At 71.3% G+C, this 55873-nt stretch carries 55 protein-coding genes and 2 riboswitches; of the genes, 21 read left to right on the forward strand and 34 right to left on the reverse strand.

The window, feature by feature from the left end:
• Positions 1-112: 112 nt before the first annotated feature.
• From ABZ953_RS29695 to ABZ953_RS29705, 3 genes are all read right to left on the reverse strand, one after another.
• Positions 113-526: a DUF3040 domain-containing protein gene (locus ABZ953_RS29695; protein WP_361730011.1), complete on the reverse strand. Its 414-nt coding sequence runs from the start codon at positions 524-526 to the stop codon at positions 113-115.
• 274 nt (positions 527-800) lie between these two features.
• Complete coding sequence (locus ABZ953_RS29700; RefSeq protein WP_361730014.1) at positions 801-1580, reverse strand: methyltransferase; 780 nt, start codon at positions 1578-1580, stop codon at positions 801-803.
• A 98-nt stretch (positions 1581-1678) separates the two neighbouring features.
• On the reverse strand, positions 1679-2227 hold the full coding sequence (locus tag ABZ953_RS29705) for an SAV_6107 family HEPN domain-containing protein (protein WP_361730017.1): 549 nt from the start codon (positions 2225-2227) through the stop codon (positions 1679-1681).
• A 159-nt stretch (positions 2228-2386) separates the two neighbouring features.
• Here ABZ953_RS29705 and ABZ953_RS29710 point away from each other — a divergent pair, with 159 nt between their 5' ends.
• From ABZ953_RS29710 to ABZ953_RS29730, 5 genes are all read left to right on the forward strand, one after another.
• A complete protein-coding gene (locus ABZ953_RS29710) occupies positions 2387-3181 on the forward strand; it encodes an ATP-binding cassette domain-containing protein (protein ID WP_361730020.1) in 795 nt (264 codons plus the stop codon).
• Positions 3153-5237, forward strand: a complete 2085-nt coding sequence (locus ABZ953_RS29715) for a YhgE/Pip domain-containing protein (protein WP_361730023.1) — start codon at positions 3153-3155, stop codon at positions 5235-5237. Before ABZ953_RS29710 ends, ABZ953_RS29715 begins: the two co-directional genes overlap by 29 nt.
• Positions 5238-5284: 47 nt before the next feature.
• The gene (locus ABZ953_RS29720) at positions 5285-5905 is read left to right on the forward strand and encodes a TetR/AcrR family transcriptional regulator (protein ID WP_361730026.1); all 621 of its coding nucleotides are present in this window, start codon (positions 5285-5287) and stop codon (positions 5903-5905) included.
• Between the two features lie 297 nt (positions 5906-6202).
• Complete coding sequence (locus tag ABZ953_RS29725) at positions 6203-6817, forward strand: DUF4126 domain-containing protein (RefSeq protein WP_361730029.1); 615 nt, start codon at positions 6203-6205, stop codon at positions 6815-6817.
• Positions 6818-6847: 30 nt separating this feature from the next.
• Positions 6848-8371, forward strand: coding sequence for an NAD(P)/FAD-dependent oxidoreductase (locus ABZ953_RS29730; RefSeq protein WP_361730032.1), 1524 nt, complete (start codon positions 6848-6850; stop codon positions 8369-8371).
• A 13-nt stretch (positions 8372-8384) separates the two neighbouring features.
• Here ABZ953_RS29730 and ABZ953_RS29735 read toward each other — a convergent pair whose 3' ends face one another.
• The 5 genes from ABZ953_RS29735 to ABZ953_RS29755 form a co-directional block, all read right to left on the reverse strand.
• Positions 8385-9251: a hypothetical protein gene (locus ABZ953_RS29735; protein WP_361730035.1), complete on the reverse strand. Its 867-nt coding sequence runs from the start codon at positions 9249-9251 to the stop codon at positions 8385-8387.
• 45 nt (positions 9252-9296) lie between these two features.
• On the reverse strand, positions 9297-10214 hold the full coding sequence (metF, locus tag ABZ953_RS29740; protein ID WP_361730038.1) for a methylenetetrahydrofolate reductase [NAD(P)H]: 918 nt from the start codon (positions 10212-10214) through the stop codon (positions 9297-9299).
• 103 nt (positions 10215-10317) lie between these two features.
• A complete protein-coding gene (gene thiE, locus ABZ953_RS29745; protein ID WP_361730041.1) occupies positions 10318-10977 on the reverse strand; it encodes a thiamine phosphate synthase in 660 nt (219 codons plus the stop codon).
• A 96-nt stretch (positions 10978-11073) separates the two neighbouring features.
• Positions 11074-11439, reverse strand: a complete 366-nt coding sequence (locus tag ABZ953_RS29750; RefSeq protein WP_361730043.1) for an Rv2175c family DNA-binding protein — start codon at positions 11437-11439, stop codon at positions 11074-11076.
• Positions 11440-11674: 235 nt separating this feature from the next.
• Complete coding sequence (locus ABZ953_RS29755) at positions 11675-12838, reverse strand: FAD-dependent oxidoreductase (RefSeq protein ID WP_361730163.1); 1164 nt, start codon at positions 12836-12838, stop codon at positions 11675-11677.
• 202 nt (positions 12839-13040) lie between these two features.
• A riboswitch (TPP riboswitch) is annotated at positions 13041-13154 on the forward strand.
• 27 nt (positions 13155-13181) lie between these two features.
• Here ABZ953_RS29755 and thiO point away from each other — a divergent pair.
• The 5 genes from thiO (at position 13182) to ABZ953_RS29780 (ending at position 18429) form a co-directional block, all read left to right on the forward strand.
• Complete coding sequence (gene thiO / locus ABZ953_RS29760; RefSeq protein WP_361730046.1) at positions 13182-14375, forward strand: glycine oxidase ThiO; 1194 nt, start codon at positions 13182-13184, stop codon at positions 14373-14375.
• Positions 14372-14584 (forward strand): sulfur carrier protein ThiS, encoded by a 213-nt coding sequence (thiS, locus tag ABZ953_RS29765; protein ID WP_361730049.1) that lies wholly within the window; start codon positions 14372-14374, stop codon positions 14582-14584. Before thiO ends, thiS begins: the two co-directional genes overlap by 4 nt.
• A gap of 3 nt (positions 14585-14587) precedes the next feature.
• The gene (locus ABZ953_RS29770; protein ID WP_361730052.1) at positions 14588-15382 is read left to right on the forward strand and encodes a thiazole synthase; all 795 of its coding nucleotides are present in this window, start codon (positions 14588-14590) and stop codon (positions 15380-15382) included.
• 108 nt (positions 15383-15490) lie between these two features.
• Complete coding sequence (gene pknB, locus ABZ953_RS29775; RefSeq protein WP_361730055.1) at positions 15491-17452, forward strand: Stk1 family PASTA domain-containing Ser/Thr kinase; 1962 nt, start codon at positions 15491-15493, stop codon at positions 17450-17452.
• Positions 17453-17544: 92 nt separating this feature from the next.
• Positions 17545-18429, forward strand: a complete 885-nt coding sequence (locus tag ABZ953_RS29780; protein ID WP_361730166.1) for a deoxyribonuclease IV — start codon at positions 17545-17547, stop codon at positions 18427-18429.
• Here the strand turns inward: ABZ953_RS29780 and ABZ953_RS29785 are convergent.
• Entirely contained in the window at positions 18426-19058 is a 633-nt protein-coding gene (locus ABZ953_RS29785; RefSeq protein WP_361730058.1) for a sulfite oxidase-like oxidoreductase, read from the reverse strand. The genes ABZ953_RS29780 and ABZ953_RS29785 overlap by 4 nt on opposite strands.
• Before the next feature lie 165 nt (positions 19059-19223).
• Between ABZ953_RS29785 and bfr the strand changes: the two genes are divergently transcribed.
• Entirely contained in the window at positions 19224-19703 is a 480-nt protein-coding gene (bfr, locus tag ABZ953_RS29790; RefSeq protein WP_361730061.1) for a bacterioferritin, read from the forward strand.
• A gap of 15 nt (positions 19704-19718) precedes the next feature.
• On the opposite strand, the gene ABZ953_RS29795 is transcribed toward bfr, so the two are convergent.
• Positions 19719-19967 carry a (2Fe-2S)-binding protein gene (locus ABZ953_RS29795; RefSeq protein WP_361730169.1) on the reverse strand — a complete coding sequence of 83 codons (249 nt, stop codon included), beginning with the start codon at positions 19965-19967 and terminating at the stop codon, positions 19719-19721.
• Positions 19968-20121: 154 nt separating this feature from the next.
• Entirely contained in the window at positions 20122-21474 is a 1353-nt protein-coding gene (locus ABZ953_RS29800) for a class II 3-deoxy-7-phosphoheptulonate synthase (RefSeq protein WP_361730064.1), read from the reverse strand.
• A 112-nt stretch (positions 21475-21586) separates the two neighbouring features.
• Between ABZ953_RS29800 and ABZ953_RS29805 the strand changes: the two genes are divergently transcribed.
• Complete coding sequence (locus ABZ953_RS29805) at positions 21587-21646, forward strand: trp operon leader peptide (RefSeq protein ID WP_361730172.1); 60 nt, start codon at positions 21587-21589, stop codon at positions 21644-21646.
• Positions 21647-21755: 109 nt separating this feature from the next.
• Positions 21756-23672, forward strand: a complete 1917-nt coding sequence (locus ABZ953_RS29810) for an anthranilate synthase family protein (RefSeq protein ID WP_361730067.1) — start codon at positions 21756-21758, stop codon at positions 23670-23672.
• On the opposite strand, the gene ABZ953_RS29815 is transcribed toward ABZ953_RS29810, so the two are convergent.
• From ABZ953_RS29815 to ABZ953_RS29835, 5 genes are all read right to left on the reverse strand, one after another.
• Complete coding sequence (locus ABZ953_RS29815) at positions 23615-24619, reverse strand: 2-hydroxyacid dehydrogenase (protein WP_361730070.1); 1005 nt, start codon at positions 24617-24619, stop codon at positions 23615-23617. The two genes, ABZ953_RS29810 and ABZ953_RS29815, sit on opposite strands and share 58 nt — an antisense overlap.
• Before the next feature lie 84 nt (positions 24620-24703).
• Positions 24704-25741, reverse strand: coding sequence for a 6-phosphofructokinase (locus ABZ953_RS29820; protein ID WP_361730073.1), 1038 nt, complete (start codon positions 25739-25741; stop codon positions 24704-24706).
• A gap of 155 nt (positions 25742-25896) precedes the next feature.
• The gene (locus tag ABZ953_RS29825; protein ID WP_361730175.1) at positions 25897-26559 is read right to left on the reverse strand and encodes a response regulator transcription factor; all 663 of its coding nucleotides are present in this window, start codon (positions 26557-26559) and stop codon (positions 25897-25899) included.
• A gap of 98 nt (positions 26560-26657) precedes the next feature.
• On the reverse strand, positions 26658-27911 hold the full coding sequence (locus ABZ953_RS29830) for a DUF5931 domain-containing protein (protein WP_361730076.1): 1254 nt from the start codon (positions 27909-27911) through the stop codon (positions 26658-26660).
• Between the two features lie 39 nt (positions 27912-27950).
• The gene (locus ABZ953_RS29835) at positions 27951-28691 is read right to left on the reverse strand and encodes a lysophospholipid acyltransferase family protein (protein ID WP_361730178.1); all 741 of its coding nucleotides are present in this window, start codon (positions 28689-28691) and stop codon (positions 27951-27953) included.
• Between the two features lie 132 nt (positions 28692-28823).
• Here ABZ953_RS29835 and ABZ953_RS29840 point away from each other — a divergent pair, with 132 nt between their 5' ends.
• The 4 genes from ABZ953_RS29840 (at position 28824) to ABZ953_RS29855 (ending at position 32034) form a co-directional block, all read left to right on the forward strand.
• Positions 28824-29603 (forward strand): alpha/beta fold hydrolase, encoded by a 780-nt coding sequence (locus ABZ953_RS29840; RefSeq protein ID WP_361730079.1) that lies wholly within the window; start codon positions 28824-28826, stop codon positions 29601-29603.
• Positions 29596-30246, forward strand: coding sequence for a hypothetical protein (locus ABZ953_RS29845; RefSeq protein WP_361730082.1), 651 nt, complete (start codon positions 29596-29598; stop codon positions 30244-30246). The genes ABZ953_RS29840 and ABZ953_RS29845 overlap by 8 nt, the downstream gene beginning before the upstream one ends.
• A 167-nt stretch (positions 30247-30413) precedes the next feature.
• Positions 30414-31040: an RNA polymerase sigma factor gene (locus tag ABZ953_RS29850; protein WP_361730085.1), complete on the forward strand. Its 627-nt coding sequence runs from the start codon at positions 30414-30416 to the stop codon at positions 31038-31040.
• Positions 31033-32034, forward strand: a complete 1002-nt coding sequence (locus ABZ953_RS29855) for a CU044_5270 family protein (protein ID WP_361730087.1) — start codon at positions 31033-31035, stop codon at positions 32032-32034. Before ABZ953_RS29850 ends, ABZ953_RS29855 begins: the two co-directional genes overlap by 8 nt.
• Before the next feature lie 51 nt (positions 32035-32085).
• On the opposite strand, the gene ABZ953_RS29860 is transcribed toward ABZ953_RS29855, so the two are convergent.
• The 6 genes from ABZ953_RS29860 to ABZ953_RS29885 form a co-directional block, all read right to left on the reverse strand.
• On the reverse strand, positions 32086-32850 hold the full coding sequence (locus ABZ953_RS29860) for an endonuclease/exonuclease/phosphatase family protein (RefSeq protein ID WP_361730090.1): 765 nt from the start codon (positions 32848-32850) through the stop codon (positions 32086-32088).
• Positions 32851-32952: 102 nt separating this feature from the next.
• Positions 32953-33906: an ROK family glucokinase gene (locus tag ABZ953_RS29865; RefSeq protein WP_361730093.1), complete on the reverse strand. Its 954-nt coding sequence runs from the start codon at positions 33904-33906 to the stop codon at positions 32953-32955.
• 52 nt (positions 33907-33958) lie between these two features.
• Positions 33959-34423 carry a DUF5304 domain-containing protein gene (locus tag ABZ953_RS29870; RefSeq protein ID WP_361730096.1) on the reverse strand — a complete coding sequence of 155 codons (465 nt, stop codon included), beginning with the start codon at positions 34421-34423 and terminating at the stop codon, positions 33959-33961.
• A gap of 34 nt (positions 34424-34457) precedes the next feature.
• A complete protein-coding gene (locus tag ABZ953_RS29875) occupies positions 34458-35621 on the reverse strand; it encodes an ArsA-related P-loop ATPase (protein WP_361730099.1) in 1164 nt (387 codons plus the stop codon).
• 198 nt (positions 35622-35819) lie between these two features.
• Positions 35820-36260 carry an SRPBCC family protein gene (locus ABZ953_RS29880; protein WP_361730102.1) on the reverse strand — a complete coding sequence of 147 codons (441 nt, stop codon included), beginning with the start codon at positions 36258-36260 and terminating at the stop codon, positions 35820-35822.
• A 76-nt stretch (positions 36261-36336) separates the two neighbouring features.
• Positions 36337-37107 (reverse strand): metallophosphoesterase, encoded by a 771-nt coding sequence (locus ABZ953_RS29885; protein WP_361730104.1) that lies wholly within the window; start codon positions 37105-37107, stop codon positions 36337-36339.
• 300 nt (positions 37108-37407) lie between these two features.
• On the opposite strand from ABZ953_RS29885, the gene ABZ953_RS29890 reads away from it, so the two are divergent.
• On the forward strand, positions 37408-39204 hold the full coding sequence (locus ABZ953_RS29890; protein WP_361730107.1) for an AMP-binding protein: 1797 nt from the start codon (positions 37408-37410) through the stop codon (positions 39202-39204).
• A 235-nt stretch (positions 39205-39439) separates the two neighbouring features.
• On the opposite strand, the gene ABZ953_RS29895 is transcribed toward ABZ953_RS29890, so the two are convergent.
• A complete protein-coding gene (locus tag ABZ953_RS29895) occupies positions 39440-40582 on the reverse strand; it encodes a glycosyltransferase family 4 protein (RefSeq protein ID WP_361730109.1) in 1143 nt (380 codons plus the stop codon).
• Positions 40583-40690: 108 nt separating this feature from the next.
• Between ABZ953_RS29895 and ABZ953_RS29900 the strand changes: the two genes are divergently transcribed.
• Entirely contained in the window at positions 40691-41935 is a 1245-nt protein-coding gene (locus ABZ953_RS29900) for a glycosyltransferase family 87 protein (RefSeq protein ID WP_361730112.1), read from the forward strand.
• Here ABZ953_RS29900 and ABZ953_RS29905 read toward each other — a convergent pair.
• From ABZ953_RS29905 to ABZ953_RS29925, 5 genes are all read right to left on the reverse strand, one after another.
• A complete protein-coding gene (locus ABZ953_RS29905; RefSeq protein WP_361730116.1) occupies positions 41892-43094 on the reverse strand; it encodes a hypothetical protein in 1203 nt (400 codons plus the stop codon). The two genes, ABZ953_RS29900 and ABZ953_RS29905, sit on opposite strands and share 44 nt — an antisense overlap.
• Positions 43095-43129: 35 nt before the next feature.
• Complete coding sequence (locus tag ABZ953_RS29910) at positions 43130-44158, reverse strand: NlpC/P60 family protein (RefSeq protein ID WP_361730119.1); 1029 nt, start codon at positions 44156-44158, stop codon at positions 43130-43132.
• Between the two features lie 243 nt (positions 44159-44401).
• Positions 44402-45433, reverse strand: coding sequence for an NlpC/P60 family protein (locus ABZ953_RS29915; protein WP_361730121.1), 1032 nt, complete (start codon positions 45431-45433; stop codon positions 44402-44404).
• A gap of 268 nt (positions 45434-45701) precedes the next feature.
• Complete coding sequence (locus ABZ953_RS29920; protein WP_361730124.1) at positions 45702-47051, reverse strand: NYN domain-containing protein; 1350 nt, start codon at positions 47049-47051, stop codon at positions 45702-45704.
• 34 nt (positions 47052-47085) lie between these two features.
• The gene (locus ABZ953_RS29925; protein WP_055566221.1) at positions 47086-47325 is read right to left on the reverse strand and encodes a hypothetical protein; all 240 of its coding nucleotides are present in this window, start codon (positions 47323-47325) and stop codon (positions 47086-47088) included.
• Between the two features lie 181 nt (positions 47326-47506).
• Between ABZ953_RS29925 and ABZ953_RS29930 the strand changes: the two genes are divergently transcribed.
• Both ABZ953_RS29930 and ABZ953_RS29935 read left to right on the forward strand, forming a co-directional pair.
• Entirely contained in the window at positions 47507-48244 is a 738-nt protein-coding gene (locus tag ABZ953_RS29930; protein WP_361730127.1) for a rhomboid family intramembrane serine protease, read from the forward strand.
• Positions 48241-48522, forward strand: a complete 282-nt coding sequence (locus ABZ953_RS29935; RefSeq protein ID WP_055566223.1) for an Lrp/AsnC ligand binding domain-containing protein — start codon at positions 48241-48243, stop codon at positions 48520-48522. Before ABZ953_RS29930 ends, ABZ953_RS29935 begins: the two co-directional genes overlap by 4 nt.
• Positions 48523-48587: 65 nt before the next feature.
• Here ABZ953_RS29935 and ABZ953_RS29940 read toward each other — a convergent pair whose 3' ends face one another.
• The 6 genes from ABZ953_RS29940 to ABZ953_RS29965 all read right to left on the reverse strand — a co-directional run bounded on the left by ABZ953_RS29940 (position 48588) and on the right by ABZ953_RS29965 (position 55803).
• Complete coding sequence (locus ABZ953_RS29940; protein ID WP_361730130.1) at positions 48588-49961, reverse strand: aminotransferase class V-fold PLP-dependent enzyme; 1374 nt, start codon at positions 49959-49961, stop codon at positions 48588-48590.
• A gap of 188 nt (positions 49962-50149) precedes the next feature.
• Positions 50150-50267, reverse strand: a riboswitch (SAM riboswitch).
• Positions 50268-50366: 99 nt separating this feature from the next.
• A complete protein-coding gene (trpD, locus tag ABZ953_RS29945) occupies positions 50367-51431 on the reverse strand; it encodes an anthranilate phosphoribosyltransferase (RefSeq protein ID WP_361730133.1) in 1065 nt (354 codons plus the stop codon).
• A 175-nt stretch (positions 51432-51606) separates the two neighbouring features.
• Positions 51607-53247: a cytochrome bc complex cytochrome b subunit gene (locus tag ABZ953_RS29950; RefSeq protein ID WP_361730136.1), complete on the reverse strand. Its 1641-nt coding sequence runs from the start codon at positions 53245-53247 to the stop codon at positions 51607-51609.
• Positions 53244-54299: a Rieske 2Fe-2S domain-containing protein gene (locus tag ABZ953_RS29955; RefSeq protein ID WP_361730139.1), complete on the reverse strand. Its 1056-nt coding sequence runs from the start codon at positions 54297-54299 to the stop codon at positions 53244-53246. The genes ABZ953_RS29950 and ABZ953_RS29955 overlap by 4 nt, the downstream gene beginning before the upstream one ends.
• On the reverse strand, positions 54296-55105 hold the full coding sequence (locus ABZ953_RS29960) for a cytochrome c (protein WP_361730142.1): 810 nt from the start codon (positions 55103-55105) through the stop codon (positions 54296-54298). The genes ABZ953_RS29955 and ABZ953_RS29960 overlap by 4 nt, the downstream gene beginning before the upstream one ends.
• A 77-nt stretch (positions 55106-55182) precedes the next feature.
• A complete protein-coding gene (locus ABZ953_RS29965) occupies positions 55183-55803 on the reverse strand; it encodes a heme-copper oxidase subunit III (RefSeq protein WP_055566234.1) in 621 nt (206 codons plus the stop codon).
• Positions 55804-55873: the final 70 nt, after the last annotated feature.

The following is a 55873-nucleotide window of genomic DNA, read 5'->3' on the forward strand; positions in this document are numbered from 1 at the left end:
ACTCCCGCAACCGTTCGTACAGCCCTTCGTCCATGTCGGACGGGCAGTCCTCGCAGCGCATCCACCCCTCACGGATGCATACGTCTGTTCGATCAGTCGTGAGCCGCTGCGCTCACTGACCACCCTGCTGTTCGTCGCGGCGGCGCTGCCACCGCTGCTCGATGCGGTTCATGACGGAGCGGCGCTGCTTCGCCTGCCGACGGGCCGGAGCCCCACCTGGCCCGGCGGCCGCGGCCGCGGGTTGTTCGCCCGGCTTCGGCGCCTTGCGCCAGCCGGTGACGGCGAGCACCGCGCACCCCAGCATGACGAGGAACCCCACCACGCTGATCCAGATCTGCTGGGCGACCATTCCGGACATGAGAAGGGCGATACCCACCAGGAAGCCCGCGACCGCTTGGTAGACCCGCTTCCGGGTGTACGTACGCAGCCCGCTTCCCTCAAGCGCTGTCGCGAACTTGGGATCTTCGGCGTACAGCGCTCGCTCCATTTGCTCGAGCATGCGCTGCTCGTGCTCCGAGAGCGGCACGGAGTCCTCCTCATCGTGCAGTCGCCGGGGCGACCGGGGGTCCCCTTCAGGATAGGCAGGGAATCGCCCCCGTGAAACCCGCCCCTCTGCGCCAACTTCGCCAAACCGGACCTTCACGCCGACCCGGCTCGCTGAAGCGTGCATTCCCCAGCGGCCGAACCGTCATGCAGGACGGTGTGCCTCGATCATACGGCGCCCGTAGCCCGTTCGGGGGGCCTGTGGCGTACTCCATGTGCGGCTGCGCCCCTGATCAGAGGTCGGCAGCGGCAGCAACTCAGGCCCCGGCCGCGCTCCGCGCCTCACCGAGCACGTGCAGCTGGGTGGCGACGGAGTGGAAAGCGGGCAGTTCCGCGGCGGCGGCCTCCAGCCTCAGGAGGGCCTCCAGGGCGCCCGGCTCGGTGTCCACGAGGACCCCGGGGACCAGGTCGGCGAAGACCCGGACGCCGTGCACCGCGTCGACGCGCACGCCCGCGGCCTCGACCAGCCCGGTGAGCTGCTCGGCGGTGAAGCGGCGCGGCACGGGGTCGCCCTCGCCCCAGCGGCCCGCCGGGTCGCTGAGCGCGGTCTGCGCCTCCTTGAAGTGCCCGGCGAGGGCCCGCGCGAGCACCGCGCCGCCGAGTCCGGCACCGAGCAGGCTGAGCACGCCGGAGGGGCGCAGGGCGTCGACGGCGAGGCGCACGCCCTCGGCCGGGTCGTCCACGTACTCCAGGACGCCGTGGCACAGGACCGCGTCGAAGCCGCCGCGCTCGACGACGTCGAAGAGGCCGAGCACGTCGCCCTGGACGCCGCGCACCCGCTCGGCGACGTCGGCTTCGGCGGCCCGGCGCTCCAGCGCGAACAGCGCGTTCGGGCTGGGGTCGACGACGGTGACGCGGTGGCCGAGGCGGGCGACGGGCACCGCGAAGTTGCCGCTGCCGCCTCCGGTGTCGAGCACATCGAGCTCGGTGCGCGACTCCCGCCCTGTGACCTTGACGCGGCGGTCGAGGGCGTCCTTCAGGACGTCCCAGACCACGGCGGTACGGAGAGAAGCGCGGGGGCGCATCGGGTCCGACACGGCAGTTGACTCCTCGGCGCGTGGGGTTGCGATCGCCTCCACCCTATTGCCTGCCGCGCCGTGTTCCGGCCACGCCTCCCGTGCCGCACAGCCGCCGGTCAGCCCGCGTCCGGCGGCTCCCGGCCCGCCTCCTGGGAGTCCTGCCGGGGCTGGGGCAGCACGGGCTGGAGCACCAGCATCCGCTCGACGATGCGCAGGAACATCGCCACGTCGCGGAGCAGGTCGTCGGCGTCGCGGGGGGTGGCGGCGTCCCTGATGCCCGCCTCGGCGCGGGCCCGGCGGGCGGCGCCGGAGGCGAACAGGGCGCTCCACTCGGTCAGTTCGGGGGCTATCTCGGGGAGGACTTCCCAGGCGCTGCGGATGCGCTGCCTGCGGCGCGGTGTCGTCTCGGGGCGCCCGCGTGCGGCGAGGACGGCGGCGGCGGTGCGCAGGGCGGCGAGGTGGGCGGTGGCATAGCGCTCGTTGGCCGGGTCGAGGCGGGTGGCCTCGTCTATTCCGGCGCGGGCCTGGGCGAGCAGTTCGAGGGCAGCGGGCGGGGCCGTGGCGCGGCGCAGGACGGGGTGGACATCGCTCGCCGGGCCGGTCGGTGCAGAGGCGGGGGCGACGGCGCGGTGCCGACGTGCGGCTGCTGCGGAAGTGCTGGCCATGACGAACCTCCTGTCGTCGTGTGACGGCGCAGTGGCCGTATGTGCCCATCGTGGAGTACGCCACTGACAATCGGCCCTGACCTGGCCCTTTGCCACGATCGCGGGTTCGGGCTTACTTTTGTACTGACCAGTCAGTTCAAAAGAGGGGCAGGGGGGACTGTGGACGGTCCGACCGACGGCGCGCGCGGAGCCGCCGTCACCGCCGGGGACTTCGGGCTCAAGGGACCGCGGGGCTGGGCGTTCCGCGGCATCGGGATCGAGGCGGAGCCCGGGTCGCTGATCGCGCTGGAGGGCCCGTCGGGATCGGGCCGCACCTGTCTGTTGCTCGCTCTCACGGGACGTATGCGTGCCACCGAGGGCCACGCGGCCGTGGGCCGCTTCCGCCTGCCCGGGCAACTGGCCGCGGTGCGCCGGATCAGCGGGCTGGGTCCGGTGCCCGGAGTGACCGATCTCGACCCCGCCCTGACCGTGGCCGAGCACCTGCACGAACGGGCGCTCCTCGAGCGGCGGTTCGGCGGCCCGCTGCGCGGGCTCCTGAGGCCCCGCAGCGAGCGCGGGAACGAGCTGCGGCTGCGCGTCGACACCGCGCTGACGGCCGCCGGGCTCGACCTGGAGACCCTGCCCAAGGGGCGCAGGACCTCCGTGCGCGACCTGGACCGTCTCGAGGTCCTGCGGCTCTCCGTGGCCCTGGCTCTAATCGGCCGCCCGCGCGTGCTGGGCGTCGACGACACCGACCTGAAGCTCTCGGACTCCGAACGGGCCGAGGCCTGGGCGATGTTGAAGTCCCTCACGGAGCGCGGGACGACCGTGCTCGCGGTGTGCAGCGAGGCTCCAAAGGACGCGGTCGTGGTCCGCACCGGCACCACCGACCGCACCGACCGCACCGACCACGCCGACCGCACCGACCACGACAAGGAGGCAGCGGATGCGCTCGCCGAAGCTCGCCGCGCTTGAGCTCAGGCGCTTCGGCAGGGGGAAGCTGCCGCGCGCCGCGCTCGTCGCGCTCCTGCTGCTGCCCCTGTTGTACGGCGCCCTGTACCTGTGGTCCTTCTGGGACCCGTACGGCCACCTCGACCGCATCCCCGTGGCGCTCGTCAACGACGACAAGGGAGCCACCGCGCAGGGCAAGAAGCTCGCGGCGGGCGACAACATCGTCGAGGGGCTGCGGGACAGCAAGACGTTCGAATGGCACGAGGTGAGCGACGCCGAGGCGCGCGAGGGCGTCGAGGACGGGACGTACTACCTGTCGCTGACGATGCCCACGGACTTCAGCAAGCGCATCGCGTCGAGTTCGGGATCCTCTCCGGAGACGGGCGCCCTGCGGGTCAAGACGAACGACGCCAACAACTACATCGTCGGCCAGATCTCCCGGACGGTCTTCTCGGAGGTGCGCTCCGCCGCGTCCACGAAGGCGTCGCGCTCGTTCCTCGACAAGATCTTCATCTCGTTCTCCGACATCCACGGAGCGACGGCGAAGGCCGCGAAGGGCGCCGACAAGCTGGACAGCGGCATCGGCAAGGCGAAGAAGGGCTCCAAGGACCTCGCGAACGGTCTCGGGGACGCCAAGGACGGCAGCGGCAAGCTGGCCGGGGGCGTCGAGAAGCTGCACACGGGTGCGGGCAAGCTGGCGGACGGCTCGAAGAAGGTCGCGGACGGCACCCAGAAGCTGGCCGACAAGGTCAACGGCACCGCGGACAAGGTGCGGCCCTTCCTCAAGGACAACGGCAGGACCATCGGCCACACGGCCCAGCTCGTCGCCGACTCCTCCAAGGCCCTCCGCCACCACCTGGACACCTGGGTCAAGCTCGCCCCCGGCGCGGCCAAGGGCGCCGAAAACAGCTCCCGGGTGATCGGGAACTTCTACGCGGAGCGCTGCGAGAAGGCCCCGGTGCCCGACCCCTACTGTCCCCAGATCAAGGACGCCAAGAAGGCCGCGGCGAACGTGTCGGCCATCGCGGACGACATGAACACCGTGATCAAGGACCAGCGCGGCGACGTCAAGGAGCTCGACAAGCACCTGGCCGCCCTGCAGAAGAAGTCGCAGGCGCTCGCCGACCGCGCTCCGCGCCTCGACGAGGACCTGGAGACGGCCGTCACCCAGATCAACGACCTCAACAAGGGCGCGGCCAAGGTCTCCAAGGGCGCCACGAAGCTGAACACCGGGCTCGGCACGGCCGAGACGGGCGCCACCGACCTCGACACCGGCATCGGCAAGCTGGAGACCGGCGCAGGCGACCTCAAGGGCGGCATGTTCAAGCTGGCCGACGGCTCCGCGAAGCTGTCCGGCGGGCTGCACGACGGCGTCAAGAAGATCCCGGACTACGACAAGAAGGACCGCGACGAGCGCACCGGCGTCATGTCCGACCCCGTGCAGCTCGCTTCCCAGTCGCTGCACAAGGCGCCCAACTACGGCACGGGCTTCGCGCCGTACTTCATCCCGCTCTCCCTGTGGGTCGGCGCGATGGTGGCGTACATGCTGATCCAGCCGCTCAACCGGCGCGCGCTCGCCGCGGGCGCCTCCGCCTGGCGCATCGCGCTCGCCGGCTGGCTCCCGGTGGCCGCCCTCGGCGTGCTCCAGACCGCGGCCCTGCTGTCGGTCCTGCACTGGGGGCTCGGCCTGCAAATGACCAGGGCGGCCGGGACGGTGGGCTTCCTCTGTCTGGTGACGGCGTGCTTCGCGGCGATCGTCCAGTGGCTCAACGCCCGCTTCGGAGCGGCCGGGCGGATCCTCGTCCTCGCCGCGCTGATGCTGCAGCTGACGTCGGCGGGCGGCACGTACCCCGTCCAGACCAGTCCCGGCTTCTTCAGCGCGATCCATCCCTTCCTGCCGATGAGCTACGTCGTCGAGGCGCTCCGGAGACTGATCACGGGCGGCGGCCTCGGCCCCGTCTGGCAGGGCTGTGCGGTCCTGACGGCCTTCACCCTGGGCGCCCTCGCGCTCACCGCCCTCTCCGCGCACCGCAAGCAGGTGTGGACCCTGGAGCGGCTGCATCCGGAGCTGACGCTGTGAGGACGGCGGGGCCGGGACGGGCGGTGAAACCTGTGAGAATCAGGGCCATGGACAGCAGTGCAGGCAGCACCCGCCGCGAGGCCACTCGGCAGAAGCTCTACGAGGCCGCGGTCACCCTGATCGCGGAGCAGGGTTTCTCGGCCACGACGGTCGACGAGATCGCGGAGCGGGCCGGGGTCGCGAAGGGCACCGTCTACTACAACTTCGCGAGCAAATCGGTCCTCTTCGAAGAGCTGCTGCGGCACGGCGTCGGCCTGCTCACCGCCTCCCTGAAGGCGGCGGCCGAGGAGGCGGACAGCGAGGGCGGCAGCAAGGTCGACGCCCTCGACGCGATGATCAGGGCCGGTCTGGTCTTCATCAACCGCTATCCGGCCTTCACCCAGCTGTACGTCGCCGAGCTGTGGCGGACCAACCGGGCCTGGCAGTCCACGCTGCTCGTGGTCAGGCAGCAGGCCGTCGCGGTGGTCGAGGACGTGCTGCGGGCCGGGGTGGGCAACGGCGAGCTCAGCGAGGAGATCGACATCCCGCTGACAGCGGCCGCGCTCGTCGGCATGGTCCTTGTGGCCGCCCTCGACTGGCAGGCCTTCCAGCCGGAGCGCTCGCTCGACGACGTGCACGCGGCGCTGTCGCGGCTGCTGCAGGGCCGGGTGAGCGGCACGCGCGCGTAGCCACCCACCCGTACGACCACACGCACGAACAGCGCCGGTCCTGTGCCCCCCTGTCCCCAGGCGGCACAGGACCGGCGCTTTCGTGTCCCCCGAGGAGCGGTCGAGGGCGCGGCGCCCGTTCCGCCGCCCCGTGTCGGCGGTACCGGCCCCGCGCCCTTCTCCGTGCCCCACACTCTTCCGTCTTCGCAGGTGGAGGCCCATCCGTGCGCGTACTCATCTCTCTCCATAGGTACGGATACTCAGGCGCGCGTGCTCAACCACGGGCCGAGCCGTCCCGGACTGGTTACGATCACGTCCGTGTCCGTACTCCCCCTGGTGTTCACCAGCGGCTGGGCGAGCGGGATCAACGCGTACGCCGTTGTCCTGCTGCTCGGCATCTTCGGAGCGACCGGCGTCAGCGACGAGGTCCCCGAGGCGCTCCAGCGGCCCGACGTCCTGATCGCGGCCGGTGTGCTCTTCCTGTGCGAGGCGGTCGCCGACAAGATCCCGTACGTCGACTCGGTCTGGGACACGGTGCACACCGTGATCCGTCCGGTGTCCGGCGCCGTCGTGGGGGCGCTCCTCGCCGGGCAGAGCGGGTCCCTCTCCGACCTGGCCGCGGGCGCCGTGGGCGGCTCGACCGCGCTGGCAAGCCATGCGGTGAAGGCCGGCACGCGGATGGCGGTCAACCCCTCCCCCGAGCCGTTCAGCAACGTCGTGATGAGCACCGCGGAGGACCTCGGGGTCGGCGGCATCATCAGCTTCGCGATGTTCTATCCGGAAGCCGCCGCGATCATCGCGGCCGTGCTCCTGCTGCTCGGCCTCTTCCTGCTGTTCTTCCTGGTCTCGCGGATCCGGCGGTTCCTGCGGCGCAGGGCGCAGCGGCGCGAGGAGAAGCGCCTTGCGGGGCGTACGGGGGCACCACCGCCCTGACTGTCAGTGGCTGCCGATAAAGTCCCTGGCATGGCACGGATTGTGGTGATCGGCGCCGGGATGGGCGCGATGGCGGCGGCCGCCCGGCTGGCCGTGGCGGGCCACCGGGTGGTGGTGTACGAACGCGGTGGGACGTACGGCGGCGCGCTCGGCAGCGTCGAGCGGGACGGCTTCGCCTTCGACACCGGACCGGCGCTGCTCCAGCTCCCCGCGGTCTACCGCGACCTGTTCCTCAAGACGGGCAAGGAGCCCCTGGAGAAGTGCGTCGAGCTGTCCCAGGTGGAGCCCGCCGTGCGCCATGTCTTCGCGGACGGCACCGCGGCCGACCTGCCGAACGCCTCCCGCGCGGGCGTGGGCGAAGCGCTGGACGCGGCGCTGGGTGACGGCGCGGGCGCGCGCTGGGCGGCGTTCATGAACCGCGCCAGGGAGGCCTGGGACCGCACCCGCCGCCCTCTCCTGGAAGAGCCCTTGTGGCCGAACTGGGAGGTGCTCGCCACGCGCGAGCCGTACCCGTCGGTGCCCCGGAAGCGCCTGCTGCGCAAGGAGCGCCGCGCGGCCACCCTCAGCGAGGTCGGCGAGCTCGAACTGGGCGGCGACCCGCGTCTGGTCGCGCTCCTGGAGCAGTTCGCGCTCGCGCACGGTCTGGATCCCCGTACGACCCCGGCGAGCGCGGCCGTCCTGCCCTATCTGGAGCAGACGTTCGGTGTCTGGTCGGCGCGGGGCGGCATGCGCGCCCTGGCCCGAGCGGTGTACGAGCGGTGTCTCGCGCGGCGGGTCGAGTTCGTGTTCGGCGCGGCGGTGACGCGGATCGTCGAGAAGGACGGCCGGGCCGCGGGCGTGGAGCTCGCGGACGGCACCACCGCGGACGCGGACTTCGTCGTCGCCGGCGTCGCGCCCGCCGCTCTGCACGGCATGCTCCCCGGTGGGGGCGCACGCTCGTCGGGAGACCTTCCCAAGAGCCCCGCCATGCCCAGTCGGCTGACCGTCCTGCTCGCGCTGCGCGGGCCACGCCCCGCGGACGCCCCGCACCGGACGGTGGTGCACGCGGCGGACCGCGCTGAGGAGCTGGACCGGCTGTTCGGCGACGCTTTCGCCCTGGCCACGCACCCCACGGTCACGGTGACGCGGCCGGACGACCCGGCGTCGGTGCCGGACGCGGAGCATGAGGCGGTCACCCTCACCGTCACGGTGCCCGCGTGCCGTGACGCGTCCGACCCGGCCGCCCGCGAGGCGTTCGCCGCCTGCGCGGAGCGGGTGATCGACCGTGCCGGGCGGGCCGTCCCCGACCTGCGCGAGCGCCTCCTGTGGCAGGAGATACGCACCCCTGCAGACATCGCGGAGGCCACCGGCGCCGAGGGCGGCGCGGTCCCGGCACCGGCGCTCGCCGCGGCCGGCGGCACGCTCCTGCACCCGGCCAACAGCACCGCCCTGCCGGGGCTCTTCGCGGTCGGCGGCTGGTCGCACCCCGGCGGAGGCCTCCCCCACGCGGGCATGTCGGGCACGCTGGCCGCGGGCCTGATCGTGGAGGGGCCGGAGTTCCGCGGCTCCCAGTGAGGACGACGGGCCGTCAGTACCGGTACTGCTGCTCGTTGTAGCCCGAGCCGTCGTATCCCCCGGCGTTCCCGTCCTGCTGGTACGGGTAGGGCTGCTCCTGCGGGAGTTCGCCGCCGTACGGCTCGTCGGTGGTGCGCTGCTGCGGCACCCAGACGCCGCCGGGCGGGGTCTCGTTGTACGCCTCGCCGAGGCCGCCGCTGTAAGTGTCGCCGCCGTACGGGGCGTACTGCTGCTGGTCGCCGTAGCCCCCGTAGCTCTGCGCGCCGTAGGTCTGCGTGCCGATGTACGGGTCGGAGTAGGCGGCGTACTGCTGCTGGCCCGTCTCGTCGTATCCGTAGCTCTGCTGGTCGTAGCCGGTGAAGGCGGCCGCGTCGTAGCCGTAGGTGTCACTCGCGGGGGCCTCGCCCGCGGTCGGCGGGGCGTACGCGGCGTCGCTGTACACGCCGTACTGGCCGGTGTCGTCGGGCATCGGCTCGGTCGCGTAGACCCCGCCGTCCCCGGGGGTTTCGGGGCTGTGCTCGGGCGGCGCCGGGACCTGCTCGTACTCCAGGTCGGAGACCTGCAGCGTCGGCTCCTGGGCGGCGGCCGCGCGCGACGGCTTCTTGCGGCGCCTGCTCAGGCCCGGCTGACCGCCGAGCGCCCAGCCGGTGGAGAAGCCGCGGCGGAACGACAGCGTCACGTACGTCTGGCCTGTGGCGAAGGCGATGGCGCCGAGCCCGATGATCCACACCGAGGGGATCATCACTCCGATGACGACCCCGACGAAACCTCCGAAGGCCAGCAGGCGCCAGCGCAGCCTGGCCTTGTACTGCAGCAGCACTTCCCCCAGCAGCCACAGCGCGACGAATCCGAACGCGATGTAGAGGACCGTCCAGCCCATGTACGCCCCTCTCCCCTCGGCCGCGGCCCAAGGGGGTACGACCGTTCAGGCCTGCTGGTGCAGACCCAGATTCTCGTAGATTTCCAGCGTCGCCGTGGAGTTGTTGAGCGTGATGAAGTGCAGTCCCGGCACGCCCTCGGCCAGCAACCGCCGACAGAACTCCGTCGCGAACTCGATGCCAATGGAGCGTACAGCGGCGGGATCGTCTTTGACCGAGAGCATCCGTTCTTTCAGCTCGGCCGGGAATACGGCGTTGCTGAGCTCGGGCAGCCGGTTGAGCTGGCGGACGTTGGTGACCGGCATCATCTCAGGGATGATCGGAGTATCGCACCCGGCCGCCTCGACGCGGTCGCGCAGCCGCAGGTACTCCTCCGGGTCGAAGAACATCTGTGTGATCGCGTAGTCCGCGCCGGCCCGGCACTTGTCGATGAAGTACCGGGTGTCGGAGTCCCAGTCGGGCGAGCGCGGGTGCATCGCGGGGAAGGCGGCGACGCCCACGCAGAAGTCCCCGGACTCCTTGATGAGCTCGACCAGTTCGGCGGCGTACGTGAGGCCCTCGGGGTGTGCGATCCAGTCGCCGAGCGGGTCGCCCGGCGGGTCGCCGCGGACCGCCAGCATGTTCCTGATGCCCGCGTCCGCGTACTGCCCGATGATGTTGCGCAGCTCGGCGACGGAGTGGTCGACCGCGGTCAGGTGTGCGACGGGCGTCAGGGTGGTGTCGGCGACGATCTGCTGGGTCTCCTTGACCGTGCCGGTGCGCGTCGAACCGCCCGCGCCGTAGGTCACGGAGACGAAATCCGGGGCGACCGCCTCGACCCGCCGCAGCGCGTTCCAGAGGTTCCGCTCACCCTTCGGGGTCTTCGGGGCGGAGAACTCGAACGAAAACATCGTTTTACCGGTCGCGAGCATGTCGCGCACCGTCCGCGCACGGTCAGTCCTGGTCGAAGCTGTGCCTAGGGCCATATGGGCAGGTTAGCCAGGCCCCGGCGGTCGCCCAACCAGAGTGGGAAGATTTGGCCGGTTTGCCGGTTTGTTGTCCACGGATCGGACACTCCCGGGCTGTTGCTCAGACAGACGTACGCAGCCGCTTCGCGAAGTCGGCCGCGGCGGCCCCGGGGTCGTCCGCCTCGGTGATCGCCCGTACGACGACGACGCGGCGCGCGCCCGCTTCGAGGACCTCGTCCAGATTGCCCGCGTCGATGCCGCCGATGGCGAACCAGGGGCGGTCCGTGCCGAGCGAAGCCGTGTAACGGACCAGGTCGAGGCCCGGGGCGTGGCGGCCCGGCTTGGTGGGCGTGGGCCAGCACGGGCCCGTACAGAAGTAGTCCACGCCGTCCTGGACGGCCGCCGCGGCGGCCTCCTCCTCGGCGTGCGTGGAACGGCCGATGAGGACGTCACCGCCGAGGACGGCGCGGGCCGCGGGGACGGGCAGGTCGCCCTGGCCCAGGTGCAACACGTCCGCGCCGATCGCGTGGGCGACGTCCGCGCGGTCGTTCACCGCGAGGAGCTTGCCGTGCCGCCGTGCGGCGTCCGCGAAGACCTGGAGGTGCGCCAGCTCCTCGGCGGCCTCCAGGCCCTTGTCGCGCAGCTGCACGATGTCGACGCCGCCCGCGAGGACAGCGTCGAGGAACTCCGGGAGGTCACCCTGGCGCTTGCGGGCGTCCACGCACAGATAGAGCCGGGCGTCGGCGAGCTGGGCGCGGTGATCGGCGGCAGCGGCAGCCATGGGTAAGTCCCCCGTTGTCGGTGGCGTGCGGGGCGCGTGACGGCACGCGCCCCGTACGCCGGACGATGTGTTCAGGTCAGACGGCCGAGCACCCGCTCAGACGGCCAGCGCCTGGGCGCGGCGCTTCACCTCCGTGCCGCGATTCTCGCTCAGAGCCTGCGCGGGGGTGCCGGGCAGGGTCGGGTCGGGGGTGAAGAGCCACTCGATCATCTCTTCGTCGGAGAAACCGTCGTCCCTAAGGAGCGTCAGGGTCCCGGTGAGGCCCTTGACGACCTTGTCGCCGTCGATGAAGGCAGCCGGCACCTGCAGCGCGCGGTTCTCACCACGGCGTACGGCGATCAGCGTGCCCTCCTTGACCAGCTGGCGCACGCGGGTCACCTCGACATCGAACATTTCCGCGATGTCGGGGAGGTGCAGCCAGGCGGGGACGAGAGCATCGGTCTTTGCGTCAATCTCGGTCACAGGTCCAGCGTATCTCTGGCCGGGGGGCCTTGGGTCGGGGTGGGCTGTGGGGGGGCTTGCTTGTGGTCGGGTGCGGGGTGGTGGGGGCTGGTCGCGCAGTTCCCCGCGCCCCTGGGGGGTCCGGGTGGCCCTTGGCCCAGAGGCTGGGCGCGGCAGCCTCAGCCTCTGGCTCGTGAGCGGCCGCGGGGAGGTGGGGGCTGGTCGCGCAGTTCCCCGCGCCCCTTGGGGTGGTGCGCTACAGAGCCGCCTTCTTCAAGGGGATCGATGGGTCTGACGTCAGGGTCGGGTCCAGGGGGGTGCGGGATTCGATCAGTTTGCGGCCCTGGGCCAGGTCCCGTGGGCGGCCCACCGCCAGGACCGCCACCAGGGCACTGTCACGCAGCCAGCAGACCGACCAGGCCATGCCCGTCGGGTCGCCCCGCCAGACCATGTGGTCGGCCGCCGCGTGGTGGCCCGCGTACTGCACGAAGCGGCCGAACTGCTCCGACCAGAAGTACGGCACCGGGTCGTAGGCCGCCGGTGTCTCGCCGATGATGTTCGCCGCCACCGTGCGCGGGCCCTGGAGGGCGTTGTCCCAGTGGTGGACCAGGAGGCGCTCCCCGTACCTTCCCGAAGGGAAGGAGGAGCAGTCGCCGACCGCGTACACGTCGGGCGCCGACGTGCGCAGCCGGTCGTCGGTCACGACCTCCCGGTGCGTGCCCAGCTCGATGCCGGAGCCGGCCAGCCAGCCCGTCGCGGGCCGTGCGCCGATGCCGACGACGACGGCGCCCGCGGGCAGCCGGGTCCCGTCCGCCAGGACCACCGCGCCCGGCTCGACGCGCTCCACGCGCGCGTGGGTGCGCAGCACCGCCCCGGAGTCCGCGTACCAGCCCGCCATGGGCGCCGCGACCTCCGCGGGCAGCGTCCCCGCGAGCGGCCGTCCCGCCGCCTCGACGACGGTGACGGCGCAGCCCGCCTCGCGCGCGGCCGTCGCGAACTCCGCGCCGATCCAGCCCGCCCCGACGACCACGACGTCGTGCTGCTCGGCGAGGACCGGGCGCAGCCGCTCCGCGTCGTCCAGGGTGCGCAGGAGGTGGACGCCTGGCACGCCTTCGGTGCCGGGAAGGCCGATCGGTTCGGCGCCGGTCGCGAGGACCAGGTCGTCGTACGCGACGGGTCCCTCGGCGGTGTCCAGCTCGTGGTCGGCGGGGCGCACCCCGGTGACCGCGCGGCCCAGGACCAGCTCGATGCCGAGCGCCTCGAAGTCGATGTCGAAGGCGGAGCCCTCCGCCTTGCCGAGCAGCACCGCCTTGGACAGCGGCGGCCTGTCGTACGGCTGGTGCGGTTCCGCCCCGACGACGGTGACCGCGCCGGTGAACCCCTGTTCGCGCAGGGCCACCGCGGTCTGCACCCCGGCCATCCCCGCGCCGACGATGACGACGCGCCGCGCCGCCTGCCGCTCTTTCCCGGTCTGCCTCTGCTGCTCGCTCACCCGATCACTGTAGGGCGGCCGGCCGGGACGCTTTCAGATGGATACGAGGAGATCTCTGACACACCGTCACTGCCCGTACCCGGACAGCTCCCCTACTGCCACGCGGAGCGACGGGCTAGGGTGGCCGGTGCAGAGCACTCGCGGGAGCCCGGACGCACCGGGCTGAGAGGGAGGCTGGGACGGCCTCCGACCGTACGAACCTGATCCGGGTCATGCCGGCGAAGGGAGGGGCTGGACGCCCATGCATCCACGTACGACATCGCCTACGGCAGTGCCATCGGTCACCTCCGATGTCCTGGTCGTCGGAGGCGGCATCATCGGCCTGGTCACGGCCTGGCGGACCGCGCAGCGCGGGCTCTCCGCAGCGGTCGTGGACCCCGACCCGGGCGGCGGCGCCGCCCGGGTCGCGGCGGGCATGCTGGCCGCCGTCACCGAGCTGCACTACGGCGAGCAGACCCTGCTCGCCCTCAACCTCGCATCCGCCCGCCGCTATCCCGACTTCGCCGCCGAGCTGACCGAGGCGAGCGGGCACGGCCTCGGCTACCGCGCGTGCGGCACGCTCGCCGTCGCGCTCGACTCCGACGACCGCGCCCACCTGCGCGAGCTGCACGACCTGCAGCGCCGCTCGGGGCTCGACTCCCAGTGGCTGAGCGGCCGCGAGTGCCGCCGTCTTGAGCCGATGCTCGCGCCGGGCGTGCGCGGCGGGCTCCGGGTCGACGGCGACCACCAGATCGACCCGCGCAGGCTCGCGGCGGCGCTCGTGGTGGCGTGCGAGCGGGCCGGTGTGGTCTTCCACCGCGCCTGGGCCGAGCGCCTGACGGTGGCGGGCGACCGGGCGCGCGGAGTCGTCCTCGCGGACGGCACCGAGCTGAGCGCGGCGCAGACCGTGCTCGCGGCTGGCAGCCTCAGCGGGCGCCTCGCGGGTGTCCCCGGTGACGTCCTGCCGCCCGTGCGCCCCGTGAAGGGGCAGGTCCTGCGGCTGACGGTGCCGAAGCCGTACGCGCCGTTCCTGAGCCGCACCGTGCGCGCCGTGGTGCGGGGCAGCCACGTCTACCTCGTGCCGCGCGAGAACGGCGAGCTCGTCGTCGGCGCGACCAGCGAGGAGCTCGGCTGGGACACCACGGTCACGGCGGGCGGTGTGTACGAACTCCTGCGGGACGCGCACGAGCTCGTGCCCGGCATCACGGAGCTGCCGCTGACCGAGACCTGCGCGGGGCTGCGGCCCGGCTCGCCCGACAACGCGCCGCTGCTCGGCCCGACCCGGCTCGCCGGGCTCCAGCTGGCCACCGGCCACTACCGCAACGGCGTCCTGCTGACGCCCCTCACCGGCGACGTCATGGCGCACGCCCTGACCACCGGTGAACTGCCGGACGAGGCGCGGCCTTTCACCCCGCTCCGGTTCACCGGCGCCGCCCCTGAACTCGTTCCGCCCCGCACGCAGCCCTTCACGGAGCAGCCCGTATGAGCACCCCTTTCGCCGTTTCCGTCAATGGAGAAGCACGTGATGTGGCCTCGGGCACCACGCTCGAAGCCCTCGTGGCCACCCTCTCCGCGGCGCACTCCGGTGTCGCCGCCGCCGTCAACGAAACCGTCGTCCCGCGCGCGCAGTGGCCCGCCACCGCGCTGGCCGAGGGCGACCGCGTCGAAGTACTCACCGCAGTCCAGGGAGGCTGAACCATGGCAGACGACCCCTTCGTCATCGGCGGGCTCACCCTCTCCTCGCGCCTGATCATGGGTACGGGCGGTGCGCCGAGCCTCGACGTCCTCGAGCGGTCCCTCGTCGCCTCCGGCACGGAGCTGACCACGGTCGCGATGCGCCGCCTCGACCCGGGCGTGCAGGGCTCCGTGCTCAGCGTCCTCGACCGGCTCGGCATCCGCGTCCTGCCGAACACCGCGGGCTGTTTCACCGCGGGTGAGGCCGTGCTCACCGCCCGGCTCGCACGCGAGGCGCTCGGCACGGAGCTCGTGAAGCTGGAGGTGATCGCCGACGAGCGCACGCTGCTGCCCGACCCGGTGGAGCTCCTGGACGCCGCCGAGGTCCTGGTGGACGACGGCTTCACGGTCCTGCCGTACACGAACGACGACCCGGTGCTCGCGCGGAAGCTGGAGGACGTGGGCTGCGCGGCGATCATGCCGCTCGGCTCGCCCATCGGCTCCGGTCTCGGCATCCGCAATCCGCACAACTTCCAGCTGATCGTCGAGCACGCGCGCGTGCCGGTGATCCTCGACGCGGGCGCGGGCACGGCGTCCGACGCGGCGATCGCGATGGAGCTGGGGTGCGCGGGCGTGATGCTCGCCTCCGCGGTGACGCGGGCGCAGGAGCCGGTCCTGATGGCGGAGGCGATGCGGCACGGCGTCGAGGCGGGGCGCCTGGCACACCGGGCCGGACGGATTCCGCGCAGGCACTTCGCGGAGGCGTCCTCTCCCGCGGAGGGCATGGCACGGCTCGATCCGGAGCGGCCCGCGTTCTAGGCCCCAGCGGGCACGGGCACGGCCCGGAGCGTCACAGCTCGGCTGCAGTAGCGCTCCGAATCCGCCCGGCGGGGAGACGTGTCAGCGGTGGCTCGTAGACTCCCCTGCGTGGACACGACCCTTCAGGACCCGCTCGTCGGGCAGCTGCTCGACGGCCGTTACCGGATCGACGGGCGCATCGCGGTCGGCGGGATGGCCACGGTCTACCGGGCCGTGGACACCCGCCTCGACCGCGTGCTCGCGCTCAAGGTGATGCACCCGACGCTGGCGGCCGACGTCTCGTTCGTCGACCGCTTCATCCGCGAGGCCAAGTCGGTGGCCCGCCTCTCCCATCCGAACGTGGTCGGCGTCTTCGACCAGGGCACGGACGGGTCGTACGTGTATCTCGCGATGGAGTACATCGCGGGCTGCACCCTGCGTGACGTCCTGCGCGAGCGCGGCGCGCTGCAGCCGCGGGCGGCGCTCGACATCCTGGAGCCGGTCCTCGCCGCGCTCGGCGCCGCGCACCGCGCGGGCTTCGTGCACCGCGACATGAAGCCGGAGAACGTCCTCATAGGGGACGACGGCCGGGTGAAGGTCGCCGACTTCGGGCTCGTCCGCGCGGTGGACACGGTCACGAACACGACCGGCACGGTGCTCGGCACCGTCTCGTATCTGGCCCCCGAGCAGATCGAGCACGGCACGTCGGACACCCGCGTGGACGTGTACGCCTGCGGGGTCGTGCTCTACGAAATGCTGACCGGCGCCAAGCCGCACTCCGGGGACTCCCCCGCCCAGGTCCTCTACCAGCACCTCAACGAGGACGTGCCGCCCCCGTCGGCGGCCGTCCCCGGCCTTGCCTTCGCGCTCGACGAGGTGGTCGCCTCGGCCACCGCGCGCCACCCCGACGTCCGTCCGTACGACGCGGTGGCGCTCCTCGCCCAGCTCAGGGAGGCGCGGGCCGCCCTGACCGAGGAGCAGCTCGACGCGGTGCCGCCGCAGGCCCACGCGGCGGCGCACGACAACGCCGAGGACCGCACGAGCGTGATCCCGCGCGCGGCGCGCTCCGTCCAGCTCCCGCCGCCCACCGATGGCGGTCCTGGCGGAGCGGGCGGCCAGGACGCGCTGAACCGCACCAGCATCCTCGCGACCCCGCCGCCCGGCCCGCCGCCCGCCGCCGCCCCGGCCTCCCGCAGGCGGTTCGACCCACGCCGCCGCATGATCGCGGTGATAGCCGCCGTCGTCCTCGTCCTGGGCCTCGGCACCGGCATCTGGTACATCAATTCCGGCCAGTTCACGAAGGTCCCGCCGCTCCTTGCGAAGACCGAGGCGCAGGCGAAGCAGCGGCTGGACGAGGCCGGGCTCGACGTGAAGGACATCGACCGCAAGTACAGCGACACGGACAAGCGCGGCACGGTCATGGACAGCGATCCCGCGGTGGGCGAGCGCATCCGGCAGAACGACAAGGTGACGCTGACCATCTCCCTTGGCCCGGAGACCGTCAAGGTCCCGAACGTCAAGAACATCCCGCTGGACACGGCGAAGAAGGAGCTCAAGAACTCCGGGCTCGCGCCGGGCATGGTCACCAAGAGCTTCAGCGAGGACGTCAAGAAGGGCGCCGTGATCAGCACGGACCCGCGGGCCGGTTTCACCCGCAAGGCGGGCTCGGCCGTCGCCCTCGTCGTCAGCAAGGGCCGCCCCGTCGAGGTCCCCGACGTGACGGGCGAGTCCGAGTCCGACGCCACCTCCGAGCTGGAGGAGGAGGGGCTCAAGGTCGAGATCGCCACGAAGCAGGTCTACTCCGACGAGGACAAGGGTGACGTCGCCGAGCAGTCGCCCGGTGAGGGCAAGACCCTCGCCGAGGGCGACACGGTCACCCTGACGATCTCCAAGGGCCAGCCGATGGTCGAGGTCCCTGACGTGACCGGGATGAACGTCGACGACGCCAAGGACGAGCTGGAGGGGGCGGGCTTCGACGTGGACGAGGACCGCGGCCTGCTCGGCATCTTCGGCGACACCGTGAAGAAGCAGTCGGTGGACGGCGGCGACAAGGCCCCCAAGAACTCGACGATCACCATCACGATCCGCTGAGCCCGAGAGCCCGTGATCGGCCGGGGCCCGGACCGCCGACGGAGCATCCCCGCGCGCATGCCACCCTGGATGGCGTGAGCAGCAACAAGTCAGTGACCAGCAACGAGTCCCCCAGCGCAGCGTCCCGCAACCCCGTCGGCGGCCATGTCCCCGTGGCCGGCGGCCTCGCCTCCGTCGGCCTCTCGTACGCCCGTGAGCTCGGTGCCGAAGCCGTGCAGGTCTTCGTCGCCAACCCCCGCGGCTGGGCGACCCCGCTCGGCAATCCGAAGCAGGACGAGGAGTTCCGCGCGGCCTGCGCGGCCGAGAAGATCCCCGCGTATGTCCACGCGCCCTACCTCATCAACTTCGGCTCGCACACCGAGGCCACCGTCGAGAAGTCCGTCGACTCACTGCGCCACTCGCTGCGCAGGGCCCGGGCGATCGGCGCGCTCGGCGTCGTCGTGCACACGGGCTCGGCGACCGGTGGCCGGGACCGTGCGGTCGCCCTGAAGCAGGTGCGCGACCGCATGCTGCCGCTGCTCGACGAGCTGACGCACGACGACGACCCCTTCCTGCTCCTGGAGTCGACCGCGGGCCAGGGCGCCTCGCTCTGCTCCCGCACCTGGGACTTCGGGCCGTACTTCGAGGCGCTTGACGCCCACCCGAAGCTCGGCGTCTGCCTGGACACCTGCCACATCTACGCGGCGGGCCACGACCTGGCAGGTCCGAGCGGCATGAAGCAGACCCTCGACCTCCTCGTGGACACGGTCGGCGAGGGGCGCCTGAAGCTCGTGCACGCCAATGACTCCAAGGACGTCGTCGGCGCCCACAAGGACCGCCACGAGAACATCGGCACCGGCCACATCGGCGCGGACCCGTTCCGCGAACTGATGCTCCACCCCGCCACGGAGGGCGTACCGCTGGTGATCGAGACGCCCGGCGGCAAGGAAGGCCACGCGGCGGACGTGGCCCGCCTGAAGGAGCTCAGGAGCATCTAGAGCTCGGGGCCGTCCCCGGGCCCTTCCTGGTACGAGTAGCGCTGCTCCTGCCAGGGGTCGCCGAGGTTGTGGTAGCCGCGCTCCTCCCAGAAGCCGCGGCGGTCGGCCGTCATGTACTCGATGCCGCGGACCCACTTGGGGCCCTTCCAGGCGTACAGGTGGGGCACGACGAGCCGCAGCGGGAAACCGTGCTCCGCGGTGAGCAGTTCGCCGCCTTTGTGGGTGGCGAAAATCGTGCGGTCGGAGGCGAAGTCCGCGAGGCGCAGATTCGAGCTGAAGCCGTACTCGGCCCAGACCATCACGTGCGTGGTGTCCGGCGCGGGCGGGGCGATCTCCAGGAGCGTGCGGGCCGGGACCCCGCCCCACTCGGCGCCCAGCATGCTGAACTTCGTGACGCAGTGCAGGTCCGCGACGACCGTGTCGTACGGCAGGGCGGAGAACTCCTCGTGGGTCCAGCAGCGCTTCGCGCCGTCGGCGGTGGCGCCGAAAACCCTGAACTCCCAGCGCTCGGGACGGAACTTCGGCACCGGGCCGTAGTGCGTTACCGGCCAGCCGCGCTGCAGCCGCTGACCCGGCGGAAGCTCCGGCTCCGCTGCCTCTCGAGATGCGCGTTCCGCCGGCTGACCCATGGCTCCATCCTGACAGACCCGGGGCGGTGGGTGTGACCAGCCGTAACCCCAGGGGCGCTGATTGGGGCAACTCCTACTAAGCGTGCACTTACTGGACGGCCTCCGAACACCGGTGCAAGGATGCGCGTCACCTGCCCAGTCACCCGCGTGGAAGGAGCCTCTGCGATGCAGGGCGACCCCGAGGTCCTTGAATTCCTCAACGAGCAGCTGACCGCCGAGCTCACGGCGATCAACCAGTACTTTCTCCACGCCAAGATGCAGGAGAACTTCGGCTGGACGAAGCTCGCGAAGTACACCCGGTCCGAGTCCTTCGACGAGATGAAGCACGCGGAGGTGCTGACCGACCGGATCCTGTTCCTCGACGGTCTGCCCAATTACCAGCGGCTCTTCCACGTCCGGGTCGGCCAGACGGTCACCGAGATGTTCCAGGCCGACCGGCAGGTCGAGGTCGAGGCGATCGACCGCCTCAAGCGCGGCATCGAGGTGATGCGCGCCAAGGGCGACATCACGTCCGCGAACATCTTCGAGTCGATCCTCGAGGACGAGGAGCACCACATCGACTATCTGGACACCCAGCTCGAGCTGGTCGAGAAGCTGGGTGAGGCGCTCTACATCGCGCAGCTCATCGAGCAGCCGGAGAGCTAGAGCCGGAGCCGGGAGTCAGGCGGCTTCGGGGAGCTCCGCCTCGGCAGCCAGCGCCACAGCCGGTTCTCCCTGGTCCACGAGGTCTCGGCGGGGGCAGGCGCTCCGGCCGAGCAGTGCCTGGATGCGCCGCACGCACGAACCACAGTCCGTGCCGGCCTTGCAGGCCGACGCTATCTGGCGGGGGGTGCAGGCCCCGTCCGCCGCGTGCTTCTTCACCTGCGCTTCGGTGACCCCGAAACAGTTGCAGACGTACACGCGGTTCACCTCCCGGACAGGACTCATCGGTAGCGCCGTCCCGATTGATCGGTGAGGCTAACCTAACCTTACCCGTGACGGCGGGGACGCAAAAGCCCCGGGTACGCCGGTGGGGCGCGGATCACACGGATCCGCGCCCCACACGTACGTACAGCCGGAGAACCTACTGGTCGCGGTACATCTCGGCGACCAGGAACGCCAGGTCGAGCGACTGGCTGCGGTTGAGCCGCGGGTCGCAGGCCGTCTCGTAGCGCTGGTGCAGATCGTCGACGAAGATCTCGTCGCCGCCGCCCACGCACTCGGTGACGTCGTCGCCGGTGAGCTCGACGTGGATGCCGCCCGGGTGCGTGCCGAGGGCCTTGTGGACCTCGAAGAAGCCCTTGACCTCGTCGAGCACGTCGTCGAAGCGGCGGGTCTTGTGACCGGAGGCCGCCTCGTAGGTGTTGCCGTGCATCGGGTCGGTGATCCAGGCGACGGTCGCGCCGGATGCGGTGACCTTCTCGACGAGCTCGGGCAGCTTGTCGCGGACCTTGTCGGCGCCCATCCGGACGATGAAGGTCAGCCGGCCGGGCTCGCGGTCGGGGTCGAGGCGCTCGATGTACTGCAGCGCCTCCTCGGCCGTCGTGGTCGGGCCGAGCTTGACGCCGATGGGGTTGCGCACCTGGGAGGCGAACTCGATGTGCGCGTGGTCCAGTTGGCGGGTGCGCTCACCGATCCAGACCATGTGGCCCGAGGTGTCGTAGAGCCGCCCGGTGCGCGAGTCCACGCGGGTGAGGGCCGACTCGTAGTCGAGGAGCAGCGCCTCGTGCGAGGCGTAGAACTCGACGGTCTTGAACTCCTCCGGGTCCGTCCCGCAGGCCTTCATGAAGTTGAGCGCGTTGTCGATCTCGCGGGCCAGCTGCTCGTACCGCTGGCCGGACGGGGACGACTTCACGAAGTCCTGGTTCCAGGCGTGCACCTGGTGCAGGTCGGCGTAGCCACCGGTGGTGAAGGCGCGCACCAGGTTAAGCGTGGAGGCGGAGGCGTTGTACATCCGCTTCAGGCGCTCGGGGTCCGGGATGCGGGCCTTCTCGTTGAAGTCGAAGCCGTTGACCGAGTCGCCGCGGTACGTCGGCAGGGTCACGCCGTCGCGGGTCTCGGTGCCCTTGGAGCGCGGCTTCGAGTACTGCCCCGCGATGCGGCCCACCTTCACGACGGGCACGGACGCCGCGTACGTGAGGACGGCGCCCATCTGGAGCAGTGTCTTCAGCTTGTTCCGGATGTGGTCGGCGGACACCGCGTCGAAGGCCTCGGCGCAGTCGCCGCCCTGGAGCAGGAACGCCTCTCCCTTGGCGACAGAGGCCAGTCGGGCGCGCAGCTGGTCGCACTCGCCCGCGAAGACGAGCGGCGGATACGACTCGAGGTCCGCGATCACATCGCGCAGAGCCTCGGCATCGGGGTACTCGGGCTGCTGCGCCGCGGGCAGGTTTCGCCAGGTGTTGCCACCGGTAGCGGTGGTCTTAGCGTTCACGGTCACCTCGTCAACACTACGGGGTGAAGCGCCCCGTCCATCCCCCCGCTCACGAAGTGAGACGGAGGAAACACCCGGCGTCCCGACGACGCGTTGACGATGCGTTAAGGTGCCGGACATGCGTACGCAGAAGACGACCCAGAACTGGTGGTGGCCCGCTCATCCGGCGGCCCACTGACTCTGCGCGCACCCAGACTCGCGAAGGCCGCCCGAGGGGCGGCCTTCCGTGTTTTCCGGACTCTCCCGGGGCCTGGCCGTTCCTCTCCCAGTGAGAAGGAACAGAAACCATGCAGCCGACACAGCAGCTGGCAGAGCTCCTGTCCGACGACCGCCCGTTCGCCCTGCTGCGCCGCCGCACCCCGGGCCACGACCACGACACGGTCGAGGTCCTGATCGGCCCGACGGGCACGTACGAGCGGCTCGCGGACATCCCCGAGGGGCTCGCGCTCGTGCCGTTCCGGCAGATCAGAGAGCGCGGCTTCGACGTGCGCGACGACGGCACTCCGCTGACCGTCCTGACCCCCGACGAGCGGTACGCGCTGCCGCTCGCCGAGGCCCTTGCGGCGCTGCCCTCGCACGACGTGCGGGTCGAGGGCGGGGCCTTCGACGTGGCCGACACGGCGTACGCGGACATCGTGGGGCGGGTCCTGCGCGAGGAGATCGGCCGGGGCGAGGGCGCGAACTTCGTCATCCGCCGTACGTACGAGGGGGAGATCCCGGGCTTCTGCCGGGCCGACGCGCTCGCGCTCTTCCGGCGGCTCCTGGTGGGCGAGCGGGGCGCGTACTGGACGTACGTCGTGCACACCGGGGACCGGACGCTCGTCGGGGCCAGCCCCGAGGTGCACGTGCGGATGTCCGGCGGGACCGTCGTCATGAACCCCATCAGCGGGACGTACCGCTACCCGGCCGACGGGCCCACGGCCGACGGCCTGCTCACCTTCCTCGCCGACGGCAAGGAGACCGAGGAGCTCTCGATGGTCGTCGACGAGGAGCTCAAGATGATGTGCACGGTCGGCGACATGGGCGGCGTCGTGGTCGGGCCGCGCCTGAAGGAGATGGCCCATCTCGCGCACACCGAGTACGAGCTGCGGGGCAGGTCGTCGATGGACGTGCGGGAGGTGCTCAAGCAGACGATGTTCGCGGCGACCGTCACCGGGTCGCCCGTGCAGAACGCCTGCCGCGTCATCGAGCGCCACGAGCCCCTCGGACGGGACGGTGTCGGCCGGGGCTACTACGCGGGCGCCCTCGCCCTCATCGGCCGCGACGCGGGCGGCGCGCAGACCCTGGACTCCCCCATCCTCATCCGCACCGCCGACATCTCCCCGGCCGGGCGCCTTCGGGTGCCGGTGGGCGCCACGCTGGTGCGCGGCTCCGACCCGATGAGCGAGGTCGCCGAGACCCACGCGAAGGCCGCGGGCGTGCTTGCCGCGCTCGGCGTACGTCCCGGCAGGCCCCGTCACGAGGGTGCGCGCGCCCCGCTCGCCGACGACCCGCGCGTGCGGGCGGCCCTGGACGGGCGGCGGGCCGGGCTCGCACCGTTCTGGCTGCGGATGCAGGAGCCGACGCACGAGCTGACGGGGCACGCGCTCGTCGTGGACGGCGAGGACACGTTCACCGCGATGCTCGCGCACGTGCTGCGCTCCTCGGGCCTTCGGGTGTCGGTACGGGGTTACGCCGAGGAGGGGCTGCGGGAGGCGGTGCTCGCGCACGAGGGGCCCGTCGTGCTCGGTCCTGGCCCCGGTGACCCGTCCGACCTCGCCGATCCGAAGATGCGGTTCCTGCGCTCGCTTGCCGCGGAGGTTTTGCGCACCCATGAGCACGGCGTGCTCGGTGTCTGCCTGGGCCATGAGCTGATCGCGGCCGAGCTGGGCCTTGAGATCGTCCGCAAGGAGGTGCCGTACCAGGGTGCGCAGGCGGCCATCGAGCTGTTCGGGCGGCCCGAGACCGTCGGGTTCTACAACAGCTTCGTGGCACGCTGCGACGACGAGGCGGCGGCGGAGCTGGCCGCGCACGACGTGGAGGTCAGCAGGGACGCGGCGAGCGCCGAGGTGCACGCCCTGCGGGGTACCGGATTCGCGGGCGTGCAGTTCCACCCGGAGTCGGTGCTCACGCTGCGCGGGGCCGCGATCGTACAGGAGCTGCTCGGTCAGCTCCTGGCCACCGCGGGGACGAGGACGTTCTCGGAGCGTCGGCCCGCCCGGTAGTCCAGGACGTTGCGCACCGTGGTGTCGATGATCTGGCCGACCGCGTCCACGGTGTAGTACGCCTGGTGGGACGTGACCACGACGTTGGGGAACGTGACGAGGCGGGCCAGGGTGTCGTCCTCGACGACCTCGAGGGACTTGTCCAGGAAGAACAGTCCCGCCTCCGCCTCGTACACGTCCAGGCCCACACCCGCGAAGCGCCCCGCGCGCAACTCCCCGACCAGGGCTTCGGTGTCGACCAGGCCGCCCCTGCTGGAGTTCACCAGGATCGCGTCGTCCTTCATCATCCGCAGGGCGTCGGCGCCGATGAGGTGCTGGGTGGTGGGGAGCAGCGGCACGTGCAGGCTGACGAGGTCCGCCTCGGCGAGGAGCTCCTCCTTCGTCACGTACGTCATGCCGAGTGCGACGCAGGCGGGGTTCTCGGTGACGTCCCAGCCCAGCAGGCGCATGCCGAAGCCGTGCGCGATGCGGGTGAACGCCTCGCCGATCTTGCCGGTGCCCAGCACGCCGACCGTGCGGCCGCGCAGGTCGCGTCCCATCAGCCCGTCGAGGCGGAAGTCGAAGTCGCGGGTGCGGTTGCTGGCGCGGACGATGCGGCGGTTGACGGTCATCGCCAGCGTCCAGGCGAACTCCGCCACGGAGTACGGCGAGTAGTACGAGACCCGGGCGACGGTCAGGCCGAGGCGCTCGGCGACCGGCAGGTCGATGTTGTTGAAGCCGGTGGAGCGCTGGGCGATCATCTGCGTCCCGCCGGCGGCGAGGGTCTGCAGGACGCGGCTGTTCAGCGTGGCGTTGACGCTGGAGGAGATGATCTCGTGACCGGCGGCGATGGGGGCGGTGTCCTCGTTCAGGAAGACGTTCGTGCAGCGGACGTCGTGGTGCCCCGCGAAGGCCTTCTCGATCAGCGGCTTCTCGTCGGACTGCACGCCGAACGCGAGGATCTCCATGGTCGCGAGTCTATGGAGGTCCCCACGGGACGGCACCCGGAGCCGGGGCCGTCCCGGGGAGCGGCCGGGGATATGACACAGGCTCTAGCCGAAGAAGACCCCGACCTCCTCGTAGAGCGCCGGGTCCACCGTCTTCAGCTTCGCCGTGGCCTGCGCGATCGGCACCCGCACCACGTCCGTGCCCTGCAGCGCGACCATCTTGCCGAAGTCGCCGTCCCGCACCGCCTCGATCGCGTGCAGCCCGAACCGGGTGGCCAGCCAGCGGTCGAAGGCGCTGGGCGTGCCGCCGCGCTGGACGTGCCCGAGGACCGTGGTGCGCGCCTCCTTGCCGGTGCGCCCCTCGATCTGCTTGGCGAGCCACTCACCGACCCCGGAGAGCCGGACGTGCCCGAAGGAGTCCTGCGTCCCGTCCTTGAGGACCATCTCGCCGTCCTTGGGCATGGCCCCTTCGGCGACGACGACGATCGGGGCGTACGACGCCTTGAAGCGCGAGGTCACCCAGGCGCAGACCTGGTCGAGGTCGAAGCGCTGCTCGGGGATGAGGATGACGTTCGCGCCGCCCGCGAGGCCCGAGTGCAGGGCGATCCAGCCCGCGTGGCGGCCCATGACCTCGACGACGAGGACGCGCATGTGCGACTCGGCGGTGGTGTGAAGGCGGTCGATGGCCTCGGTCGCGATGCCGACCGCGGTGTCGAAACCGAAGGTGTAGTCGGTGGCGGAGAGGTCGTTGTCGATGGTCTTGGGGACGCCGACGACCGGGACGCCGTACTCGTCGGTGAGCCGGGCGGCGACGCCGAGCGTGTCCTCGCCGCCGATCGCGATGAGGGAGTCGACCTCGTACTTGGCGAGGTTCTCCTTGATGCGGCGCACGCCGTTCTCCGCCTTGAGCGGGTTGGTGCGCGACGAGCCGAGGATGGTGCCGCCGCGCGGCAGGATGCCGCGGACCGCCGGGATGTCGAGCGGGACGGTGTCGCCCTCCAGCGGACCGCGCCAGCCGTCCCGGAACCCGACGAAGTCGTAGTCGTACTCCTGGACGCCCTTGCGGACGATGCCCCGGATGACGGCATTGAGCCCGGGGCAGTCGCCGCCTCCGGTCAGTACGCCAATTTTCTTGGCCCCCATGGAACCATCCCTTCGCCTCAGTGACCTGATGCGAGTCACGCTAATGGTGATCCAGGTCACTCCGAGACGGTGCGGACGGCCAATTCCTGGGCGGTACAGGGGAGTTGATCAAGCATGTTCACTCATACGAGGGTCGTACCAGGGTCGTACGAGGGTCACGCGTCGGCAGGCTTGTCGGTTTTGTCGATGCCTTGCTCTATCGCGTACCGCACGAGCTCGACCCTGTTGTGCAGCTGGAGCTTGCCCAGGGTGTTCTGGACGTGGTTCTGCACGGTGCGGTGCGAGATGACCAGGCGCTCGGCGATCTGCTTGTAGCTCAGGCCCTTGGCGACGAGGCGCAGGACCTCCGTCTCACGGTCGGTGAGCCGCGGGGCCTTCGGGTCGTCGGAGGTGCCGGACGCGGGCTCGGTGGCCAGGCGGCGGTACTCGCCGAGGACCAGGCCCGCGAGGCCCGGCGTGAAGACCGCGTCGCCGACGGCCGTGCGGCGCACCGCGTCGATCAGCTCCTCGGTGGACGCCGACTTCAGGAGATAGCCGGTGGCGCCGGACTTGACCGCCTCCAGGACGTCGGCGTGCTCGCCGCTCGCCGAGAGGACCAGGACGCGCAGCGCCGGGTTGGCGCCGACGAGCTCCTTGCAGACCCGCACGCCCGGCTTCAGCGGGAGGTTCAGGTCGAGGACCAGGACGTCGGGGGCGGTTGCCTGTGCGCGGCGGACCGCCTGCTCGCCGTCGCCCGCGGTGGCGACCACGTCGAGGCCCGCCTCCGCGAGGTCGCGGGCGACCGCGTCGCGCCACATGGGGTGGTCGTCGACGACCATGACCCGGATCGTGCCGGTCACCGGCCCGTCCCCCGCCGGCTCCGTGGCCCCCGCGGCCCCGGTGGCCCCGGTGGCCGGTTCCTGCCTCTGCTGCTCGCTCATCGCGCCTTCCCTGCCTTCCCCCGTGCGTCCCGCGCCTCTGCGCGCGGCACTTTCAGTTCCACTTCGGTCCCCTGGCCCGGTACCGAGATCAGCTCGGCCGTGCCCCCGATGTCCCGGAGGCGGCCCCTGATCGACAGGGCCACCCCGAGGCGCCCCTCCCCCTCGGCCTCCGCGAGCCGCCCCTCAGGGATGCCGGGGCCGTCGTCCCTGACCGTCACGATCACCTCGTCGGGCTCGTCCTCGACCAGGATCCACGCGCGGGCCCGCTCGCCCGCGTGCCTGCGGACATTGTCCAGGGCGGCACCGACAGCGGCCGCCAGCTCCTTCGCCGCCCCCGGCGCGAGCAGCACCGGCGCCCCGGGCTCGGAGAGCGTGACCTTCGATCCCGCGTGCGGGACGAGGAGCGCGCGCAGATCACAGGGCGCCGCGCCGTTCAGAGCATCCGGACCGTCGTCGTCCGGCACCTCGACGGCGCGTACGACAGCGCCCTGCGAGGCGTCCTCCGACACGTGCGACGCGGGCACCAGGCCCCCGGCGACCAGGGTGCGCAGCGCGACCTCCTGCTCGCCCGCGAGCCGGCCGAGCTCAGCGGCCTCGCCACCGATGGCGGTGCCGCGCCGCTGCACCATGGCGAGGACCTGCAAGACGCTGTCGTGGATGTCGCGGGCGAGCCGTTCGCGCTCGCGGGTGGCGGCCTCTATCTCCAGGGCGCGGGCCAGGGTGCGCTCGGAGGCGCGGGCCAGCTCGACCACGTAGCCGATGGCGATGGAGGCGATGCAGACCAGCAGGACGTTGTGCAGGGTGTCGCGGCTGAACGCGCCGCGCTGCACCACGTTGGCGACGCCGACCAGGAGGGACGCCGAGGCCGCCCAGCGCCAGCCGCCCTTGATCGCGAACGCGAGCACGGAGCCCGCGGTCCATATGGAGGGCAGCGTCGGGCCGCCGTCGACGATGCGCTGCTGGGAGTCGGCGAGCGGGGTCAGCAGGATGCCCGCGATGGCGATGGTCAGGTCCGCGACGAGGAAGCGCCGGGTGCAGCTCGCCGCGTTGGCGACGCGGGGCAGGGTGGCCAGGGTCCAGGGGGCGAGCACCGCGTAGTAGGAGACGGCGAGCCAGGGGCGGTCCAGCTTCTCGTGCGCCGCCACGAAGAGGCCTATGGCGTAGAGCATCGTCAGGACGCGGTAGGCGGTGAGCGCGCGCCACAGCGGCTGCTCGACCGACATCCTCATGACTTTCTCGCGCCTGGCCACGTCCCCCACCGCCGTCTTCCCACCCCTGAACGGACGCGGCTAGGCGCCGGAACGTTCCTTGTCCCCCTCGGCGCGCTCGAGCGCCTTGGCCGCCTTGGCGTCCTCGGCGATCTGGCGCTTCGCGGCCGTCGCGTACATGTCGACGTACTCCTGGCCGGAGAGCTTCATGATCTCGTACATGACCTCGTCGGTCAGCGCGCGCAGCACGAAGCGGTCCTGCTCCATGCCCTGGTAGCGCTTGAAGCCGAGCGGCTTGCCGATCCGGATGCCGGGCCGCATCAGCTTCGGCAGCACCTTGCCGGGCGGCTGGATCTTCTCCGTGTCGATCATCGCGACGGGGAGCACGGGGGCACCCGTGGCGAGCGCCACGCGCGCCAGGCCGCCCGGTTTGCCGCGGTAGAGGCGCCCGTCGGGCGAACGCGTGCCCTCGGGGTAGATGCCGAAGAGCTCGCCGCGCTCCAGGACCTCGATGCCGCTCTTGATGGCCGCCTCGCCCGCGCCGCGCCCGCCGGAGCGGTCCACGGGCAACTGGCCCACGCCCTTGAAGAACGCCGCGGTGAGCTTGCCCTTCACGCCGGGCGAGGTGAAGTACTCCGCCTTGGCGATGAAGGTGACCTTGCGGTCGAGGACCGCGGGGAGGAAGAAGGAGTCCGAGAACGAGAGGTGGTTGCTGGCCAGAATCGCTGGGCCTTCGGCGGGGACGTTCTCAAGGCCCTCCACCCAGGGCCTGAAGCCGAGCTTCAGCGGCCCTCCGATGGCAACCTTCATTGCGCCGTAGATCAAACCGAGTGCCTCCTGTTTCTGTGGATCAGACCTTAACCCGGGGTACCGCCAATGGGCCCGACGACCCTGGTCGGTGTCAGTCCGGTCGCGTACGGTGAAGTACTCCCACCTCTGACGAAGGAGACCGAAGTGCCGGTCCTCCCCGGAGCCGAGCCGTACCGCCACGAAGGCGGCGAGGTCGGCGTCCTCCTCTGCCACGGCTTCACCGGATCCCCGCAGTCGCTGCGCCCCTGGGCCGAGTACCTGGCGGAGCGCGGCCTCACCGTCTCGCTGCCGCTGCTGCCCGGGCACGGCACCCGCTGGGAGGACATGCAGATCACCGGCTGGCAGGACTGGTACGCGGAGGTCGAGCGCGAGCTGCACGGCCTTCTCGACCGGTGCGAGCGGGTCTTCGTGTTCGGGCTCTCCATGGGAGGCGCGCTCGCGCTGCGCCTGGCCGCGAAACACGGGGACGCGATCAGCGGCCTCGTCCTGGTCAACCCGGGGAACAAGGTGCACGGCCTCGCCGCGCACGCGCTGCCGCTCGCACGTCACCTCGTGACCAGCACCAAGGGCATCGTCAGCGACATCGCCAAGCCCGGCTCCGAGGAGGTCGGCTACCACCGGATCCCGCTGCACGCCGCGCATTCCCTGCGCCGCTTCTTCCGGCTGGTCGACGCCGAACTGCCGCAGGTGACCCAGCCGTTGGTGGTGCTGCACAGCCCGCGCGACCACGTCGTGCCGCCCGCCGACTCGGCCCGGATCCTCAGCCGCGTCTCCTCCACGGACGTCACGGAGATCCTGCTGGAACAGAGCTACCACGTCGCGACGTTGGACTACGAAGCGGACCGGATCTTCGAGGAGAGTCACGCGTTCATCGGCCGGCTCGCCCCCAGCGTCGGTAAGGAAGGGACGGCCACCGGTGGCTGAGCACGAGGCGGACCGCGACGAGAGCCGCGAGCCCGAGAAGAGCAAGGTGCCCCAGGACGGGGCGCCGTTGGACGGGGCGCCGCCGGACGAGGTGCCGCCGGACGGCACCCCCCTGGACGAGGACGCCGCCTGGCAGGCCATCGTCGCGGGGTACGGCCAGGAGCCCGCGGACCCGCCGGGCGCCAAGCCCTTCAAGTCGGTCGACGGCCTCGCGCTCCTGGAGACGGAGACGAACGGCACGGCGGCCGGTCCGGCGAAGACCCCCGCCGAAGCGCCGGACGGCAAATCCGGGCCCGACAAGCCGCTCGGCAGCTCCGTCTCCTTCGCGCCCGGCGTCGGAGGACCGCGCGACTACACCGCCCCGGAGCCCGCCGAGGGTGACGCCGACGACGAGGGGCACTTCGTGCCGCCCGAGCCGCCGCCGCTGCCCGACGCCGACGTGACCGCCAAGTTCGCCTGGCTCGCCGTGCTCGGCGGCCCGCCGGTCATCCTGCTCGCCGTGCTGTTCGGCTGGCAGATGACGTGGTGGCTGACCACGCTCGGCATCGGCGGCTTCCTGGGCGGCTTCGCCACCCTCGTGGTGCGGATGAACAGCGGTGACGACGAGGAGAACGACGATCCGGGGCGCGGCGCCGTCGTCTGAGACCCGCGCCCACCGAAGGACCGAGGGCCCGTCCGGCAGCTGTCCGGGCGGGCCCCACGCATGTCGCGTACGCCGATGGAACCCGATCGGGCCGAGGGGCGAAGAAGAGGTGAAACACCGAACGAGCCCAAGCCTTCGAGGCGTTCAGACGAACGAAAGGAGCCCCGATGACCGTCGACCCCGGCGTCCCCCTTCGAACGGGGCAGCGCACCTGCGAGAAGAGCGACGCCTGGTCCATCGAGCGGTCCCGGGACGAGCCCGAGCAGTTCGCCGCCCTCTTCGACCGGCATGCCGACGCCGTGTACCGGTACGCGGCCCGCCGGCTCGGCCCCGAGGCGGCGGAAGACCTGATGGCCGACACCTTCACCACCGCCTTCAAGCAGCGCCACCGCTACGACCTGGCGCGGGCCGACGCCCGCCCCTGGCTGTTCGGCATCGCGACCAACCTCATCGCCCGGCACCGCAGGGCCGAGGCCCGCCGCCTCAAGGCGCTGGCCAAGATGCCCGCCCCGGTGCCGCACGACGAGCCGGTCGCCGACCTCGCGGTCGCCCGCGCGGGCGCCGAGGGGCTCCGCGGCGACCTGGCCGCGGCCCTCGCCGGGCTCTCCGCCCGGCACCGCGACGTGGTCCTGCTCGTGGCGTGGGCCGACCTCAACTACGAAGAGGCGGCGCAGGCGTTGGGGGTGCCCGTCGGCACCGTCAGATCGAGGCTGCACCGGGCTCGCAGCACATTGCGCGAAGCACTGGGCGGATCCGATCCGACAGCTTTCCAGGAGGCACACGCCCATGAATGAGCTCGATGAACTGCGCGACTGGGACGCGGGGGCTCCCCCGCTGGACGACGGCGCCCGCCACCGCGCGCGGGTGCGCCTGTTCGCCGCGATGAACGAACAGGCCGCTCCGGTACGTCCCCTGTGGCGCCGCCCCGTGCTGCGCGTCGCCGTCGCCGGGACCGTCGCGGCCGCCGTGGCGGGCACCGTGCTGACCGCGGTGAGCAGCGGCGACGACGAGCAGGCCCGCGCCAAGCCGCCCGGGAACAGCGCGCCGTCGATGCGCGAGGTCAGCGCCAGGACCGTGCTCTACGGCGCCGCCGCCTACGAGCGCAAGCACGAGAGGACCGTCGCCCCGCGCGACGACCAGTACATCTACACGAAGGAGATCACCAAGGAGATCGAGAAGGGCACGGGCAAGGTCACGCGGCACGTCGACGAAGACTGGCGCTCCGTGGACGGCTCGAAGCGCTCGTGGATCATGGAGATCGGCAAGGGGTGGTGGTCGGAACCTCTCAAGCCCGACGAGACGATGTGGCCCCCGCAGGACTGGGGCACCCTGAAGAAGCTCTCGACCGACCCGGAGAAGCTGATCCTCTCGCTGCTCCACAAGACGGGACCGGACGACAAGAACGACTCCCTGGACGAGATCACCGAGCAGGAGTGGTCGGACATCCACTTCAGCCTCGCCGGTCTGCTCAAGCTGGTCCCTGTGACGCCGAAGGGGCTGCGCCCGGCCGCGTACGAGGCGCTCAGCATGGTCCCCGGGGTGAAGGCGATCCCCGGCCGCCAGGACGCGAAGGGCCGCACCGGGGTGGCGATCACCTACGACGACCCCACGCGGCCCGAGGGCTCGTCCGGCTTCGGCGGCTACTTCATCTTCGAACCGAGGACGTACGCGTTCCTCGGCTCCCAGGACATCCGTGCCACGGGTGACGCGAAGAACCCGAAGACGTACACCCAGCTCTCGTACCTCGACAGCTGGGCGATCACCGACAAGGTGAAGCAGCGCCCGTGAGCCTCGCGCTCACCACATGCTCACCACATAGGGGGACTAGGGACTTAGGGACTAGGGACCAGGGGGGACTCTGAGGGCGGCCAGGACCGGCAGGTGGTCCGTGGCCGCCCTCAGGTCGTCCTCGCTCACGCCGGGCAGCCCGGACGGCACGCCGCAGCCGAGGATTTCGATGCCCGGGGTGGTGAAGAGCGCGTCGATGCGCTGGTGCGGATCGTTCGGCGTCGAGGTGTGCTCGCCGCCCCAGGGCCGCACCGCCCAGCAGTCCCGGAGAGACTCGGCGAGCCTTCGGAACGTCCGCCCGCCCGGCCGCTCGTTGAGGTCACCGCCCGCGACCGCGTGGTCCACGCCCATCCCGGCGAGCCGGTCGAGCAGCATCCCGCCCTGCGCGTATCGCTCCTCGGACTGCAGGCTCAAATGGCAGCTCAGGACGCCGATCCTGGCGCCGCCGAAGCGTACGACGGCGGTGGCGAAGCCGCGCCGGTGCAGGCCGGGGGTGAGCGGGAGCAGTACGTCCTCGGTGCGCTCGACCGTGGCCCGCATCGAGCAGAGCAGCGCGGGTCCGGCCGCGCTGCCGCCGCCGGAGAGGATCACCAGATCGGCGGCGCGCGCGAGGCGGGCCAGCTTCTTGCGCCAGCGGAAGAACCGCGGGGCCTCCTGGATCAGGACGAGGTCGGGGGCGCAGGCGGAGATGGTCCTCGCGAGTGCGGCGGTGTCGTCGCGCATCGAGCGGATGTTGTAGCTGAGCACCCGGATGACGGCCGAACCGTCGGCTTCGGTGCGGGAGTTGGGGAGCGTACGGGTCGGGCTCGTCGGCATGGCGATCAAGATACGCGAACGCCGGACAGGCAGCGGGCATCCAGCCTGTCCGGCGTTTGAGGACGAGCGCGCGGCGCGATCGACGGCGCCCCCGTCGCGGGGTCACATGACCGGGTCAGGCTCCCGCGCCAGGTCCGCCGCGCCGACCATGCCCGCCTTGTTGCCCAGCTGGGCGGCGATGACCTGGGCCTCGGGGCGCCAGGCCGCGCCGACGAGCCAGCGCTTGAAGGACTTGCGGATCGGGTCGAGGACGAGCTCGCCCTCGTCCGAGAGGCCGCCGCCGACGATGAACGCGGACGGGTCGAAGAGTGACGCCAGGTCGGCGAGGCCGGCGCCCGCCCAGCGGGCCAGCTCGCGGTAGGAGTCGATGGCGACGGCGTCGCCCTGCCGGGCGGCCATCGAGATGTGCTTGCCCTCGATGCCGTCGGGGGTGCCGTCGCCGAGCGAGAGGAGGTACTCGGCGTTCTCCGGGGTGGCGTTGGCGCGCTGCATCGCGTACCGCACGAGGGCGCGTCCCGAGGCGTACTGCTCCCAGCAGCCCTGGCTGCCGCAGCCGCAGAGCAGGCCGTCGGGGACCATCCGGATGTGACCGAACTCGGCGGCCACGCCGAAGTGGCCGCGGCGCAGCTTGTTGCCGATGATGATGCCGCCGCCGAGGCCGGTGCCGAGCGTGATGCAGATGACGTTGCGGTGGCCCTTGCCGCCGCCGAAGCGGTACTCGCCCCAGGCCGCGGCGTTGGCGTCGTTCTCCACGACGACCGGCAGGCCGACGCGCTTCTCGACCTCTTCCTTGAGCGGTTCCTGGCGCCAGTCGATGTTCGGCGCGAAGTAGACCGTGGAGCGCTGGCGGTTGACGTACCCGGCGGCGCCGATGCCGACGCCGACGATCTCGTGCCCGGCCCGTGCGCCCGCGACAGCGGAGGCGATCGCGTCGACAATGGCCTCGGAAGTACCAGGGGTCGGCACCTTGAAGGTCGAGAGGATGTTGCCGTCCTCGTCGACCACTCCGGCCGCGATCTTGGTGCCGCCGATGTCGACGCCGATGGTGAGTCCCATGAATCCCTCAGTTCGATCGAGCCCCGCTACGGCCCACCGTACCCGAGGGGGGTCAGTCCAGATCGATGTGTTCGCCTGCCGAGGGCCCCTCGTCCGGGCGGCCCTTGCCCGGCGTCTCGCCGCTCGGGCCGTCGCCGCGGGTCCACCGGTTCTCCTGGCCCCCGGCCGCGGAACGGTAGGCGGCGAGCAGCTCGGAACCGGCCGCCGCGAGGTGGTCGAAGACGTCGGGGTTGCGCTCGATGACCGGCTCGACGGCGGCCTTCGCCTCCCGGACGACCTGCTTGATGGTCTGCTCGACGGCGCCCTGCGCGACCGCGCCGAGCAGCGGGGCCTGCAGTCCGGAGAGCTTGTCCGATACGGCGTCGACGAGCTTGCGCAGCTCCTCGGCGGCCGACCCGGTCGGGGGGCCGTACCGCGCGCGGCGGCGCGCCCGCTCGGCCGCGAGATCCTCGGCGCACGCCTTCTCCCAGGCGTCGGCGTCGACTTCGGGGGCTTCGCGCTCGGTGGCATCGCTCATGCCATCCGACGTTACCCGAATGGCGGTCACGCGTTCACCGTCCGTGCGGCCACAGGTCCGGGTCGGGCGCGAACCGCACCCGCAGCTCGCCGTCGCGCAGCCCGGCCCCCGCGACGGTGCAGCGGCGCAGCGCGGACGGCAGGGTGACGATGCGGCGGAAGGGTCCCGCGGTGACGACGAGTTCGTCGCCGCGCCGGATCAGGCCGAGCTCGTCGCGGCCGACGCCGGGGAGCGGGATGTGCCAGACGTACGCGTGGCTGCCGTCGTCGGCGGGGGCTTCGGTGACGGGCCAGGCGACCGGGGCGGGGGCGGCGGCGGGGGCCGTCAGGCCGAGGGCGGCGAGGTCGTCGGCGCCCCGCGGGTCGCGGCCGAGGTGGCGGACCGCGGTGACCCGGCCGTCACCGCTCTCCCACTCGTCGAGCGTCTTGCGCTGCTGGGCGCCGAGCCCGGCCAGCCAGGTGTCGGCGCTCGCGTCCGGGAGGACGCGGTTGGCGATCAGGAGGTCGGTGCGCAGGCCCTGCAGGGCCAGGCCGGTGGCGGCGGCGCGGACCGCGTCGGCGCCCGCGGGGCCGGGCTCGGCGACCAGCCGGACGGTGGTGGTGGGGGCCTCGATCACGCGCTGGACGGCGGCGAGTTCGTCCTCCAGGCGGGCGGCGCTCTCGTACAGCCAGGCGGCCGGCATCGGGACGCCCGCGAGGCGGCCGAGCATGGGGCGCAGGGCGCGGGCGGCCTGGCGCTCGGGCGGCAGCAGGCGGCGCAGATAGCGGCGGAGCTGCTCGGGGAGCGCGAGGGCGGTGAGGGCCTTGGGGGTGGCGGGCAGGTCGACGACCACGGTGTCGTGGGCGCCGTCGCGGGCGGCGTCGCGCAGGGCGCGCAGCAGGGCCAGCTCCTCCGCCCCGGGCAGCGGGGTCAGCTCCTCGCCGTCGAGCCGCTCGGCGCCGAGCAGGTCGAGGGCGGACGCGGCGCGTTCCTGGAGGGCTAGCAGGTCGTCCCGTGCGCGGTCGTCGGGGGCGAGGCGCCGGGCGGTGAGGCCGGGGTGCGCGTCCGGGGCGCCGCCGAGTACCGCGCCGAGGGTGTCGGTGCGGTCGGCGGAGAGTACGAGGACCCGGTGGCCGGCGTGCGCCGCGGCGAGCGCGGTGGCCGCGGCGAGGGTGGTCCGGCCGGAGCCGCCGGGGCCGGTGAGTAGGAGGGTGCGCATATCGGTGAACGGTACGTCAGGCGCGGGGCGCGGGGGTCGGGGCGCCCACTCGCCGTGGGGGGGGGCGGTTCTTCGCGGCTTTCGGCCGTGGGGGGTTGCTCGCGCAGTTCCCCGCGCCCCTTAAAGGCTCAGGCCGGTGGGGGCTGATCGCGCAGTTCCCCGCGCCCCTCAAAGCAGGGGCTTCGCCCCGCTTTTCCCCTACGCCTCTTTCGACTCGACTCGCTTCTTCAGGCCCGCGAGGGCGCGGTCGATGATGACCTTTTCCGCCTTGCGCTTGATCATGCCGAGCATCGGGATCTTGACGTCGACGGTGAGGCGGTAGGTGACCTCGGTGCCGGTGGTGGTGGGGCGCAGCAGGTACGAGCCGTCCAGCGAGCGGAGCATCTGGGACTTGACGAGGGTCCAGCTGACCTCGTCGTCCCCGGTCCAGGTGTAGCCGAGCGTCTGGTCGTCCTTGATCGCGCCCGCGTCCATGACGAGGCGGACCTGCTCGGCGCGGCCCTGCCCGTCGGTGGCGAGGACCTCGGCCTCCTTCACCTCTCCCGTCCAGTCCGGGTAGCGAGCGAAATCGGCGATCACTCCCATCACCTCGGCCGGTGCCGCCTCGATCGTGATGCTCGAGCTGGTGTGTTCGGCCATCGCTGTGGCTCCTCCAGATGCGGTCGTCCGGGATGGGGTGGTGTGTACCGCGTGAAGGCTACCGCGCGCGGCACGGTCACCACTCCAGGGCCCAGGGCCTGGACGTCCCGGCGAAGTGTCCGACGTTCACGCACTCCGTCGCGCCCACCCGCATGCGCCGGACCAGCGGCTGGTGGACGTGTCCGAAGAGCGCGTACTTCGGACGGGTCCTGCGGATCGCCGCGAGCAGCGCCCGGCTGCCGCGTTCGAAGCGGCGCGCCACGGTGTCGTAGAGGAGCTCGGGCACGTCCGGCGGAATGTGGGTGCACAGGACGTCGACCTCGCCGACGGCCTCGACCTTGGCCGCGTACTCCTCGTCGCTGATCTCGTAGGGGGTACGCATGGGGGTGCGCAGGCCGCCGCCGACGAACCCGAAGACGCGGCCGCCGATCTCGACCCGGTCGCCGTCCAGGACGGTGGTGCCGGGTCCGGCGTATTCGGTCCACAGGGCCGGGATGTCGACGTTGCCGTAGGTGGCGTAGGTCGGTGTGGGGAAGGCGGCGAACATGTCGGCGTACTGCTTGCGGACCGCGCCCTCGATCGCCGCGCCCCGGTCGAGCTCTCCCCACAGCTCCCTGCCGAACTCCCTGGCCTCCTCGAAGCGGCGGGCGGTGCGCAGCTCCACGAGCCTGCTCGCGTTCTCCGCGCCGAAGAGGTCGGGGAAGATGCCGCGCGAGTGGTCGGCGTAGTCGAGGAAGAGCACCAGGTCGCCGAGGCAGACGAGCGCGTCCGCGCCGTCACCCGCGCGGGCGAGCGCCTCGGTGTTGCCGTGCACGTCACTGACCACATTGACCCGGAAAGCTGGCATGCCGATCACCCTAGGACGGCGGCCGCGCGGAGGGTAGGGGTCCTGGGCAGCGGCCGGACCTGCGGTTACTTCCGAGTCGGGAAGACGGTGGCGTACTGTGCGATGCAGACCACAGCGACGTGTGACGCACCGAACATCTGGCCCTGCCCCCCTACCGAACAAGCCATACCGATGGGTAACGTCCGGGCAGTCCAGTAGTGCTCGGCCCCCCATCTCGACTGAGCACCTGCCCGACCTTGGACCGCACCGTCGCAGCACACAACGTCGTGGCGCCGGCGCCCTTATGTAGGAGCAGCAGTCTTGCGCGAGTTCAGCCTTCCGGCCCTGTACGAGGTCCCTGCGGACGGCAATCTGACCGACATCGTCCGCAGAAATGCCGCGCAGCACCCGGATGTCGCCGTCATCGGCCGCAAGGTCGACGGCCACTGGCAGGACGTCACCGCCAAGGCCTTCCTCGCCGATGTGCGCGCCACCGCCAAAGGCCTGATCGCCGCGGGCGTAGGCCCCGGCGACCGCGTGGGCCTGATGTCCCGCACCCGCTACGAGTGGACGCTCCTCGACTTCGCCATCTGGAGCGCGGGCGCCGTCACCGTGCCGGTGTACGAGACGAGCTCGGCCGAGCAGATCCAGTGGATCCTGGGCGACTCCGGCGCCGTGGCCTGCGTCGTCGAGCTGGACGCGCACGCCGCCGCCGTCGCTTCCGTGCGCGAGGGGCTGCCCGCCCTCGACCACATCTGGCAGATCGACAAGGGCGGCGTCGACGAGCTGCACCGCATCGGCGCCGACGTCCCGGACGCGACCGTCGACGAGCGCGGCGCGGTGGCCGGTGCGGACGATCCGGCCACCATCGTCTACACCTCGGGCACCACCGGCCGCCCCAAGGGCTGCGTCCTCACCCACCGCAGCTTCTTCGCGGAGTGCGGCAACGTGGTGGAGCGTCTCAAACCCCTCTTCCGTACCGGCGAGTGTTCGGTCCTCCTCTTCCTCCCCGTCGCACACGTCTTCGGGCGGCTCGTCGAGGTCGCGGCGCTGATGGCGCCGATCAAGCTCGGCCACGCCCCGGACGTCAAGAACCTCACGGACGAGCTCGCCTCGTTCCGGCCGACCATGGTCCTCGGCGTCCCGCGCGTCTTCGAGAAGGTCTACAACTCGGCGCGCGCCAAGGCCCAGGCCGACGGCAAGGGCAAGATCTTCGACAAGGCCGCGGACACGGCGATCGCGTACAGCCGCGCGCTCGACACCACCGCCGGACCGTCGCTCGGCCTGAAGATCAAGTACAAGGTCTTCGACAAGCTGGTCTACAGCAAGCTCCGCGCGGTCCTCGGCGGTCGCGGCGAGTACGCGATCTCCGGTGGCGCGCCGCTCGGTGAGCGTCTCGGCCACTTCTTCCGCGGCATCGGCTTCACGGTCCTCGAGGGGTACGGACTGACCGAGTCCTGCGCCGCCACGGCCTTCAACCCGTGGGACCGGCAGAAGATCGGCACGGTCGGCCAGCCGCTGCCCGGTTCGGTCGTACGGATCGCCGACGACGGCGAGGTGCTGCTCCACGGCGAGCACCTGTTCTCGCACTACTGGAACAACGAGGGCGCCACGGAGGAGGCCCTCGCCGACGGCTGGTTCCACACCGGCGACATAGGCACGCTCGACGAGGACGGCTACCTGCGCATCACCGGCCGCAAGAAGGAGATCATCGTCACCGCCGGCGGCAAGAACGTCGCCCCCGCCGTGATCGAGGACCGCATCCGCGCGCACGCCCTGGTCGCCGAGTGCATGGTCGTAGGCGACGGCCGTCCCTTCGTGGGCGCGCTGGTCACGGTCGACGACGAGTTCCTCGGCCGCTGGGCCGCGGAGCACGGCAAGCCGGCGGGCTCCACGGCGGCTTCTCTGCGTGACGACGCGGATCTGCTCGCCGCGATCCAGGGCGCGGTGGACGACGGCAACGCGGCGGTCTCCAAGGCGGAGTCCGTACGCAAGTTCCGGGTGCTCGGCTCGCAGTTCACGGAGGAGTCGGGGCATCTGACGCCGTCGCTGAAGCTGAAGCGGAATGTGGTGGCGAAGGATTACGCGGACGAAATCGAGGCGATTTACCGCGGGTAGCGTGGGCGGGGTCCGCCCACTGGCCGTGGGGGGGCGCTTTGTTCGCGGCTCTCGGTGCGTCGTGGCTTGTCGCGCAGTTCCCCGCGCCCCTGAAAGCCGGGGCTGCGCCCCGCTTCCCCCCTCCCCCGCGCCCTGAAGCGGCCGCAGGCCGCTCTCAGGGGCGCGGGGAACTGCGCGGCCAGCCACGACGGCGGGACAGCAGGCCTCGCAGCGCAACCCACCGGGACGGTAGCGCTTACAGCAGGTCGTGGAGGTGTGTGGCCAGGAGGTCCCAGCGCCAGCGGGATTCCACCCAGGCGCGGCCCCGCTCGCCCATGCGGGCCCTCAGCTCCGCGTCGCCGAGCAGGGCGACGATCCGGTCGGCCGCCTCCTCGGGCACCCCGCCCCGGACGACCCACCCCGTCTCCCCGTCGAGCACCGCGTCCGGCGCCCCACCGGAGTCACCGGCGACCACCGGAAGCCCCGTAGCGGATGCCTCCAGGTAGACGATGCCGAGGCCCTCGACGTCGAGGCCCCCGCGCCGGGTCCGGCACGGCATGGCGAACACGTCACCCGCGCCGTAGTGCGCGGGAAGCTCCTCCCACGGCACCGCGCCCGTGAAGCGCACGGAATCCGCCACCCCCGTCTGTGCCGCGAGTCTGCGGAGGTCGTCCTCGTAGGGGCCGCCGCCGACGATCAGCAGCACCGCTTCGGGCTCCCGCGCCAGGATGCGGGGCAGGGCGAGAATCAGCGTGTCCTGCCCCTTGCGCGGCACGAGGCGGGAGACGCACACCACCACGGGGCGGTCGGTCAGGCCGAGCCGCGCCCGCACCGTGTCGCCGCCGGAGCCGGGGTGGAAGGTCTTCTCGTCGACGCCGGGCGGGAGTTGCACCATCCGGCCCGCCGCCGCGGGGGTGAGGGCAGTAGCGATGCGCGAGCGCGTGTACTCGCCGAGATAGGTGATCGTGTCCGTCGACTCGCCGATCCGGCGCAGGAGTTGCCGTGCGGCGGGCAGCTGGGCCCAGCCCGCCTCGTGGCCGTGGGTCGTGGCGACAAGGCGTGTCGCCCCGGCCTTGCGCAGCGCGGGCGCCATGAGCCCGAGCGGCGCCGCCGCCCCGAACCACACCGACGTACACCCGTGTTCCCGCAGGAGCGACACCGCACGGCGGGTGACGCGCGGGGTCGGAAGCAGCATCGTCGTACGGTCGCGTACGACCTTGAAGGGCTGTTCGGCGTCGAAGGCGGCCGTTGCCTCGGCGCCTTCCCGGCCGCGCTTCCAGGTGGAGGCGTAGACGACGAGCTGCTCGGGGTCCAGGCGCAGCGCCATGTTGTGCAGGAACGCCTGGATGCCACCGGGCCTGGGCGGGAAGTCGTTCGTGACGATCAAGGTCTTGTGCATCGCGCACGACAGTACCGAACGGCCCCGCCTCTTCGCCCCGGCCCCGCACGGCCCGGCATCATGGCTCCCCGAATCGCAATGAAGTATGGAAAATGGGGCGAGGCGCGCATGGCACGCATCCTGACCGTCTGGGTCCTGACCAGAACCCTCCTGCTGCTCTGCGTCTTCCATCTGCTCACGCCCCCGGGGCCGGACGTGACCAGCGACGTCACCGTCATCTACCAGGGCTGGTACGAGGTCCTTCGCACCGGCACCTTCCCGCTGGACGACGTCACCTGGCAGTACCCGCCCGCCGCCGCCCTCGCGGTCCTCTCCCCCGCCCTGCTGCCCTTCCTCGGCTACGCCTCGGCCTTCTTCGTCCTTGCCTTCCTCTGCGACGCGGCGGTGTGCGGGCTGCTCCTGTACGCGGGGCGGCGGCCCGGCAGGTCGCCGCGGGGCGCCCGGGTGTGGGTCGTGGGCGCGGCGCTGCTCGGGCCCACCCTGTACGCCCGCTACGACGTCATGGTGGCCGCCGTCGCGGTCGCCGCGCTGCTCGCCGGGGCGCGGCACCCGCGCGCCATGGGAGCGTTCGCGGGGTTCGGGGCCCTGCTCAAGGTGTGGCCGGTGCTGCTGCTCGTGGGTGTCCCGCGCGGGCGGGCGACGCGGCGGTCCTGGACGGCGGCGGTGGGCACGGCCTTCGGCCTGACGCTCGCGTTCCTGGTGGCGATGCCGGGGGCGCTCGCGTTCCTCACCTTCCAGCGCGACCGCGGCACGGAGGTGGAGTCGCTCGGCGCCCTCGTCTTCCACGTCGCACGCCACCTCGGCTGGCGGGGCGAAGTGCGCCTCAACTACGGCTCGGTGGAATTCCTCGGACCGTACGTCCCGCTGGTGAGCACGGTGGCGCAGGCCCTTTCGGTGGCGGCGTTCTGCTGGCTCCTGGCGTGGCGGCTGCGGGCCAGGGCCTGGGCCTGGTCGGCGAGCACGCCCGCGGACGCGGCCTTCGTGGCCGTGCTGCTCTTCACCGCCACGAGCCGGGTGATCAGCCCGCAGTACCTGCTCTGGCTGGTGGGAACGGCCGCCGTCTGCCTGGCGTTCCGCACGAGCCGGATGGTCCTGCCTGCGCGGCTCGTCCTCGCGGCGACCTTCGTGACGTTCCTGGAGTTCCCTGTCTGGTTCTCGCACGTCGTGGCCAGCGACGCGCTGGGCGTGTCCCTGCTCCTCGTACGCAACGGTCTGCTGGTCGCGGCGACCGTACTGGCCTGCCGGACCCTCTGGCGACAGACGGTGTCCGGACCGCGCCGCGGAACGGCGCGGCCGGTGCCGGAGCGGGTCAGCCGAGCTCAGCACGCAGATACGTACGCCAGCGCGCCGTGAAGTCCTCGGGCGTGGTCTCCAGGACGTCCCGCAGCACGGCCCCGACCGCGCCCGACCGCTGCTTGCGGGCGCCGACCGCCTCGTAGAAGTCCGTCAGCTTCTTCTCGCCCCACTGCTCCGCGATCATCCGGCAGGCCAGCCAGGCGCCCTCGTACGCACCGGCGAGCTGTGCGGCGTCCCCCGCGAAGCCGAAGTCGTCGTCCTCGGGGAGCGCGCCGGGCAGTTGCCCGCGCTGCACCGAGCGCCGCAGTTCGGGCGCGGCCTGCACCGCGGTGCGCCCCGTGCCGCGGTAGCCCACCCAGTCCGCGAACCCTTCGGAGAGCCACAGCGGCGTGGCCGGGGACGTCTGCGCGCGGGTCGCGACGTGGGCCGCCTCGTGGGTGAGGACGACCTGCTTGCCGAAGTCGCCGAGGACGCCGTACGCGTCGGGGTTGACGATGACGCGGTCGGCCGGTGCCCGCGTCGAACCGCCCGCCTCGCCGGTGGTGACCGCCGCGATCCCCCGGTACCCGGAGGCGGGCGCGCCGAGCAGCCCCGCCATGCCGTCCAGGGAGCGGGGCACCAGGACGACGATCCGGCCCGGCCACTTCCCGGGCCAGGCGCGCCGTACCGCGGGCACCGCCCGGTCGGCGATCGCACGCTGGGCGCGCAGTTCGGCGGCGCGGCGCCCGACGCCGAGGACGAGGCTGTGCGCGCCGTGCTCGGCCCGCACGCGCCCCTGGTCCCAGAGCTGCTCGCCGGACTTCTTCGCGGGCCGCTCGGCGATGACGTACCACCGTCCGTCGCGCCGCCGCAGCGTCAGCGTGCGCTCGGCGGTGACCGGCGCGCAGTCGTAGCCCTTGATGCGGTAGCGGAGTTCGGCGTTCGCGGTGGCCTCGGCGCCGGAGCGGTCCAGGCTGGTCAGCCGGTACTCCCAGGAATCGAGGGGGACCTCCTCGACGCGTTCGAAGAGGTCCGGCGCGCCCTCGGCGGGCCGCTCGGTCCTGTCGTACGCCTTCTCGTCCCCGTCGAGGACGGCCTGCGCGCGCCGCTCGAGGAGTCTGCGCACGTCACCGGCGGCGGCGTCCGGGACCGGGTCACCGCCGCACCCTGCGAGCACGGCGAGGCAGAGCGCGATGCACAGCGCCACCACCCACGACCCACGTCTGTGACCAGCCACCTTCCCGATCGTACGGGGCGCGGCCCGTGGACCGGTCAGATCCGTGTCACGGACGACACCGGCATCATGCCGACGGGGTCGTAGCGGACCGCGGCTCCGGGGTACGGGGCGTGCACCACCTGGCCGTTGCCCATGTACATCCCGATGTGGCTCGCGTCGTCGCGGTAGGCCACCAGGTCGCCGGGCTGCGCCTCGGACAGGGACACCTGGCGCCCCGCGTACCGCTGGGCCTGCGAGGTGCGCGGCAGGCCGACCCCGGCCTGGGCGTACGACCACTGCATGAGGCCCGAACAGTCGAATCCGGCGGGTCCGCTGGCGCCCCATACGTAGGGCTTGCCGAGCGCGGACCTGGCGGCGGCGATCGCGGCGGCGGCCCGTGCGGAGGACGGGGCGCCCCCGAGCTCCGGCAGCTCGCCGCGGTCCTCGGAGCGCGAGGACCTGTCGTACGCGTCGCGCTCCCCGCTCGGCAGCGAGTTGAGCAGCCTGCGGGCCTTGGCCAGCTTGTGCTCGACGGTGCGCTTGTGGCGGGCGACGGTGGTGCGGCTCTTCTCCAGCTCGGCGAGTTTGCCGCCCGCCTCGGTGCGCTCCTGCGCGAGGCTGCGCTGGGCCCGCTGAAGATCGGCCAGTTCGCCCGCCTGCCGGGCGCTGACGCGGTCGAGGACCGAGGCCCTGTCGAGGTAGCCGTCCGGGTCGGAGGAGAGCAGCAGGGCCAGGGCGGGGTCGATGCCGCCGTCGCGGTACTGCGCACCGGCCAGCGCGCCGAGCGCGCCGCGCATCTTGTTGATGCGCTCCTGGCCGCGCGCGACGCTGTCCTTGGCACGGGCGACCTGTGTACGCAGCTTGTCCGCGCGTTCGTCGGCCTTGTTGTACAGCTCGGTCGCCCGCTCGGCCTGCTCGTAGAGCCGGTCGACCGTGGCCCGGGTGACGGACGGCTTGTCCTGCGGCGCGGCACCTGCGGGCGCGGCCGCGAGGGCCGCCGCCGCGGTGGCCACGGCCGCTGAAAGGACGGTCACGCGCGTGCTCCGGTCGAGACCGGGCTGTGCGGGACGGCGATGGAACCCCACGGGAAGCCGCTCTCCCTTCCGCTGACGAACCCCCGGCTGTCCGGGGGAATGCGCGCCGACAGTAGCCGTGCGACCACGGAGCGGCCAAAGACCCGGCGCGGTGCGAAAAGGACGCGGACAGCCCGGCGCCCCGCCTCAGACGCAGGTCATCAACGGGGCGCGGGGTCAGCGGGAGTTGCCGGAATTCGCCCGTTCGGACGGTGTCGGCAAGGCGTTGACGTCAGGGTGCCGGAGCGGCGGAGGTCAGATGCGGACGCCGAACTGGAAGGAGCCCAGGTAGGAGATCGACTCGTAGCGCACCGAGGCGCCGGGGTGCGGGGCGTGCAGCACCTGGCCGTTGCCCGCGTAGAAGCCGACGTGCGCGAGGTTGTTGAAGAACACCAGGTCGCCCGGCTTCAGCTCGTTGCGGCCGATCTTGGTGCCGTCGTTCTGCTGGGTGTACGTGGTGCGGGTGATGTGGACGCCGGCCTGCGCGAATCCCCACTGCGTGAGGCCGGAGCAGTCGTAGGAGTTGGGGCCCGTGCCGCCGGAGACGTAGGGCTTGCCTATCTGGGTGGCGGCGGCGGCCATGGCGGCGGCGCCGCGGCCGGAGGCGGGGGCCTCGTCGCCGAGGTCCACGCGCTTGTCGGCGGCGCGGCTCGCGCGCTTCTGCTCCTTGGCGTCCAGCGCCGCCTTCTCCTTGGCGGTCAGCGTGTTGAGGAGCTTCTGCGCCTCGCCGAGCTTGCCCTGGACTTCCTTCTTCTTCTTGCCGAGCTCCGTGCGGGTGTCCGCGAGATCGTCGAGCTTGCCCGCGGCCTCCTTGCGCTGCTGCGCGAGGTCCCGCTGCTTCTTCTGGATCTTCTGGAGGGCGTCGACCTGCTGGCTGCTCAGCTGGTCGAGGGTGGACGCCTTGTCCAGGTAGTTGTCCGGGTCGGAGGAGAGGAAGAGCTGCAGGGAGGGGTCGATGCCGCCGGAGCGGTACTGGGCGCTGGCCATCGAACCGAGGCCGTCGCGCAGGTCGTTGAGCTCGCCCTGGCCGTCGGCGACCTTGTCCTGGAGTTCACCGATCTGCTTCTCGAGCTTCTCCTGCTTCTCCTTGGCCCCGTTGTACTTGTCGGTGGCCCGCTCCGCGTCTTCGTAGAGCTTGTCGACCTTGGACTTGACCTCGTCCTTGCTCGGCTTCGGCGCGGCCTGGGCGGCGCCCTGCGAGGTGAGGGCCACGGCAGCGGCGGCGGTCGCGGTGAGCACGGTCACGCGGGTGCGGCTCGGCTGCTTGGGTCGACGGTGGGACGCCACGCGGGCGGCTCCTTCTTCCTCCGGCCGCCTACCGGGACGCGGCGGGCGGGTACCACCGCCGCCACCCCGGATGGGTGATCAACCGAGCGGGGGTTCGAAGCGAGACCTTAGTGACCTTCTTGTGATCAGTTCAAATCTCATCGGAAAAAAACCGGTCGCGAAGCGCATTCTTTACCGATAACGCACAGCCGGTAATGATCTTCTGACGCTACGTCGCTTCGGGCGCCGCCCAATTCGGGCATAGGGCCCAGGAGTTACGTGACCACCTTTAGCCCCGCGAAAGCCTCTTCAGGAGGACCGCCGAAGCCACCGGCCGCGCCCCCGCCTTGGCGATCCCGTCGGCCACCTCGCGGTCGGTCGAGACGACGACCACGGGCCGCCCCGGCGGCTCCGCGCGCACCAGCTGACGGATCAGCTCGTCCGCGGTGACGCCCGGCTTGGAGAACAGCACCCGCACCCCGCGCGGCGGCGCGAGCAGCACGGGCGCGGCCAGCTCCGCGCCGTCGAAGACGCAGGTGACCTCGGCGCCCGTCTGCAGGGCGAGCTGCGAGAGCGAGCCGAGCAGCCGCAGCCGCTGCTTCTCCAACGGCATCGTCGGGTAGCCGGTCTTGGTGACGTTGTAGCCGTCGACGACCAGGTGCGCCTGCGGCAGCGCGAGCAGCTGGTCCAGGATCGCCGGGTCGCTCTCGGAGAGCGCGCGGGCCGCGATGTCCTTGGGCGACATCCGCCCCGGCTCGACGGCGTCCACGGTCTCCGCGGGCCGCACGGAGACCGGTGGCAGGGCCAGTTCGCGCCGCAGCCCCTGGGCCGCGTCCAGCACGGTGTCGAGCAGCAGCCGCAGCCGCATGTCCTCGACGCTGCGCCCCTCGCGCGCCGCCCTGCGGCTGGCTTCCAGGGCGGCCTCCGTCTCGCCGAGCCGCGCCTTGAGCCGCCGCGCCTCGCTCTCGGCGGCGGACACCTGCGCCTGGCCCTCGGCGCGCACGGCCTCGGCCTCGACGGCGGCCTTGCGCAGCGCGGCCTCACCGCGCTTGACGTCGCTGAGCGCCCCGCGCAGTTTGCGGTGCATCGACTCGGCTTCCCTGCGCACCATGTCGAGCTCGGCGCGCAGCCGCTCGGTCTCCGCCTTGGTCTGCCCGCGGGCGACGGCGAGCTCCTCGCGCAGCCGGTCGAGCTCGGCCCTGGTCTCGTCGTCCGCGCGCTCGGCGTCGGCCCGCTGGGCCTCCTCGCCCGCGGCGGTGACCAGCTTCACCCAGCCCGCCGGGCGCAGCACATAGGCGGCGGCCGCCACATCCAGCGGATCGGCGGCCGGCGGCGGAGAGCCCGCGTCCAGGGCGGCGGCGAGCTCGCTCTGGGCCTCCCTGAGGCGTTCGCCGATGCGCTGGCGGAAGAGGGTGTCGTTCTCCAGCGCGGCCGCCATGGCGTTGCCCGCGAACTTCGCGCGCCGGGTGGGCGTGAAGCGCGCGTACTGCCGCAGCTGGGCGGGCAATTCGGCCAGGGTGAGCCCGCCGAAGCCGTCCGAGACGATATGGACGACCCGTCGGCGCACCCCGTCGGGCAGCGGACGGTCGAGCACCTCAGCGGCGCCGTCGTCCGGCTCCCCGCCTGAGCTCTCCACCATCCGTCACCCCACTAGCTGTGCGGGCCCCGCTCCGTCAGGAGTCGGCGCCCGGCCTGTCCACGAGTTCCACCTGATCCACGGCGTTGCACCAGCGGCAACGCACGGACTCGATGGTCTCACTGACCACCTCACGTTCTTCGACGTTCGACTCTCCGGCCAGGTCGAGATGCACATACTCGACGACCTTCGAGCTGCGGGTCACATCGAAACGCGTGAGATTGCCGCACAGCGTGCAGCGCCACCGGGTGGTGGCGGTCGGCAGAGGAACCGTCATCGTGGCTGTTCGCTTTCGTCGGTGACTGGTAGCGGCGACATCATCGGCGACCGTGGGGCGTACGCGAGTTTCCGTCTGCGCACTGCCCGTAACCCTAAGGCCTGTAAGGGGCGCCATGCGGCGGCCTGCCGAGCGGCATGGCGGTCTGCGGAGGTAGTGCCCGTTACGTCATGCTCTGTTCATGATCCGCACATGGCGTACGAAGGCAGGCCGGCTGATCGGAGGGGGAACCGCCCCGGTGACGTACGGCCTGATCGCCGTCTGCTGCGCGGTCTTCCTGATCTCCCCGGTCTCCGGGTTCAACCCCTCCTACGGCCGCGGCGACGAGTTGATCGGTGCGCAACAGGTCTACTTCGAGCGGTGGGGAGTGGTACCCGTCGAACTGTTCAGCGGTGTCCCGAGCGCCGCCCTCGGCCCGTTCACCGCCCTGTTCGTGCACGGCAGCTGGCTTCATCTGCTGGGGAACATGCTGTTCTTGTACGTGTTCGGGGTCATGGTCGAGGAACGCATGGGCCACCTCCAGTACGCCTTCTTCTACCTCAGCTGCGGATATCTCGCCCTGCTCGCCTACGCGGCCGCGCACGCGGGCTCCGACCAGACGCTCGTGGGAGCGTCGGGGGCGATCTCCGCCGTCCTCGGCGCTTGCCTCTATCTCTTCCCACGGGCGCGCGTCACCAGCCTTTTCCCGTTCCTCTTCTTCCTGCCGCTGCGCTTTCCCGCGTGGGTGGTGCTGCCGTTCTGGGTGGCGCTGCAGTGGCTGGCGGCGGGGCAGGGCGGAAACGGTACGGGAGTCGCCTATCTGGCCCATCTGGTGGGCTTCTCGCTCGGCTTCCTGTACGCGTGGGGGTGGCGTGTGCGGAGGACTAGAGTGCACGTGAAAGGCAGCGCACCGGCCACCGAGGGAGACAGCCAGCCGTGATCACCGCGATCGTGCTCATCAAGACCAGCGTGGACCGGATCCCGGAGATCGCCGAGTCGATCGCCGCGCTGGACTCCGTCAGTGAGGTCTTCTCCGTGACCGGTACGTACGACCTGATCGCGATGGTGCGGGTGCCGCGCCACGACGACCTCGCGGACGTCATCCCGGGCCGGATCAGCAAGATCCCCGGCGTCGAGGGCACCGACACGCACGTGGCGTTCCGTACGTACTCACAGCACGACCTGGAAGCGGCCTTCGCGATCGGCCTCGACTCCTAGGGCCTTCCGGCCTGATCAGGCCGGATCAGGCCGCATCAGGCCGGATCAGGCCGCATCAGGCCGGATCAGACGGCGGCACCGGTGTCCGGCACGCAACGCCCGTCCTCGGTGCGGTAGTTCCACCGGGCGCCGTCCGCCACCAGCTCCTTGACGGCGCGCACGAAACGCTCGACGTGCTCGTCGGGGGTGCCCGCGCCGAAGCTCACCCGGATGGCGTTCAGCGACTTCTCGCCGGGCGCGGCCTCGGGGGCGCCGCACTCGCCGGGCTCGTCCGGCTCGCTGCCGAGCAGGGTGCGCACCAGCGGGTGGGCGCAGAACAGGCCGTCCCGTACGCCGATCCCGTACTCGGCGGAGAGCGCGGCGGCGAAGTGCGAGCTGTTCCAGCCGTCCACGACGAAGGAGATGACGCCCACGCGCGGCGCGTCGTCCCCGAAGAGCGAGAGCACGCGCACGGCGGGCACCTCGGCGAGGCCCTCGCGCACCTTGCTGATCAGGTACTGCTCCCGGGCGACGAGCTCGTCGAAGCCCGCGTCGGTGAGCGCCTTGCAGGCGGAGGCGATGGAGTAGACGCCGATGACGTTCGGGGAACCGGCCTCGTGCCGGGCCGCGGAGTCGTGCCACTCCACGTCCACACCACCGTCGGCGCGTCGCGCCACCTTCCGCGAGGCGCCGCCACCGGCGAGGTACGGCTCGGCGGCGCGCAGCCAGTCGGAGCGGCCCGCGAGGACGCCCGAGCCGAAGGGCGCGTACAGCTTGTGCCCGGAGAAGGCGACCCAGTCCACGTCCAACTCACCGATGGAGACGGGGTGGTGGGGCGCGAGCTGGGCGGCGTCGAGGACGATGCGGGCGCCGTGCGCGTGCGCGGCGGCGGCCAGTTCACGCACCGGCCAGAGCTCGCCGGTGACGTTGGAGGCGCCGGTCACGCAGACGAGGGCGGGGCCGTAGGGATCGCGGTCGGCGAGTGCGCGCTCCAGGGTGTGCACGGCCTCGTCGGGGGTGCGCGGCGCGTTGAGGTAGGTGACGCGGGCGTCCCGCCACGGAAGGAGCGAGGCGTGGTGCTCGGTCTCGAAGACGAAGACCTGGCAGTCGGCGGGCAGGGCGGCGGCGAGCAGGTTCAGGGAGTCGGTGGTGGAGCGGGTGAAGACGACCTGGTCGTCCTCGCGGCAGCCGAGGAACTCGGCGACGGTCTTGCGGGAGTTCTCGAAGAGGTCCGTGGAGAGCTGCGAGAGGTAGCCGGCCCCGCGGTGCACGCTGCCGTAGTACGGGGCGTACGCGGCCACGTCGTCCCACACCCGCTGCAGCGCGGGCGCGCTCGCCGCGTAGTCAAGGGCCGCGTACGTCACCTCGCCGCCGGTGACCAGCGGAACGGTGACGTCCCTGCCGAGGACGGCCAGCGGGGCGCAGACGGACGGGTCGGCGGCAACAGCGGAAACAGACATGGCGAACTCCCGTAAGAGACAAGTGAGTTCACTGCGAGGGCGCGTACGGCAGAGGGGTACGGCGAGGCAGTGATGAAGAGAAAAAGGGTGCGCGGAAAGGGGCCGAAGGCCCTAGCACATTCGCTTGCTCACGAGACTGCTCCCTTGAGGACCAGGACCCCAGGGGCGGACATTCACCGATGTCCAGGGGTCCGCGCTTGCCATACGCCTCGCTGCGTACGGCCTGGTCTTCACCCGGGGCACCCCGCCACGGACGGAGGGTTGCCGGACAGCGGGCCGGGGCCGTAGTCGCTGTCACTCATGACCTGTGCAGCATCCTGCCACACGATCTTCGACGCGCAAGGCGCAGTCCAGAATCCGGACTGCGCCTTACGTCACATGGGGGGGCTGCCGCCCGCGGCGGGCTCAGCGGTTGCTGGCCGCCACCCAGCGCTCCAGGGCCCGCTTCGCGGCGCCCGAGTCGATCGCCTGCGCCGCCCTCGCCATCCCGGCCCGGATCTGCTCCACGAGCGGCTCACCGGTCGGCGAGAGGGCGACCAAGGCCGCCGCGGAGTTCAGCAGCACCGCGTCCCGCACCGGGCCGCTCTCGCCGTCGAGCAGCCGCAGGGCCACCTCCGCGTTGTACGAGGCGTCGGCGCCCCGCAGCGCCTCGACCGGCACCAGGCCGATGCCGACCTCGCGGGGGTCGAAGGCCTCCTCGCGCACGGCGCCGTCCCGCACCACCCAGACCCGGGAGGTCGCGGTGGTCGTCAGCTCGTCGAGCCCGTCGTCCCCGCGGAAGACGAGGGACGAGTGCCCGCGCTCGGCGAACACCCCGGCCACGATGGGCGCCATCCGCGGGTCGGCGACCCCGACCGCCTGGGCCCGCACCTTGGCCGGGTTGGTGAGCGGACCGAGGAGGTTGAAGACGGTCCTGATCCCCAGCTGGCTGCGCGCGGCGCCCGCGTGCCGCAGCGCGGGGTGGAACTTCACGGCGAAGCAGAACGTGATGCCCGCCTCTTCGGCGACCTCGACGACCCGCCGGGGCGTGAGGTCCAGGTTGACGCCGAGCTTCTCCAGGACGTCGGAGGCGCCGGACGCGCTGGAGGCGGCGCGGTTGCCGTGCTTGACGACCTTCGCGCCCGCTCCCGCGACGACGATCGCGGACATGGTGGAGATGTTGACGGTCTTGGCCCCGTCGCCGCCCGTGCCGACGATGTCGACGCTCGGGCCCGGCACGTCGATGACGTTGGCGTGCGCGTACATGGCGCGTACCAGGCCGGAGATCTCCTCGACCGTCTCACCCTTGGCCCGCAGCGCGATCACGAAGCCCGCGATCTGCGCGTCGGTGGCCTCGCCCCGCATGATGCGGTCCATGGCCCACGCCGTGTCGTCGGCGCTCTGGTCCCGCCCGTCGAGCAGGCCGTTCAGCACGTCGGGCCAGGAACGGGCCGCCGCGGTGTCGCCTCCTGCGGGGGTCACAGCGCTCATAGCCGCTCCTGGTGTTTTCGTCTGCGTATGGATGTATAGGGAGGGAACACCCCGACTGCTCGGGGTGGGACCACCCTATCCAGCCTCCGGGACGGCAAAGAGCCCCATCCATGCAATGGACGGGGCTCTTGCCGTGGCGACCGTGGAGCGGTCGGAGCTTCGGAGCTCGGGTTGATCAGTGGTGGCCGTGGCCGCTCGTGATCTCCTTGTACTCGTCGGCGGTGGGCTTGGGGATCTGGTTGTTCTCCCCGTAGTAGCCCTTGGAGAGCTTCGCCCGGAGCTTCTGCGAGCCCGACAGCTTGCGCTCGACACCGTTCTCGTCGACCGACGGGCCGATCTCGACCGGCTGGTACTGCTCGTGCGCCGTGAGGGTGTGCAGCTGGTCCTGGCTGAGCGGCTCGTGGACCTCGATGAACTCACCGTGCGGCAGCCGCTTGATGATGCCCGACTCGCGGCCGTGCAGCACCTTGTCCTTGTCGCGCCGCTGCAGACCCAGGCAGATCCGCTTGGTGACGATGAAGGCGATGACAGGACCGGCGAAGAAGCCGATCCGGACGAACCAGGTGATCGCGTTCAGCGACAGGTGGAAGTGCGTCGCCCACAGGTCGTTGCCGCCACCGACGAGCATGACCATGTACGCGGTCAGCCACGCGACACCGAAGGCCGTACGGGTCGGGGCGTTGCGCGGGCGGTCCAGGATGTGGTGCTCGCGCTTGTCGCCGGTGACCCAGGACTCGATGAACGGGTAGACCGCGATGGCCACGAGGACCAGCGGGAAGACCACGACCAGCGGGATGAACACGCCCAGGGCGAGCGTGTGGCCCCAGAGGTTGATCTCCCAGCCCGGCATCACACGGATCAGACCCTCGGCGAAGCCCATGTACCAGTCGGGCTGGGCGCCGGTGGACACCTGGTCCGGGCGGTACGGGCCGATGGCCCAGATCGGGTTGATCGAGGCGATCGCCGCGATGACCGCGATGACACCGAAGACCAGGAAGAAGAAGCCTCCGGCCTTGGCCATGTAGACCGGCAGGAGCGGCATGCCCACGACGTTCTTGTTGGACTTGCCGGCACCCGCGTACTGCGTGTGCTTGTGGTAGAAGACCAGGATCAGGTGCGCCACCACGAGGCCGAGCATGATGCCCGGCAGCAGCAGGATGTGCACCGAGTAGAACCGGGCCACGAAGTCGCCGCCGGGGAACTCCCCGCCGAACAGGAACATCGACAGGTACGTGCCGACGATCGGCACTCCCAGGATGGCGCCCTGCATGAAGCGGACACCGGTACCGGAGAGCAGGTCGTCCGGGAGCGAGTAACCGGTGAAACCGGTGAACATGCCGAGGACGAACAGCAGGAAGCCGAACAGCCAGTTGACCTCACGGGGCTTGCGGAACGCACCCGTGAAGAACACGCGCATCATGTGCACGAACATGCCGGAGAGGAAGATCAGCGCCGCCCAGTGGTGGATCTGCCGGATCAGCAGACCACCGCGCACATCGAAGGAGATGTGCATGGTCGAGTTGAACGCCTCCGACATCAGCTGTCCCTGCAACGGGATGTAGCTGCCGGAGTACTCCACCTCGTTCATCGACGGGTGGAAGAACAGCGTCAGGTACACACCCGTGAGGATGATGATGATGAAGCTGTAGAGGCAGATCTCACCGAGCATGAAGGACCAGTGGTCCGGGAAGATCTTGCGCATGTTGGCCTTGGCCAGGGAGTAGATCCCAAGGCGGCCGTCGGCCCAGTCCGCGACCCGCTCACCGGCGGGTGCTTGCTGCCGCTTGTCGTTCGAGGAAGTGGTGGTGGTGCTCATCCGCGCTCCCAGAAGGCAGGACCGACGGGCTCATCGAAGTCGCCGAGCGCCTCGAGGTAGCCCTTTTCGTTCACGCCGATGCGCAGCTGCGGCAGGGCGTGACCAGCCGGGCCGAAGATCACTCGGGCACCGTCGGAGAGATCGAAGGTGGACTGGTGGCACGGGCAGAGGACGTGGTGCGTCTGCTGCTCGTACAGAGAGATCGGGCAGCCCACGTGGGTGCAGATCTTGGAGTAGGCCACGATGCCTTCGTGCGACCACTCCAGCTCGCGCTTGTCCTTGATGTTCTCCGGCTGGATGCGGACGATCATCAGGGCGGCCTTGGCGATCTGCGTCTGGAAGTCGTGGTCGTGCTCCGACATCCCCTCCGGCATCGCGAAGGTCAGCGAACCGACCTGCACGTCCGCCGGACGCAGCGGCTCGTGCGTATTCATGTTCACGAGCATCTTGCCCTTGCCCCACTTGGTGTGGCGGAGCTTGTCCTCGGGCAGCGGACCGAGGTCGCGCAGCAGGACGACGCCGGAGAGCGGGACCAGGGCCAGCGCGCCGAACATCGTGTTGCGGATCAGCTTGCGCCGACCGAAACCCGATTCCTCGGCGCCCTGCTTGAAGTCCGCCATGACCTTGGCGCGAACCTCGGGCTCGGCCGCGATCTCGTGCCGCTCGTCGGTCATCTCGACGTCGGACATCAGGGTGCGGGCCCAGTGGACCGCGCCCGCGCCGATGCAGAACAGCGCCACACCGAGGGTGAGACCCAGGGCGAAGTTGAGGCCGCTGAGGTGACCGATCGGGAAGACGTAGATGGTCTTGTCCGCCGGGATCGCCACGTACGAGGCGATGAAGCCCACGGTCGCGAGCATCGACAGCATGAACATGAACGCCACGGCACGCTCGGACCGCTTGGCGGCCCGCTCGTCGATGTCCTGGACGCGGTGCTCGTGGGGCGGCAGCCCCGGGTCGGCGAACGGGTTCTCTTCCGTCAGCGCCACCGAGCCGTGCTCGGTCTCCTGCTTGCTGGGCAGGTTCTCTTCTGGAATCTCTTGGCTACTCATGACTTCTTGGCCTTTGCGGTCCGAGCGGCGACCCACACGGCGACCGCGATCAGCGAACCGAGACCGAAGATCCAGCCGAAGAGGCCTTCACTGACCGGACCCAGACCGCCCAGCTTGAGACCGCCAGGGCTCTCGGTCTTCTCACCGTTGACCGCGTCGAGGTACGCGATGATGTCCTTCTTGTTCTTCTCCGGCATCGTGGTGTCGGGGAAGGACGGCATGTTCTGCGGGCCGGTCTGCATGGCCTCGTAGATGTGCTTCGGGGAGACACCCTCCAGCGAAGGCGCGAACTTGCCGTGCGTCAACGCGCCACCTTCACCGGTGAAGTTGTGGCACTGGGCGCAGTTGGTGCGGAACAGCTCGCCACCCTTGGCGATGTCCGCTCCGTCCGGGCTGTACTGCTTCTCGGTCGGAACCGAGGGACCGGCACCCAGCGACGAGATGTACGCCGCCAGCTGGTCGATCTGGGCCTGGTTGTAAATGACCTTCTTCTTGGGCGCCTGGGCACCCTGCTGCTGGAGCGGCATACGTCCGGTGCCGACCTGGAAGTCGACAGCGGCGGCGCCCACGCCGACCAGGCTCGGACCGTCGGAGGAGCCCTGACCGCCGGTTCCGTGGCAGCTGGAGCAGCCCACGGCGTAGAGCTTTTTGCCCTCGTCGATGGCGAGGGACTGGGCGGTGTCGTCGGCCTGCGCCTTGTCCGCCGGCGCGAACGCGGCGTACAGCCCCCCGGTGGCCGCCAGCGCGAGGAGTAGGACGACGACCGCCGCCAGCGGATGGCGTCGTCGTGCGGAGAGCTTTTTCACGGATTACCCCGGTGTCAGGATCTTCTGCGTCGATGCTTCTGGAATGTGTCGGGTACGTCGCCTGGGCGACCTGCCGATTACTTGATCATGTAGATCGTGGCGAAGAGGCCGATCCAGACCACATCGACGAAGTGCCAGTAGTAGGACACGACGATGGCTGCGGTCGCCTGCTCGTGGGTAAACCTCCTGGCCGCATAGGTGCGTCCAAGGACCAGCAGGAAGGCGATCAGGCCGCCCGTCACATGCAGTCCGTGGAAGCCGGTGGTCAGGTAGAAGACCGAGCCGTAGGGGTCGGACGAGAGCGAGAGGCCCTCGTGCTTGACCAGCTCGGTGTATTCGTACACCTGACCGCCGATGAAGATCGCACCCATGATGAAGGTGACGATGAACCACATCCGGAGCTTCTTCACGTCTCCGCGTTCAGCGGCGAACACGCCGAGCTGACACGTGAGAGAGGAGAGCACCAGGATGGTGGTGTTCGTCGCCGAGAACGGGAAGTTCAGGGCCGAAGCCATTTCCTTCCAGTGATCAGGACCTGTCACCGATCGCAGGGTGAAGTACATCGCGAAGAGGGCCGCGAAGAACATCAGCTCGGAACTCAACCAGATGATGGTTCCGACGCTGGTGAGGTTCGGTCGATTGACCGGCGGGTGCGCGTGCCCGGTATCTACTGTCGTTGCTGTCGCCACGACCGACATTATGTCGGTCGCTTATCCCGCCCTCACCCCGGGGGGTGCCGTTCGGAGTGTCTACGGGGTGTGTCCTGCC

Source organism: Streptomyces sp. NPDC046465, assembly GCF_040646035.1.
GTDB lineage: Bacteria > Actinomycetota > Actinomycetes > Streptomycetales > Streptomycetaceae > Streptomyces.

Bases quoted from the DNA above. Each gene is read 5' to 3' on its own strand.
- ABZ953_RS29925 (WP_055566221.1), bottom strand. From the start codon at position 47,325: ATGACGGTTCCTCTGCCGACCGCCACCACCCGGTGGCGCTGCACGCTG.
- ABZ953_RS29755 (WP_361730163.1), bottom strand. From the start codon at position 12,838: ATGGCCGGGGTGCAGACCGCGGTGGCCCTGCGCGAACAGGGGTTCACC.
- trpD (WP_361730133.1), bottom strand. From the start codon at position 51,431: ATGAGCGCTGTGACCCCCGCAGGAGGCGACACCGCGGCGGCCCGTTCC.
- ABZ953_RS29930 (WP_361730127.1), top strand. From the start codon at position 47,507: ATGATCCGCACATGGCGTACGAAGGCAGGCCGGCTGATCGGAGGGGGA.
- ABZ953_RS29825 (WP_361730175.1), bottom strand. From the start codon at position 26,559: ATGGTCGTCGACGACCACCCCATGTGGCGCGACGCGGTCGCCCGCGAC.
- ABZ953_RS29855 (WP_361730087.1), top strand. From the start codon at position 31,033: ATGAATGAGCTCGATGAACTGCGCGACTGGGACGCGGGGGCTCCCCCG.
- ABZ953_RS29730 (WP_361730032.1), top strand. From the start codon at position 6,848: ATGGCACGGATTGTGGTGATCGGCGCCGGGATGGGCGCGATGGCGGCG.
- ABZ953_RS29705 (WP_361730017.1), bottom strand. From the start codon at position 2,227: ATGGCCAGCACTTCCGCAGCAGCCGCACGTCGGCACCGCGCCGTCGCC.
- bfr (WP_361730061.1), top strand. From the start codon at position 19,224: ATGCAGGGCGACCCCGAGGTCCTTGAATTCCTCAACGAGCAGCTGACC.
- ABZ953_RS29720 (WP_361730026.1), top strand. From the start codon at position 5,285: ATGGACAGCAGTGCAGGCAGCACCCGCCGCGAGGCCACTCGGCAGAAG.
- ABZ953_RS29810 (WP_361730067.1), top strand. From the start codon at position 21,756: ATGCAGCCGACACAGCAGCTGGCAGAGCTCCTGTCCGACGACCGCCCG.
- ABZ953_RS29770 (WP_361730052.1), top strand. From the start codon at position 14,588: ATGGCAGACGACCCCTTCGTCATCGGCGGGCTCACCCTCTCCTCGCGC.
- ABZ953_RS29965 (WP_055566234.1), bottom strand. From the start codon at position 55,803: ATGTCGGTCGTGGCGACAGCAACGACAGTAGATACCGGGCACGCGCAC.
- ABZ953_RS29785 (WP_361730058.1), bottom strand. From the start codon at position 19,058: ATGGGTCAGCCGGCGGAACGCGCATCTCGAGAGGCAGCGGAGCCGGAG.
- ABZ953_RS29900 (WP_361730112.1), top strand. From the start codon at position 40,691: ATGGCACGCATCCTGACCGTCTGGGTCCTGACCAGAACCCTCCTGCTG.
- ABZ953_RS29955 (WP_361730139.1), bottom strand. From the start codon at position 54,299: ATGAGTAGCCAAGAGATTCCAGAAGAGAACCTGCCCAGCAAGCAGGAG.
- ABZ953_RS29735 (WP_361730035.1), bottom strand. From the start codon at position 9,251: ATGGGCTGGACGGTCCTCTACATCGCGTTCGGATTCGTCGCGCTGTGG.
- ABZ953_RS29880 (WP_361730102.1), bottom strand. From the start codon at position 36,260: ATGGCCGAACACACCAGCTCGAGCATCACGATCGAGGCGGCACCGGCC.
- thiE (WP_361730041.1), bottom strand. From the start codon at position 10,977: ATGGCTGCCGCTGCCGCCGATCACCGCGCCCAGCTCGCCGACGCCCGG.
- ABZ953_RS29870 (WP_361730096.1), bottom strand. From the start codon at position 34,423: ATGAGCGATGCCACCGAGCGCGAAGCCCCCGAAGTCGACGCCGACGCC.
- ABZ953_RS29920 (WP_361730124.1), bottom strand. From the start codon at position 47,051: ATGGTGGAGAGCTCAGGCGGGGAGCCGGACGACGGCGCCGCTGAGGTG.
- ABZ953_RS29815 (WP_361730070.1), bottom strand. From the start codon at position 24,619: ATGGAGATCCTCGCGTTCGGCGTGCAGTCCGACGAGAAGCCGCTGATC.
- ABZ953_RS29865 (WP_361730093.1), bottom strand. From the start codon at position 33,906: ATGGGACTCACCATCGGCGTCGACATCGGCGGCACCAAGATCGCGGCC.
- ABZ953_RS29875 (WP_361730099.1), bottom strand. From the start codon at position 35,621: ATGCGCACCCTCCTACTCACCGGCCCCGGCGGCTCCGGCCGGACCACC.
- ABZ953_RS29860 (WP_361730090.1), bottom strand. From the start codon at position 32,850: ATGCCGACGAGCCCGACCCGTACGCTCCCCAACTCCCGCACCGAAGCC.
- ABZ953_RS29950 (WP_361730136.1), bottom strand. From the start codon at position 53,247: ATGAGCACCACCACCACTTCCTCGAACGACAAGCGGCAGCAAGCACCC.
- ABZ953_RS29820 (WP_361730073.1), bottom strand. From the start codon at position 25,741: ATGGGGGCCAAGAAAATTGGCGTACTGACCGGAGGCGGCGACTGCCCC.
- ABZ953_RS29940 (WP_361730130.1), bottom strand. From the start codon at position 49,961: ATGTCTGTTTCCGCTGTTGCCGCCGACCCGTCCGTCTGCGCCCCGCTG.
- ABZ953_RS29895 (WP_361730109.1), bottom strand. From the start codon at position 40,582: ATGCACAAGACCTTGATCGTCACGAACGACTTCCCGCCCAGGCCCGGT.
- ABZ953_RS29715 (WP_361730023.1), top strand. From the start codon at position 3,153: ATGCGCTCGCCGAAGCTCGCCGCGCTTGAGCTCAGGCGCTTCGGCAGG.
- ABZ953_RS29885 (WP_361730104.1), bottom strand. From the start codon at position 37,107: ATGCCAGCTTTCCGGGTCAATGTGGTCAGTGACGTGCACGGCAACACC.
- metF (WP_361730038.1), bottom strand. From the start codon at position 10,214: ATGGCCCTAGGCACAGCTTCGACCAGGACTGACCGTGCGCGGACGGTG.
- thiS (WP_361730049.1), top strand. From the start codon at position 14,372: ATGAGCACCCCTTTCGCCGTTTCCGTCAATGGAGAAGCACGTGATGTG.
- ABZ953_RS29850 (WP_361730085.1), top strand. From the start codon at position 30,414: ATGACCGTCGACCCCGGCGTCCCCCTTCGAACGGGGCAGCGCACCTGC.